Source organism: Cupriavidus sp. GW821-FHT07C08 (assembly GCF_059419025.1).
In genome coordinates this window covers 562,821-619,623 of sequence record NZ_JBWKQZ010000001.1, presented here as the reverse complement: position 1 = coordinate 619,623, position 56,803 = coordinate 562,821, and the positions used below count along the sequence as shown (strand labels likewise).

At 67.3% G+C, this 56,803-nt stretch carries 50 protein-coding genes, 1 tRNA gene and 1 other RNA gene (2 of these 52 only partly in view); 39 read left to right on the top strand and 13 right to left on the bottom strand.

Translation table 11 applies throughout. The features are described 5' to 3' along the window. Together AC07UK_RS02980 and ffs are read right to left on the bottom strand one after the other, a co-directional pair. Nucleotides 1–340, bottom strand: partial view of a DUF6538 domain-containing protein gene (locus AC07UK_RS02980; RefSeq protein ID WP_494685284.1) — the 5' end (the start) only. 1,340 nt of this gene lie to the left of the window's left edge; the window shows 340 of its 1,680 coding nt (coding positions 1–340); the start codon lies at nt 338–340; the stop codon falls past the left edge of the window. A gap of 98 nt (nt 341–438) precedes the next feature. Then, nucleotides 439–537, bottom strand: an RNA gene (gene ffs / locus AC07UK_RS02975) — signal recognition particle sRNA small type. A gap of 167 nt (nt 538–704) precedes the next feature. Here ffs and AC07UK_RS02970 point away from each other — a divergent pair. The 11 genes from AC07UK_RS02970 (at nt 705) to AC07UK_RS02920 (ending at nt 14,045) form a co-directional block, all read left to right on the top strand. Beyond that, a complete protein-coding gene (locus AC07UK_RS02970; RefSeq protein WP_494685285.1) occupies nt 705–3,188 on the top strand; it encodes an adenosylcobalamin-dependent ribonucleoside-diphosphate reductase in 2,484 nt (827 codons plus the stop codon). 120 nt (nt 3,189–3,308) lie between these two features. After that, nucleotides 3,309–5,639 (top strand): DNA polymerase III subunit gamma/tau, encoded by a 2,331-nt coding sequence (locus AC07UK_RS02965; protein ID WP_494685286.1) that lies wholly within the window; start codon nt 3,309–3,311, stop codon nt 5,637–5,639. A 69-nt stretch (nt 5,640–5,708) separates the two neighbouring features. Then, complete coding sequence (locus tag AC07UK_RS02960; RefSeq protein WP_013957243.1) at nt 5,709–6,041, top strand: YbaB/EbfC family nucleoid-associated protein; 333 nt, start codon at nt 5,709–5,711, stop codon at nt 6,039–6,041. Between the two features lie 8 nt (nt 6,042–6,049). Beyond that, a complete protein-coding gene (gene recR, locus AC07UK_RS02955) occupies nt 6,050–6,664 on the top strand; it encodes a recombination mediator RecR (protein ID WP_013957242.1) in 615 nt (204 codons plus the stop codon). 76 nt (nt 6,665–6,740) lie between these two features. Next, a complete protein-coding gene (locus tag AC07UK_RS02950; protein WP_010814256.1) occupies nt 6,741–7,646 on the top strand; it encodes a LysR family transcriptional regulator in 906 nt (301 codons plus the stop codon). Between the two features lie 178 nt (nt 7,647–7,824). Continuing rightward, the gene (locus tag AC07UK_RS02945) at nt 7,825–9,021 is read left to right on the top strand and encodes a CaiB/BaiF CoA transferase family protein (RefSeq protein WP_013957240.1); all 1,197 of its coding nucleotides are present in this window, start codon (nt 7,825–7,827) and stop codon (nt 9,019–9,021) included. Next, nucleotides 9,018–9,986, top strand: a complete 969-nt coding sequence (locus AC07UK_RS02940; protein ID WP_494685287.1) for a hydroxymethylglutaryl-CoA lyase — start codon at nt 9,018–9,020, stop codon at nt 9,984–9,986. The genes AC07UK_RS02945 and AC07UK_RS02940 overlap by 4 nt, the downstream gene beginning before the upstream one ends. A gap of 48 nt (nt 9,987–10,034) precedes the next feature. Next, nucleotides 10,035–11,051 carry a Bug family tripartite tricarboxylate transporter substrate binding protein gene (locus AC07UK_RS02935; RefSeq protein WP_494685288.1) on the top strand — a complete coding sequence of 339 codons (1,017 nt, stop codon included), beginning with the start codon at nt 10,035–10,037 and terminating at the stop codon, nt 11,049–11,051. A 180-nt stretch (nt 11,052–11,231) separates the two neighbouring features. Continuing rightward, a complete protein-coding gene (locus AC07UK_RS02930; protein WP_494685289.1) occupies nt 11,232–12,275 on the top strand; it encodes an ABC transporter substrate-binding protein in 1,044 nt (347 codons plus the stop codon). Between the two features lie 133 nt (nt 12,276–12,408). Beyond that, nucleotides 12,409–13,221, top strand: coding sequence for an ABC transporter ATP-binding protein (locus tag AC07UK_RS02925; RefSeq protein ID WP_494685290.1), 813 nt, complete (start codon nt 12,409–12,411; stop codon nt 13,219–13,221). 32 nt (nt 13,222–13,253) lie between these two features. Next, nucleotides 13,254–14,045 (top strand): ABC transporter permease, encoded by a 792-nt coding sequence (locus AC07UK_RS02920; RefSeq protein ID WP_114132535.1) that lies wholly within the window; start codon nt 13,254–13,256, stop codon nt 14,043–14,045. Between the two features lie 62 nt (nt 14,046–14,107). On the opposite strand, the gene AC07UK_RS02915 is transcribed toward AC07UK_RS02920, so the two are convergent. Both AC07UK_RS02915 and AC07UK_RS02910 read right to left on the bottom strand, forming a co-directional pair. Further along, nucleotides 14,108–15,520 carry a sensor histidine kinase gene (locus AC07UK_RS02915; RefSeq protein ID WP_494685291.1) on the bottom strand — a complete coding sequence of 471 codons (1,413 nt, stop codon included), beginning with the start codon at nt 15,518–15,520 and terminating at the stop codon, nt 14,108–14,110. Next, nucleotides 15,517–16,191 carry a response regulator gene (locus AC07UK_RS02910; protein ID WP_013957233.1) on the bottom strand — a complete coding sequence of 225 codons (675 nt, stop codon included), beginning with the start codon at nt 16,189–16,191 and terminating at the stop codon, nt 15,517–15,519. The genes AC07UK_RS02915 and AC07UK_RS02910 overlap by 4 nt, the downstream gene beginning before the upstream one ends. 220 nt (nt 16,192–16,411) lie before the next feature. Here AC07UK_RS02910 and AC07UK_RS02905 point away from each other — a divergent pair, with 220 nt between their 5' ends. Beyond that, nucleotides 16,412–17,470 carry a porin gene (locus tag AC07UK_RS02905; RefSeq protein ID WP_436222110.1) on the top strand — a complete coding sequence of 353 codons (1,059 nt, stop codon included), beginning with the start codon at nt 16,412–16,414 and terminating at the stop codon, nt 17,468–17,470. A gap of 196 nt (nt 17,471–17,666) precedes the next feature. On the opposite strand, the gene AC07UK_RS02900 is transcribed toward AC07UK_RS02905, so the two are convergent. Next, a complete protein-coding gene (locus AC07UK_RS02900) occupies nt 17,667–18,641 on the bottom strand; it encodes an NADPH:quinone oxidoreductase family protein (protein WP_010814246.1) in 975 nt (324 codons plus the stop codon). Nucleotides 18,642–18,848: 207 nt separating this feature from the next. Here AC07UK_RS02900 and surE point away from each other — a divergent pair, with 207 nt between their 5' ends. Genes surE through AC07UK_RS02875 form a run of 5 tightly spaced genes read left to right on the top strand, consistent with a single transcriptional unit; the run spans nt 18,849 to nt 23,449 of the window. Continuing rightward, nucleotides 18,849–19,601, top strand: coding sequence for a 5'/3'-nucleotidase SurE (gene surE, locus AC07UK_RS02895; RefSeq protein WP_013957231.1), 753 nt, complete (start codon nt 18,849–18,851; stop codon nt 19,599–19,601). Nucleotides 19,602–19,629: 28 nt separating this feature from the next. Further along, complete coding sequence (locus AC07UK_RS02890) at nt 19,630–20,550, top strand: protein-L-isoaspartate(D-aspartate) O-methyltransferase (protein ID WP_436222109.1); 921 nt, start codon at nt 19,630–19,632, stop codon at nt 20,548–20,550. A gap of 8 nt (nt 20,551–20,558) precedes the next feature. Continuing rightward, nucleotides 20,559–21,428, top strand: a complete 870-nt coding sequence (locus AC07UK_RS02885) for a peptidoglycan DD-metalloendopeptidase family protein (protein ID WP_436222108.1) — start codon at nt 20,559–20,561, stop codon at nt 21,426–21,428. A 6-nt stretch (nt 21,429–21,434) separates the two neighbouring features. After that, nucleotides 21,435–22,613 (top strand): RNA polymerase sigma factor RpoS, encoded by a 1,179-nt coding sequence (gene rpoS / locus AC07UK_RS02880; protein ID WP_035816314.1) that lies wholly within the window; start codon nt 21,435–21,437, stop codon nt 22,611–22,613. Then, nucleotides 22,610–23,449, top strand: a complete 840-nt coding sequence (locus tag AC07UK_RS02875; protein WP_013957227.1) for a 3'-5' exonuclease — start codon at nt 22,610–22,612, stop codon at nt 23,447–23,449. Before rpoS ends, AC07UK_RS02875 begins: the two co-directional genes overlap by 4 nt. Nucleotides 23,450–23,476: 27 nt before the next feature. On the opposite strand, the gene AC07UK_RS02870 is transcribed toward AC07UK_RS02875, so the two are convergent. Beyond that, nucleotides 23,477–24,334, bottom strand: a complete 858-nt coding sequence (locus AC07UK_RS02870) for an endonuclease/exonuclease/phosphatase family protein (RefSeq protein WP_436222107.1) — start codon at nt 24,332–24,334, stop codon at nt 23,477–23,479. Between the two features lie 227 nt (nt 24,335–24,561). Between AC07UK_RS02870 and rlmD the strand changes: the two genes are divergently transcribed. Beyond that, complete coding sequence (rlmD, locus tag AC07UK_RS02865) at nt 24,562–25,890, top strand: 23S rRNA (uracil(1939)-C(5))-methyltransferase RlmD (protein WP_494685475.1); 1,329 nt, start codon at nt 24,562–24,564, stop codon at nt 25,888–25,890. A 69-nt stretch (nt 25,891–25,959) separates the two neighbouring features. On the opposite strand, the gene AC07UK_RS02860 is transcribed toward rlmD, so the two are convergent. After that, nucleotides 25,960–26,664, bottom strand: a complete 705-nt coding sequence (locus AC07UK_RS02860; protein ID WP_013957224.1) for a Bax inhibitor-1/YccA family protein — start codon at nt 26,662–26,664, stop codon at nt 25,960–25,962. Between the two features lie 374 nt (nt 26,665–27,038). Here AC07UK_RS02860 and ndk point away from each other — a divergent pair, with 374 nt between their 5' ends. The 16 genes from ndk (at nt 27,039) to AC07UK_RS02780 (ending at nt 44,520) form a co-directional block, all read left to right on the top strand. Beyond that, nucleotides 27,039–27,464 (top strand): nucleoside-diphosphate kinase, encoded by a 426-nt coding sequence (gene ndk / locus AC07UK_RS02855; protein WP_013957223.1) that lies wholly within the window; start codon nt 27,039–27,041, stop codon nt 27,462–27,464. Nucleotides 27,465–27,517: 53 nt separating this feature from the next. Continuing rightward, complete coding sequence (rlmN, locus tag AC07UK_RS02850; protein ID WP_114132545.1) at nt 27,518–28,672, top strand: dual-specificity RNA methyltransferase RlmN; 1,155 nt, start codon at nt 27,518–27,520, stop codon at nt 28,670–28,672. Next, nucleotides 28,669–29,448 (top strand): type IV pilus biogenesis/stability protein PilW, encoded by a 780-nt coding sequence (pilW, locus tag AC07UK_RS02845; protein WP_436222106.1) that lies wholly within the window; start codon nt 28,669–28,671, stop codon nt 29,446–29,448. Before rlmN ends, pilW begins: the two co-directional genes overlap by 4 nt. Beyond that, complete coding sequence (locus AC07UK_RS02840) at nt 29,441–30,427, top strand: RodZ domain-containing protein (protein WP_494685292.1); 987 nt, start codon at nt 29,441–29,443, stop codon at nt 30,425–30,427. The genes pilW and AC07UK_RS02840 overlap by 8 nt, the downstream gene beginning before the upstream one ends. A gap of 48 nt (nt 30,428–30,475) precedes the next feature. Then, nucleotides 30,476–31,768 carry a flavodoxin-dependent (E)-4-hydroxy-3-methylbut-2-enyl-diphosphate synthase gene (gene ispG, locus AC07UK_RS02835; protein ID WP_436222104.1) on the top strand — a complete coding sequence of 431 codons (1,293 nt, stop codon included), beginning with the start codon at nt 30,476–30,478 and terminating at the stop codon, nt 31,766–31,768. 39 nt (nt 31,769–31,807) lie between these two features. Next, a complete protein-coding gene (gene hisS / locus AC07UK_RS02830) occupies nt 31,808–33,178 on the top strand; it encodes a histidine--tRNA ligase (protein WP_436222103.1) in 1,371 nt (456 codons plus the stop codon). A gap of 69 nt (nt 33,179–33,247) precedes the next feature. Beyond that, a complete protein-coding gene (locus tag AC07UK_RS02825; protein WP_013957217.1) occupies nt 33,248–33,880 on the top strand; it encodes a tetratricopeptide repeat protein in 633 nt (210 codons plus the stop codon). Nucleotides 33,881–33,948: 68 nt separating this feature from the next. Continuing rightward, nucleotides 33,949–35,124 (top strand): outer membrane protein assembly factor BamB, encoded by a 1,176-nt coding sequence (gene bamB / locus AC07UK_RS02820; RefSeq protein WP_436222102.1) that lies wholly within the window; start codon nt 33,949–33,951, stop codon nt 35,122–35,124. Nucleotides 35,125–35,343: 219 nt separating this feature from the next. Continuing rightward, nucleotides 35,344–36,687 (top strand): ribosome biogenesis GTPase Der, encoded by a 1,344-nt coding sequence (gene der / locus AC07UK_RS02815; protein WP_035816329.1) that lies wholly within the window; start codon nt 35,344–35,346, stop codon nt 36,685–36,687. A gap of 210 nt (nt 36,688–36,897) precedes the next feature. After that, the gene (gene hfq / locus AC07UK_RS02810; RefSeq protein WP_010809431.1) at nt 36,898–37,137 is read left to right on the top strand and encodes an RNA chaperone Hfq; all 240 of its coding nucleotides are present in this window, start codon (nt 36,898–36,900) and stop codon (nt 37,135–37,137) included. 225 nt (nt 37,138–37,362) lie between these two features. Further along, nucleotides 37,363–38,607: a GTPase HflX gene (gene hflX / locus AC07UK_RS02805; RefSeq protein WP_436222101.1), complete on the top strand. Its 1,245-nt coding sequence runs from the start codon at nt 37,363–37,365 to the stop codon at nt 38,605–38,607. A 163-nt stretch (nt 38,608–38,770) separates the two neighbouring features. Next, nucleotides 38,771–40,129, top strand: a complete 1,359-nt coding sequence (gene hflK, locus AC07UK_RS02800) for an FtsH protease activity modulator HflK (protein ID WP_436222100.1) — start codon at nt 38,771–38,773, stop codon at nt 40,127–40,129. Nucleotides 40,130–40,139: 10 nt separating this feature from the next. After that, the gene (hflC, locus tag AC07UK_RS02795) at nt 40,140–41,048 is read left to right on the top strand and encodes a protease modulator HflC (protein WP_013957212.1); all 909 of its coding nucleotides are present in this window, start codon (nt 40,140–40,142) and stop codon (nt 41,046–41,048) included. Nucleotides 41,049–41,247: 199 nt separating this feature from the next. After that, on the top strand, nt 41,248–42,399 hold the full coding sequence (locus tag AC07UK_RS02790) for an ATP phosphoribosyltransferase regulatory subunit (protein ID WP_013957211.1): 1,152 nt from the start codon (nt 41,248–41,250) through the stop codon (nt 42,397–42,399). 85 nt (nt 42,400–42,484) lie between these two features. Beyond that, nucleotides 42,485–43,825: an adenylosuccinate synthase gene (locus AC07UK_RS02785; protein WP_436222099.1), complete on the top strand. Its 1,341-nt coding sequence runs from the start codon at nt 42,485–42,487 to the stop codon at nt 43,823–43,825. A 125-nt stretch (nt 43,826–43,950) separates the two neighbouring features. Then, nucleotides 43,951–44,520, top strand: coding sequence for a phosphoribosyltransferase (locus tag AC07UK_RS02780; RefSeq protein WP_114132553.1), 570 nt, complete (start codon nt 43,951–43,953; stop codon nt 44,518–44,520). Nucleotides 44,521–44,569: 49 nt separating this feature from the next. Here AC07UK_RS02780 and AC07UK_RS02775 read toward each other — a convergent pair whose 3' ends face one another. The 3 genes from AC07UK_RS02775 to AC07UK_RS02765 all read right to left on the bottom strand — a co-directional run bounded on the left by AC07UK_RS02775 (nt 44,570) and on the right by AC07UK_RS02765 (nt 46,155). Further along, the gene (locus AC07UK_RS02775) at nt 44,570–45,181 is read right to left on the bottom strand and encodes an NAD(P)-dependent oxidoreductase (protein ID WP_436222098.1); all 612 of its coding nucleotides are present in this window, start codon (nt 45,179–45,181) and stop codon (nt 44,570–44,572) included. Nucleotides 45,182–45,246: 65 nt separating this feature from the next. After that, nucleotides 45,247–45,681: an Rrf2 family transcriptional regulator gene (locus AC07UK_RS02770; protein ID WP_035816341.1), complete on the bottom strand. Its 435-nt coding sequence runs from the start codon at nt 45,679–45,681 to the stop codon at nt 45,247–45,249. Between the two features lie 387 nt (nt 45,682–46,068). Next, nucleotides 46,069–46,155: transfer RNA gene (locus tag AC07UK_RS02765), tRNA-Leu, on the bottom strand. A gap of 70 nt (nt 46,156–46,225) precedes the next feature. Here AC07UK_RS02765 and rnr point away from each other — a divergent pair. From rnr to AC07UK_RS02750, 3 genes are all read left to right on the top strand, one after another. Beyond that, a complete protein-coding gene (gene rnr, locus AC07UK_RS02760) occupies nt 46,226–48,829 on the top strand; it encodes a ribonuclease R (protein ID WP_436222097.1) in 2,604 nt (867 codons plus the stop codon). 79 nt (nt 48,830–48,908) lie between these two features. Then, on the top strand, nt 48,909–49,652 hold the full coding sequence (gene rlmB / locus AC07UK_RS02755; RefSeq protein WP_494685293.1) for a 23S rRNA (guanosine(2251)-2'-O)-methyltransferase RlmB: 744 nt from the start codon (nt 48,909–48,911) through the stop codon (nt 49,650–49,652). Between the two features lie 4 nt (nt 49,653–49,656). Beyond that, the gene (locus AC07UK_RS02750; protein WP_436222095.1) at nt 49,657–50,424 is read left to right on the top strand and encodes an SIR2 family NAD-dependent protein deacylase; all 768 of its coding nucleotides are present in this window, start codon (nt 49,657–49,659) and stop codon (nt 50,422–50,424) included. Between the two features lie 34 nt (nt 50,425–50,458). Here AC07UK_RS02750 and tal read toward each other — a convergent pair whose 3' ends face one another. After that, on the bottom strand, nt 50,459–51,415 hold the full coding sequence (tal, locus tag AC07UK_RS02745; RefSeq protein WP_035816345.1) for a transaldolase: 957 nt from the start codon (nt 51,413–51,415) through the stop codon (nt 50,459–50,461). Nucleotides 51,416–51,573: 158 nt separating this feature from the next. Between tal and rpiA the strand changes: the two genes are divergently transcribed. Beyond that, on the top strand, nt 51,574–52,260 hold the full coding sequence (gene rpiA / locus AC07UK_RS02740) for a ribose-5-phosphate isomerase RpiA (RefSeq protein ID WP_436222093.1): 687 nt from the start codon (nt 51,574–51,576) through the stop codon (nt 52,258–52,260). Nucleotides 52,261–52,328: 68 nt separating this feature from the next. On the opposite strand, the gene AC07UK_RS02735 is transcribed toward rpiA, so the two are convergent. Together AC07UK_RS02735 and argA are read right to left on the bottom strand one after the other, a co-directional pair. After that, a complete protein-coding gene (locus tag AC07UK_RS02735; protein WP_010809445.1) occupies nt 52,329–52,601 on the bottom strand; it encodes an oxidative damage protection protein in 273 nt (90 codons plus the stop codon). Between the two features lie 99 nt (nt 52,602–52,700). Continuing rightward, nucleotides 52,701–54,167, bottom strand: a complete 1,467-nt coding sequence (gene argA, locus AC07UK_RS02730) for an amino-acid N-acetyltransferase (protein WP_436222092.1) — start codon at nt 54,165–54,167, stop codon at nt 52,701–52,703. A gap of 23 nt (nt 54,168–54,190) precedes the next feature. On the opposite strand from argA, the gene hrpA reads away from it, so the two are divergent. Beyond that, nucleotides 54,191–56,803: the 5' portion of an ATP-dependent RNA helicase HrpA gene (hrpA, locus tag AC07UK_RS02725; RefSeq protein WP_436222091.1), read on the top strand. 1,425 nt of this gene lie beyond the right edge of the window; 2,613 of the gene's 4,038 nt are visible here — the first part of the coding sequence; it begins with the start codon at nt 54,191–54,193; its stop codon lies off the right edge, out of view.

Sequence of the window (56,803 nt, the reverse complement as noted above, 5' to 3'; positions counted from 1 at the left end):
CCTGATCTTCCGGTGTCGTGCGCAGTCGTTCATCGTCTGAGAGCGAGCCGTGTTGCACCTTCTCAGCAAAGAACTGCGCCATGGCTGGCGTGATAGCCGGAACCTTCAAGGGGTGCAGTTGGGCGCGTTGTACCTCGAATCGATCCAGCCATTCGGAGCGAAGCTGAGTCGCTTTCCGGCTAGCTTCCTTGAGGTCTGGCGTACCCAGTGAGCAATTCTCAGCCCAGTCCGACGAGTAGAGGTGCCGGAGGTCTTTAGGTGCCTTGATCTTCCATTGCCAGATGCTGCTACCCTTACGTTGGTAGACGCCGATGGCTTTTTTCATCTTGTCAGTGGTCATTGTCGGTTGCTCAAGTGACACACTGGGAGGACACGCTAGCTGGGATAAGTCCTTGATTTGCCTTAAGATATTGAGGCGTAAGGACATTAGGTGGGGAGGTGGACGAGCCTGACCCTCGGCACTGGCGGAAAACGGCTGTGGCTGCTTCGTTCCCGACCTGACCAGGTTGACCGCGCCACCATGCGAGGAGGCCCGTCCGAGCGGCATTGTACCCCAGACCGCGATACCGCGGAGAAATTGCGTTGAATGCCCTTTGCAGTGGTGGGTCATTGCCCGCGGCAAATGCATCGGCTTGATCTGGCGCAGGCAACGCGGGCCGCGGTGGCCCGACCATTCACCGACCCAGACCGTGGTGAGCCAATACATGAACGCAAACGACCAGATCATTCGCGGCGCCCTGGCGCCGCAGGAAATCTCCACCGAAGTCCTGATCGAGAAATACGCCAAGGGCGAAGAGCGCAGCATTGCCGATGTCAGGCAACGCGTGGCGCGCGCACTGGCGCAGGCCGAACCCGAGGACCAGCGCGAGGCCTGGAGCGCGCGCTTCCTGTGGGCGCAGGAAAACGGCTTCGTGCCGGCCGGGCGTATAAATTCGGCGGCGGGCACCGGCATCCAGGCCACGCTGATCAACTGCTTCGTGCAGCCGGTGGGCGATTCGGTGTCGGAGCCGCGCGAGGGCCGCCCCAGCATCTACGCGGCGGTGGCGCAGGCCGCCGAAACCATGCGCCGCGGCGGCGGCGTGGGCTATGACTTCTCGGCGATCCGACCGGCCGGCGCGCTGGTGCGGGCCACGCATTCGCGCGCCTCGGGGCCGGTGTCGTTCATGAGGGTGTTCGACGCATCCTGCGCCACGGTGGAATCCGCCGGCGCGCGCCGCGGCGCGCAGATGGGCGTGCTGCGCTGCGACCATCCCGATATCGAGAGCTTTATCCACGCCAAGGACAAGGGCGACCTCAGCAACTTCAATATCTCCATCGGCGTCACTGACGCCTTCATGCAGGCCGTGCAGGCCGACGGCGAGGTCGAACTGGTGCATGAGGCCGAGCCAGGCGCCGACATGATCGCCGCGGGCGCCTATCGCCGCGACGACGGCCAGTGGGTGTACCGGCGCGTGCCGGCGCGCAACCTGTGGGACCAGGTCATGCAGGCCACCTACGACCATGCCGAGCCGGGCATCCTGTTCCTGTCGCAGATCAACGCCGACAACAACCTTTATTACTGCGAGCGCATCGAGGCCACCAACCCCTGCGCCGAGCAGCCGCTGCCGTCCTATGGCTGCTGCTGCCTGGGCTCGATCAACCTGACGCGCTTCGTGCGCCAGCCGTTCTCGCCGCAGGCCGAATTCGATTTCGATGCCTTCGCCGAGGTTGTGCGCGTGGCCACGCGCATGCTCGACAACGTGCTCGACGTGACCTTCTGGCCGTTGCCCGAACAACAGGCCGAGGCCCACGCCAAGCGCCGCGTCGGGCTGGGCTTCCTGGGGCTGGGCAGCGCGCTGGTGATGCTGGGCCTGCGCTATGACGCCGAGCCGGCGCGGCAATTGGCGGCGCGGATCTCGGAACGCATGCGCGACGATGCCTACCTGGCGTCGACCGAACTGGCGGTGGAGAAGGGCGTTTTCCCCTTGTTCGATGCCAATGCCTACCTGCAGAGCGGATTTGCCGGGCGGCTGCCCGAACGCTTGCGCGATGCCATTGCGCGCAATGGGCTGCGCAATTCGCACCTGCTGTCGATCGCACCCACCGGCACCATCACGCTGGCCTTTGCCGACAATGCGTCCAATGGCATCGAGCCCGCCTTCTCGTGGACCTATAACCGCAAGAAGCGGATGCCGGACAACAGCTACCGCAGCTTCGAGGTGGCGGATCATGCCTGGCGGCTTTACCGTCACATGGGGGCCGACATGGCCCAGTTGCCGGATGCCTTCGTCACCGCGCTGCAGATGTCGGCGCTGGACCATATGCGGATGCTGGAAGCGGTGCAGCCGTATATCGACACCAGCATCAGCAAGACCGTCAACGTGCCGGAGGATTATCCGTACGAAGCCTTCCGCAACCTGTACCTGGAGGCCTGGAAGGCCGGCCTGAAGGGGCTAGCGACCTATCGCCCCAATTCGGTGCTGGGGGCCGTGCTGTCAGTAGAGGCGCCGGCGGCGGCGCCCGCTGCCGTGGCCGACGACAATCCGCTGGTGCGCCCCTTCGGCAGCCGGCCGGTGGGCGACCTGGAGGGGGTGACGTCCAAGGTCGAATACCTGACCTACGAAGGCCACAAGACCGTCTACCTGACTGTCAACTTCATGCGCGTCGCCGGCGTGGCCGACGGCAAGCCGGTGGAGATCGAGCGCCCGGTGGAGTTCTTCATGCCGGCGGGGCAGCGCAGCGAGGGCCAGCAGTGGATCACCTCGACCATGCGGCTGTTGTCGATGGTGGCGCGCTCGGGCGGCTCGGTCGCCAAGGCGCTGGCGGACATGCGCAACGTGGTGTGGGACAAGGGCACGGTGCGCTACGGCACGCTGGTGCGCCAGGACGGCACCGAGGTGCCGCGCTTCCATGACTCCGAAGTGGCCGCGCTCAGCTACGCGCTGCAGCGCATCCTGATCAAGCGCGGCTTCCTGGATGCCGAGGGCGGCCAGGTGCCGGTAGCGGCGCTGGCCGCCAGGCTGGCCCAGCGCGAGGGCGGGGCGCAGGCGCTGGATGCCGGGGTCGATCTCGCCAGCCAGGCCCGGGCCCCCGGCACCCCCGGTGTCGGCACCGGCAAGCCCTGCCCGGAGTGTGGCGCGCACGCCCTGCACAAGGTCGACGGCTGCGCCAAATGCGCCAATTGCGGCTACGTGGGCGAGTGCGGCTGAGCCCCGCCGCGGGCGGGTTGCGGCCACCGGGGCCGGCCCGCGCGGCGCGTGGCGAATAAAGACCGCGAGGTCGGGGCGGCGGCGGCCGGAGGGGGGCCGCCTTTTGCTACAATCGCCGCCATGAGTTATCAAGTTCTAGCGCGCAAATGGCGCCCCAGGGATTTCACCACGCTGGTCGGCCAGGAGCACGTGGTCCGCGCGCTCACGCACGCGCTGGAACAGCAGCGGCTGCACCATGCCTACCTGTTCACCGGCACGCGCGGGGTCGGCAAGACCACGCTGTCGCGGATCCTGGCCAAGGCCCTGAACTGCATCGGCCCTGACGGCACCGGCGGCATCACCGCCCAGCCGTGCGGGCAGTGCAAGGCCTGCCAGGAGATCGACAGCGGCCGCTTCGTCGACTACATCGAGATGGACGCCGCCTCCAACCGCGGCGTCGACGAGATGGCGCAGCTGCTGGACAAGGCGGTCTACGCCCCGACCTCCGGGCGCTTCAAGGTCTACATGATCGACGAAGTGCACATGCTGACCAACCACGCCTTCAACGCCATGCTGAAGACGCTGGAAGAGCCGCCCGGGCACGTCAAGTTCATCCTCGCCACCACCGACCCGCAGAAGATCCCGGTCACGGTGCTGTCGCGCTGCCTGCAGTTCAACCTCAAGCAGATGCCGCCGGGGCATATCGTCTCGCACCTGGACCATATCCTGGCGCAGGAAGGCATTGCCCACGACGGCAACGCGCTGCGGCTGCTGGCCCAGGCCGCGCACGGTTCGATGCGCGATGCGCTGTCGCTGACCGACCAGGCCATCGCCTACAGTGCGGGCCAGGTGTCGGAAGACGCGGTGCGCGGCATGCTGGGCGCGATCGACCAGGGCTACCTGGTGCAGTTGCTCGATGCGCTGGCCGCCGAAGACGGCGCCGCCATGCTGGCGATTGCCGATGCCATGGCCGACCGCAGCCTGTCGTTTGCCGGCGCGCTGCAGGATCTGGGCTCGCTGCTGCACAAGGTGGCGCTGGCGCAGGCCGTGCCGGCCTCGGTGCAGGACGAATGGCCCGAAGCCGACGAGGTGCGGCGCCTGGCCGGCGTGTTCGACGCGCAGGAAGTGCAGCTGTTCTACCAGATCGCCAACCTCGGCCGCAGCGAGCTGGCGCTCGCGCCGGACGAGTACGCCGGCTTCACCATGACGCTGCTGCGCATGCTGGCGTTCCGGCCGTCGTCTGAACCGGCCACGACGCAAGGTCAGGGCGGTGGTGCCGCGCCTGCACGCCAGCGCGGTTCCGCCGCGCCTGAAGCCGCGCAACCCGTTGATACCCGCTTTGCGACGGCTGCGGCCAATGCCGCCGGGCAGGCCAAGGCCGGTACTGCGGCGGCACCGATCCCTGCCCCTATGCCCGCACGGGCGGTACAGCCCGCGGTCGTGGCTGAACCCGCTGCGGCACCTGCCGCTGTCCCTGCATCCCCTGAAGCTGCGCCGGCACGCCCGGCCGCTGGCGGCGGCAACGGGGCCATGTCGCCCGCCGCCGCCGCGCTGGCCGCCGCCCGCCAGGGTTCCGCTGCCCGTGGCGGCGGCCGCAAGGCGCCGCCGCCGGCCATGCCGCCAGCGCCGGCTGCCGCGCAGCGCCCGCCGGCCCAACCCTTGCGCGCGCCCGGCGCCGCAGCCGTGAGCCGCCCGCCGGCACCGGTTGCGAAGGCGCCCATGCAGCCGCCAGTCCAGTCTCCGGCAGCGCCGGCACGGCCCGCCACGCCGCCCGCGGCGCGCCAGGCGGAGCCGGAATCCGTGCCGCCCTGGGAGTTGGCGGGTGGCAGCGATGTGCCGCCGTGGGAAGAGCTGCCGCCTGACCTGCCGGTCATCGGCCCCTACGACAGCGATCCCGGCTACCGCGACAACGGTTTCAACGAACCGCGTGCCGCCGCGCCGCGCAACGGCCCGGCCCGGCCGGGCCGCGCGCCCGCGCGCGAGGCCGAGCCGGCGCGCGAGGCCGCTCCCGTGCCGTCAGCCACGACGCCGGCAGAGTCCGCCAAATACGTCGCCCCGCGCCCGCCAGCAGCGGGCGAGGATGGCACCCCGCCGGCCTTCACCGGCGAATGGCCGGTGCTGGCCGCCGGCCTGCCCTTGAAGGGCCTGGCGCAGCAGCTGGCCTACCAGAGCGAACTGACCCAGGTGGTCGGACGTACCTTCCACCTGCGCATCCCGGTCGCGGCCCTGGGCGAGAACGGCGTGTCCGAGCGGCTGCAGCAGGCGCTGTGCGATCACTTCGGCGAGCCGGTGCGCGTGGTCTGCGAGGTGGGCGGGGTTTCCATCACCGCGGCGGCCGCCGATGCCGAGGCGCGCGCCGAGCGCCAGCGGCAGGCCGAGGCCGTGATCGAGGCCGATCCCTTTGTCCAGGGCCTGCTGCGCGATTTTGGCGGCCAGATCGTGCCGGGCTCGATCCAGCCGCGCGCCGCCTGATCCGCGGCCTGCGTTTGCTTTACCGAACTACTTCACCGAATTTCTTACCGAATCCAGGAGCATTCCATCATGATGAAAGGTCAACTCGCCGGGCTGATGAAGCAAGCCCAGCAGATGCAGGAGAACATGAAGAAGATGCAGGAGCAGCTGGCCCTGATCGAGGTCGAGGGCCAGTCCGGCGCCGGTCTCGTCAAGGTGGTCATGACCTGCAAGAACGACGTCAAGCGCGTCACCATCGACCCCAGCCTGCTGGCCGAGGGCGAAGACAAGGACCTGCTGGAAGACCTGGTCGCCGCCGCCTTCAATGACGCCGTACGCAAGGCCGAGGCCACCTCGCAGGAAAAGATGGGCTCGATGACCTCGGGCCTGCCGCTGCCCCCGGGCTTCAAGCTGCCGTTCTGAACGCCACTGTGAAGGCATCGTCCCCGACCTCGCTGCAGGCACTGGTCGAAGCGCTGCGGGTGCTGCCCGGCGTCGGGCCCAAGTCCGCCCAGCGCATGGCCTACCACCTGCTGCAGCATGACCGCGAGGGCGCGCGCAAGCTGGGCGATGCACTGCGCGGCGCGGCGGACCATATCCGCCATTGCCAGCGCTGCAACACCTTCACCGAGCAGGAGATCTGCGCGACCTGCCTGGACGACCGCCGCGACGCCTCGCTGCTGTGCGTGGTGGAAACCCCGGCCGACCAGGTCATGATCGAGCAGACCCTGACCTACCGCGGCAAGTACTTCGTGCTGATGGGCCGGCTCTCGCCGCTGGACGGCATCGGCCCGCGCGAGATCCATCTTGACCGGCTGCTCGCGCGCGCCACCGAGCCTGAGCTGGGCGGCCCGGTTGGCGAGGTCATCGTCGCCACCAACTTCACCAGCGAAGGCGAGGCCACCGCGCACTACATCGGCGAAATGCTCAAGGCGCGCGGCCTCAAGGTGTCGCGCCTGGCGCGCGGCGTGCCGGTGGGCGGCGAGCTGGAATACGTCGATGCCGGCACCATCGCCCGCGCAGTGATGGACCGCCGCAACCTCTGAGCCCGATCGCGCGGGGCTGGAACGCCCACGTGCCCGCGCGCCGATCACCGGATTCCTCCGCCTACCTGCCTGCCCCATGAACCTGGCCCGCTTCGATCTCGTCACGCTTGGCTTGTTCGTCGCCGTGGCCCGGCAGGGCAGCATTTCGGCCGGCGCGCGCCAGTCGCACCTGGCCGTGGCCGCCGCCAGCAAGCGCATCTCAGACCTGGAAACCGCAGTCGGCGCGCCGCTGTTCTTCCGCCATGCCGCCGGCGTGCAGCTGACCGAGGCCGGCCAGGCCTGCTTCCACCACGCCCTGACCATCCTGCAGGACGTAGAGCGTATGGCCGGCGTGATGTCGGACTACGCCTCGGGCGTGCGCGGGCAGGTGCGGGTGTGCGCCAACACCTCGGCGATCACGCAGTTCCTGCCCGACGACCTGGCGTCGTTCATGCAGCGCCATCCCACCATCCGCATCGAGCTGGAAGAGCAGAACAGCCGCGACATCGTCGCCGCGCTGGTCGAGAACCGCGCCGACGTGGGCATCTTTGCCGACCGCACGCCCGCGGCCGGGCTGATGACGATCGAGTACCGGCAGGACGAGCTGGTCATCATCACACCGCCCAATCACCCGCTGGCCGCGCGCGGCCCGGTGCACTATGCCGATACGCTGGAATTCGACTTCGTCAGCCTGCCGCAGGAAACCTCGCTGGCCGCGCGCCTGCTGGAAGAGAGCAGCCGGCTGGACCGGCCGTTCCGGCTGCGCATCCAGGTGCGCAGCTTCGACGCCATGTGCCGCATGGTGATGGCCGGTCTGGGCGTGGGCGTGCTGCCGCGCATCGCGGCCGAGCCGCACGTCAAGTCGATGGGGCTGTCGCTGGTGTCGCTGCAGGACGCCTGGGCGCGCCGCTCGCTGCTGATCGGGCTGCGCGACCCGGCCGGGCTGACGGTGTCGGCGCGGCTGCTGATCACCCACCTGTGCGGAGACCGGGCGCCGTTCTGACGCGCGCTTCCTAGGGGTTTCCCAGGGCCTTTCGCGTTCCAAGAAAGCCCGCTTCACCGATTGCCGATTCCTGGCAGGCCCCTGCTGGGGCACACTCCGTCCGAACGCAATGTATGGCACGCCAGTCATTGGTCTTGCCGCACTGCAACAAGACAGCCGCATCGCACGGAGACACCCCATGGCGCAACAGATCCTCGAGGGCATTCGCGTCCTCGAACTCGGACAACTCATCGCCGGCCCCTTCGCCGCCAAGACCCTGGCCGACTTTGGCGCCCACATCATCAAGGTGGAGCCGCCGGGGCAGGGCGACCCGCTGCGCAAATGGCGCATGCTGCATGAAGGCACCTCGGTCTGGTGGGAGGCCCAGTCGCGCAACAAGGAGTCGATCTGCATCGACCTGCGCCAGCCGGAAGGCCAGGCACTGGTGCGCAAGCTGGCCGCCGAGGCCGACGTGCTGATCGAGAACTTCCGCCCCGGCACCATGGAGAAGTGGGGCCTGGGCTGGGATGTGCTGCATGCCGACAACCCGCGCCTGATCATGCTGCGCGTGTCGGGCTACGGCCAGACCGGCCCGAAGAAGGATGAGCCCGGCTTTGCCGCCGTGGCCGAAGCCATGGCCGGCCTGCGCCACCTGACCGGCGAGCCCGGCCGCGCGCCGGTGCGCGCCGGGCTGTCGCTGGGCGACACCATCGCCGGTCTGCACGGCGCCATGGGCGTGCTGCTGGCGCTGTACCAGCGCGACGCGCGCGGCGGCGAAGGCCAGGTCATCGACGTGGCGCTGTACGAGTCGCTGTTCAACCTGAGCGAAAGCCTGCTGCCGGAATACTCGGCCTTCGGCGCGGTGCGCCAGCCCGCCGGCGGCGCGCTGCCGGGGATCGCGCCGTCCAACGCCTATCCCTGCGCCAGCGGCGAATACGTGCTGGTGGCGGCCAACGGCGACGCCATCTTCAAGCGCATGATGCTGGCCATCGGCCGGCCCGACCTGGCCGACGACCCGGCGCTGGCGCAGAACGATGGCCGCGTGAAGCGCGTCGACGAAATCGATGCCGCCATCGCCGACTGGACCCGCACGCAGACGGTGGACTCGGCGCTGGCGGTGCTGCGCGACGCGCAGGTGCCGTCGGGCCGCATCTATACCGTCAAGGATATTGCCGAAGACCCGCACTACCGCGCCCGCGGCGTGATCGAGTCGGTGACGTCGGCCGGTGGGCTCACGGTGGAAGTGCCGGGCGTGGTGCCCAAGCTGTCGGCCAGCCCGGGGGAAATCCATGACCGCGCGCCGACGCTGGGCGAGCATACCGATGCAGTGCTGAAGCAGGCAGGCTTCGATGACGCCGCCATCGCCGACCTGCGCGCGCGCAAGGTGATCGCATGAGCGCCGCCGCCAACCTGCGCGGCCCGGCACGCGTCGAAATCAATGAAGTCGCGCCGCGCGACGGCCTGCAGATCGAGCCGGAGGTGGTGCCGACGGATGCCAAGGTCGCCTTTCTCGACGCGCTGTCGGCCTGCGGCTTTGCCCGCATCGAAGCCACCTCTTTCACCTCGGCCCGCGCCATCCCGGCGCTGGCCGATGCCGAGGCGCTGATGCACCGCATGCAGCGCCACGCGGGCGTGCGCTACACCGCGCTGGTGCCCAACCTGCGCGGGCTGGAGCGCGCGCTGTCGTGCCGGCCGGATGAGGTCAACCTGGTGATGTCGGCCAGCGAGACGCACAACCGCGCCAACCTGCGCATGACGCGCCAGCAGTCACAGGACCAGCTGCTGGCGATGATCGAGGCGGCGGGCGCCGCCGGTGTGCCGGTCAACGTGTCGCTGTCGACGGTGTTCGGCTGCCCGTTCGAGGGCGAGGTCGATACCGGCGCGGTGATGGCACTGGCCACCCGCTTTGCCGAGGCCGGCGCGGCCGGCATCACGCTGTGCGACACCACCGGCATGGCCTACCCGAACCAGGTCGCGGCGCTGTGCGAGGCCTTCCAGGCCACGCTGCCCGATACCGGCCTGACCATCCACCTGCACAACACGCGCGGCATGGGCCTGGCCAATGCCCTGGTAGCCTGGCAGACCGGCGTGACGCGCTTCGACGCGGCCGCCGGCGGCCTGGGCGGCTGCCCGTACGCCCCCGGTGCCAGCGGCAACGTCAGCACCGAAGACCTGGTCCATATGTTCGACTGCATGGGCGTCGAGACCGGCGTCGACCTGGGCGCGCTGCTCGACGTGGTGGCCGGCATGCCGGCGCTGGTCGGGCGCGACATTCACAGCCAGCTGCTGAGCGCCGGCCCGCGCCTGCGCAAGCACCAGCCGCCGGCCTGGATGGCAGAGCATTTCGCCGGGCAGGCATAGCCGGCACCCAGACAAGAACAACACATCCAACAGATAACGGAGACCCTCATGAATCAAGCCCTTCAACGCAAGTCCGCCATGCCCGCACGGCGCAAGGCCGTAGCCGCCACGCTGGCGGCACTCGGTGTGGCATGGTTCGCGCCTGTCGCCCTGGCACAGGACGGTACTTATCCCACCCGTCCGGTGACGCTGGTGGTATCGGCCGCGGCCGGTGGCACCACCGACATCGCGGCGCGCATGATTGCGGAGCCGCTGTCCAAGGCACTTGGCCAGCCGGTGGTGGTGGACAACCGTCCCGGCGGCAACGGCAGCATCGCCGCGCAACTGGTGGCGCGGGCCAAGCCGGACGGCTACACGCTGATGCTGCAGTACTCGGGCTTCCACGTGATCACGCCGCTGCTGGTCAAGAACCTGTCGTGGGACCCGGTCAAGGACTTTGCGCCGGTGGCCAACATCCTGTCGGCGCCGCAGGTGCTGGTGGTGCGCCCGAGCCTGCCGGTCAAGTCGCTGAAGGAACTGGTGGCCTACGCCAAGGCCAATCCGGACAAGCTCAACTACGCCTCGTCGGGCAACGGCTCGCTGCAGCACGTCTCGACCGAGCTGCTGAACCAGATGGCCGGCACGAAAATCACGCACGTGCCCTACAAGGGCACCGGCCCGGCCATGACCGACCTGCTGGGCGGCTCGGTGGATCTGACCATCACCACGCCGCCGCCGCTGATGGCCCATATCGCCGCCGGCAAGCTGCGTCCGCTGGTGGTGACCAGCAAGACCCGCCTGCCCAGCCTGAAGGACGTGCCGTCGGCGCCCGAGGCCGGCTACCCCGACCTGGACGTGTCGTCATGGTTTGCGATGTACGCACCGGCCGGCACGCCCAAGCCGGTGATCGACAAGCTGACTGGCGAGATCGAGAAGATCATGCGTACTGAAGCCTTCCGCAAGAAGGCCGAGGACCTGGGCGCCGAGGCCAAGTACATGAACCCGCAGCAGCTGGGGCAGTACCAGAAGGCGGAGCTGGCGCGCTGGGGCAAGGTGATCAAGTCCGCCGACATCCACGCGGAATGATGGCGCGGGCTGCGGCAAGGTGATCGAAAGGTAAGGGCGTTATGCTGGCGGGTTTGCTAGGTGTTGATACCGATGCGGTGCATCGCACCGTCCGGTAGCATCGCAATTTGCCGCACCGCGGCGCGCCCCCATCGAGCGCATGTTGCCGCAGCGCCAGTCCACACGGGTAGGAGATCTCGCATGTATAACAAGAAATTCTGGAAGCAATTCCTGATCGCGCTGGCGCTGTTCCTGGCCGGCTGGTTCACCTTCGGCCAGGCGCAGGCGCAGGGCAAGCCCGAGAAGACCAAGGTCACCATCGCGGTGGGCGGCAAGAACCTGTTCTATTACCTGCCGCTGACCATTGCCGAGCGCCTCGGCTACTTCAAGGAAGAAGGGCTGGACGTCGAGATCGTCGACTTCGCCGGCGGCGCCAAGGCGCTGCAGGCCGTGGTGGGCGGCAGCGCCGACGTGGTCTCGGGCGCCTACGAGCACACCATCAACCTGCAGGCCAAGGGCCAGCGCTACCAGGAATTCGTTTTGCAGGGCCGCGCCCCGCAGATCGTGCTGGTGGTGTCGAACAAGACCATGCCCAACTTCAAGTCGATCGCCGACCTGAAGGGCAAGAAGATCGGCGTGACCGCGCCGGGCTCGTCGACCAACATGATGGCCAACTTCGTGCTGGCCAAGGCCGGACTGAAGCCGTCTGACGTGTCGTTCATCGGCGTGGGCGCCAGCGCCGGCGCGGTGGCGGCGATGCGTTCGGGCCAGATCGATGCGATGGCCAACCTGGACCCGGTGGTGTCGATGCTGACGCAGAAGAACGAAGTGCGCATCGCCTCGGACACCCGCACGCTCAAGGACACCCAGGCCGTGTTCGGCGGCAACATGCCGTCGGGCTGCCTGTATGCGTCGCAGGCGTTTATCCAGCAGAACGCCAACACCACGCAGGCGCTGACCAATGCCATGGTGCGCGCGCTCAAGTGGCTGCAGAAGGCGGGCCCGTCGGACATCGTCAAGACCGTGCCGGAAAGCTACCTGCTGGGTGACCGCGCGCTGTACCTGGCCGCGTGGGACAAGGTCAAGGAAGCGATCTCGCCGGACGGCACCATGCCGGCCGACGGCCCGCGCACCGCGTTCAACGCGCTGAGCCAGTTCGACGCCGAGCTCAAGGGCAAGCCGGTCAAGCTGGAAGAGACCTACACCAACGCTTTCGTGCAGAAGGCCAACGCCAAGTACAAGTAAGACCCTCGCCGTCGATGCCATCGGCCCGCTGTCCGCAGCGGGCCTTTGCTTTGAAACCTTGACGGCCAATCCATCATCACCCGCCCGCACCGCGCCCCCCGGCGCCGCCACGGCGGGACCGAGACGGTTCACCATGAGCACTCCCGCACTTTCCCTCGACAAGGTCACCTGCACCTTTGTCTCGCGCGATGACCGCAGCCAGCGCTATACCGCGGTTCAGGACGTCACGCTGTCGATCCAGCCCGGCGAATTCGTCTCCGTGGTCGGCCCCACCGGCTGCGGCAAGTCCACGTTGCTGAACGTTGGCGCCGGCCTGCTGGAACCCTCCAGCGGCGAGGTGCGCGTGTTCGGCGAACCCCTGCGCGGCATCAACCGGCGCGCCGGCTATATGTTCCAGACCGAGGCGCTGATGCCCTGGCGCAGCGCGCTGGACAACGTCGTTGCCGGCCAGGAGTTCCGCGGCGTGGCGCGCGCCGAGGCCGTGCAGCAGGGCGAGGAATGGCTGCGCCGCGTAGGCCTCGGCGGCTTTGGCGACCGCTACCCGCACCAGCTCTCGGGCGGCATGCGCAAGCGTGTCGCGCTGGCGCAGACGCTGGTGCTGGACCCGGACATCATCCTGATGGACGAACCGTTCTCGGCGCTGGATATCCAGACCCGCCAGCTGATGGAGAACGAGGTGCTGGAGCTGTGGGCCGCCAAGCGCAAGGCCGTGCTGTTCATCACCCACGACCTGGACGAGGCCATTGCCATGAGCGACCGCGTGGTGGTGCTGTCGGCCGGCCCGGGCACGCACCCGATCGGCGAGTTTGCCATCGACCTGCCGCGCCCGCGCGACGTGGCTGAGATCCGCAACCATCCGCGCTTTGTCGAACTGCACGCCGCGATCTGGGACGTGCTGCGCGAAGAAGTGCTCAAGGGCTATGCCCAGCAGCTCAAGGTGGCCTGAGCCTTCCCATCACAACAAGACCTGAATTCACGATGGCATTCCGTAACGACTCCAAGGGCATGCTGCGCGTCTGGCAGCTGCTCGTACTGGTGGTGATCCTCGGTGTGTGGCATATGGCCACGCGCTCGCAGCAGGTTGCCTTTTTCTTTGGTGAGCCGCTGATGGTGGCGCAGCGCATCTGGAGCTGGTTTATCGTCGAGCGCGATATCTACCTGCACCTGGGCGTGACGCTGATCGAAACCGTGCTGGCCTTCGGCATCGGCACGGTGGCGGGGCTGGGCGTGGGCCTGTGGCTGGCGCTGAGCCCGCTGACCTCCGCCATCCTCGACCCCTATGTCAAGGCCATGAACTCGATGCCGCGCGTGATCCTGGCACCGATCTTCGCGGTCTGGTTCGGCCTGGGCATCTGGTCGAAGGTGGCGCTGGCGGTGACGCTGGTGTTCTTTATCGTCTTCTTCAACGTCTACCAGGGCGTCAAGGAAGTGAGCCCGGTGGTGCTGGCCAACGCGCGCATGCTGGGCGCCAACCAGAAGCAGCTGCTGCGCCATGTCTACCTGCCCAGCGCCACCAGCTGGGTGTTCTCGTCGCTGCATACCTCGGTGGGCCTGGCCTTCGTGGGCGCGGTGGTGGGCGAATACCTGGGCTCGGCGCGCGGCGTGGGCTACCTGATCCTGCAGGCCGAAGGCACCTTCGACATCAATACCGTGTTTGCCGGCATCGTGGTGCTGACGGCGTTTGCGCTGGTGCTGGACTGGATGGTTGGCATGGGTGAGAAGCGGCTGATGAAGTGGCAGCCGCAGAGTGGGGAGACGGAGAAGCTTTGAACTGAAGCGCCGAAGCGAAGGGAAGGGCGGCTGCGGCCGCCCTTTTGCTTTGCCGGCAGCGCTCAGTCTGCGGCGCCTGCCTCAGGCGTATCAAAGCAGACCGATACGGTCAGCCCGCCTCCCGGCGTATCCCCCAGCACCACCGCTGCGCCATGCAGCCGTGCGATCTCGCGCACGATCGACAGCCCCAGCCCGGTGCCTTCCACGGCCTGTCCGCTCCCGCCGCGATAGAAGCGCCGGAACACCGCATCGCGCTCTGCCGGCGCAATGCCGGGGCCGTTGTCGATCACCTGCAGCCGCGGCACGCCGCCGTCCAGCGCCACGCGCACCGTGACCACTGCGCCATGTCCCGCATAGCGGATCGCATTGTCGATCAGGTTGCCCGTCAATTCCTGCAGCAGCTCGGCCTGCCCGGCGACCTCCACCGGCTCTTCCTGCTCGAAGCCCAGGTCGACCTCGCTGCCACGCGCCACCGGCGCCCAGTCCAGTGCCACGCCTTGCGCCAGCGCATCGAGTCGCAGCGGCCTGAGCTTGGGCATATAGCCCGCATCAGGCTCCAGCCGCGACAGCGACAGCAGCTGCTGCACGCCCTTGGAGGCATGGCGCACGGTGCCGTGCAGCAGCCGCATATGCTCGCGCACGCGTTCGCCGTCGCGCTCGCGCAGCGCCAGCTCGGACTGCGCCTGGATGATCGCCAGCGGCGTCTTGAGCTGGTGCGCGGCATCGGCGAAAAAGCGCTTGCGCGCCTGCACCATGCCGTGGAGCCGGTCCATGTACTGATTCAGTGCCTGTACCAGCGGCTTCATCTCGGCGGGCAGGTCCTTCTGCTCGATCGGGTCGAGCTGCGTGCCGCGTCGCGCCACCGTGTCCGACAGCCGGTTCAGCGGCCGCAGCCCGCGCCGCACGCCGAGCCAAACGATGCCCAGCGCCAGCGTCACCAGCATCAGCTCCTGCAGCAGCGAGCCGATCAGGATGTCGCGCGCCAGCAGCTGGCGCGGCTCGATGGTCTCGCCCACCAGCACCCACACCAGCCGCGTGCGCGCCGAGCCCACGTCGTGCACCGGCAGCGCCTGCGCCGCCATGCGCAGCGGGTGCTCGCGGAAGACGGTGTCGTAGAACTCGGTGCGGTACAGCCGCAGCGGTGCCTCGGCCGGCATCGGCAGGTCGTCGTAGCCGGTCACGGTGGCACCGTCCTCGTCGCGGATGCGGTAGAAGATGCGCGGGCCGGCCTGGTCGTCGAAGAGTTCCAGTGCCAGGTTGGGCACGTCGACCTGAAGCCGCCCCTCGCGCAGGCGGATGCCTTCGCGCATCGCGCGCAGCGACGCCTCCAGCGTGCGGTCGAAGGCGATATGCGCGGCCGACATGGCGCGCTCATAGGTCAGCCACGCATCGAAGGCGAGCAGGCCCATCAGCGGCAGCAGCAGCCATAGCGACAGCTGCAGGCGCAGGCTGGGCGCCTGTCGTGGGCGCTTCATGCCACCGGCCGCGCTTCGAGCAGGTATCCCAGCCCGCGCAGCGTGACGATGGCCACGCCGCTGCCGTCGAGCTTCTTGCGCAGCCGGTGTACGTAGATCTCGATCGCATCCGGGTTGACCGATTCGTCGATGCCGAAGATCTTCTCCGACAGCGCAGCCTTGTTCACCGCGCGGCCATCGCGCAGCAGCAGCACCTCCAGCACGGCGCGTTCGCGCCCGGTCAGCGGCAGCAACTCGCCGTGCAGCAGGACGGCACGGCTGACGCTGTCGTAGTGCAGCGGGCCGCAGGCGATCTGCGTGCTCTCATGCCCGTGGGCACGGCGGATCAGCGCGCGGGCGCGCGCTTCCAGTTCGGACAGGTCGAAGGGCTTGGCCAGGTAGTCGTCGGCGCCCAGGTCCAGGCCGCGCACGCGGTCTTCGACTGAGCCGTGCGCGGTCAGGATCAGCACCGGCAGCGGGTTGCGGCGCTGGCGCAGGCGGCGCAGCACTTCCAGGCCATCCAGTCCGGGCAGGCCCAGGTCCAGGATCAGCAGCGCGTAGTCCTGCGTGCTGAGCAGGTTGTCGGCGCTGCGGCCGTCGTGCATGCAGTCGACCGTGAAGCCGGCCTGGCCCAGGGCCTGGCTCAGGGAATTGGCCAGCATCACATTGTCTTCGGCAAGCAGGATACGCATGGGGCAGGGCAGTCAGGCGGCAATACGGAAAAACGGCCGGAACGGCCGAGGCCAGACAGATACAGGGAAGTGTGCCGGCTTAGAAGCTAGGGAAACCACCAACCCCGCAGCGGCGCCGCGCCCGCGAAAAGCCTGCATTCCGAAAGCGAACTGAAAGTGCGCGTCCCCTACCATCCGGCCGGCTAACGATTCACACAACAAGCACAAGCAAGGCGATAGCATGAAGCGTACGGCAATGGCATTCGCAGCGATGGGTCTGGCTGCAGCCGGGTCGGCATCCGCCCAATCGAGCGTGACGATGTATGGCCTAGTGGACGCCGGCATCGAATATGTCAGCCACGCGGGCCCGGACGGCTCGGCGGTCAAGCTGACCTCGGGCGGCAAGAACACCTCGCGCTGGGGCATCCGCGGCAGCGAAGACCTGGGCGGCGGCCTGAAGGCGATCTTCGCCCTGGAAAGCGGCATCGCCATCGACACCGGCAAGCTGGACACCGACAACACGCTGTTCGACCGCCGTGCCACGGTGGGCCTGGCAAGCCGCTACGGCCAGGTGGTGCTGGGTCGCACCTTCACCACGACCTACGACTTCATGCTGCCGTTCGACCCGATGGGCTACGCGCCAGCCTATTCGTGGGCCACCTCGTCGACCGCGACCGGCGGCCGCAAGGACGGCCTGTTCTCGCGTGCCTCGAACGCGGTCCGCTATGACGGCAGCTTCGGCGGCCTGAAGCTGGGCGCGACCGTGGCCATGGGCGAAGTGGCGGGGGACTTCAAGAGCTCGTCCAAGTACGCGCTGGGGGTGGGCTACAGTGCCGGCAACTTTGCCGCGGCCGCCACCTGGGACCGCCAGAACGGCGCCGGCAGCAGCACCACGCCGGCCGACAGCACCGACTACATCCAGGGCATCCATGCCGGCGCCAGCTATGACTTCGGCAACCTGACGCTGTTTGCCGGCTACCGCAACTACAAGCGCACCTTCACCACCGGCACGGCGACGGATCGCAGCGACATGTACTGGGGCGGCGCCAGCTATGACTTCACGCCGGCCTTCACGCTGTACGGCGCGGTCTACAAGCAGAACATCAAGGGCGGCAACAACGCCGACCCGATCCTGTTCTCGCTGCGCGGCCAGTACGCGCTGTCCAAGCGCACGGCGGCCTACCTGTCGGTGGGCTATGCCGATGCGCGCAACGGGCAGAACGTCAGCGTCTCGCGCGACCTGGTCGGCTTCGCCAACAACCAGACCGGCGTCATGGCCGGCCTGCAGCATCGCTTCTGAGGAAAGGGCGGCCTGAATGGCCGGAATGGCCTCATTGGCCTGGTGGGAACTGCCTGCCGCCTGGCGCATGGGTGTGCGCCATCCAGGGCGGCTGGCAGCTTGAGGCGCGTTGCCTCAGCCGGGCGCAGGGCGTAGCCGCACGTCTTGCGCCCTTCTTTTACCGGCGGGCAGAGCGCGCCGCCGGCGTGGGTGCCACTCAGGGCACGATCACGATCTTGCCCGTGACCTTGCGCGCTTCCATGTCCTTGAGCGCCTGCGGGGCCTGCTCCAGCGGATAGCGCGCCGAGATATGCGGGCGGATCTTGCCTTCCTTCATCCAGCCCAGCATCTGCGCCATATTGGCCTGGTTGGCCTTGGGCTCGCGCCGCACGAAGTCGCCCCAGAACACGCCCACCAGCGACGCGCCCTTGAGCAGCGCCAGGTTCAGCGGCAGCTTGGGGATCTCGCCATTGGCAAAGCCCACCACCAGGTAGCGGCCGCGCCAGCCGATCGAACGGAAGGCCGGTTCGGCATAGATGCCGCCCACCGGGTCGTAGATCACGTCCGGGCCCTTGCCGTCGGTCAGTGCCTTGATGCGCTCGCGCAGGTCTTCGGTGCTGTAGTTGATCAGTGCGTCGGCGCCGTGCTCCTTGCACACCGCCAGCTTCTCGTCGGTCGAGGCGGCGGCGATTACGCGCGCGCCGATGGCCTTGCCGATCTCGATCGCCGCCAGGCCCACGCCGCCGGCCGCGCCCAGCACCAGCATGGTCTGGCCGGCCTTCAGCTCGCCCCGGTCGATGACCGCGTGGTGCGAGGTGCCGTAGGTCAGCGTGAAGGCCGCCGCGGTCTCGAAGTCGATGCCGGGCGGCATCGGCACCACCGACGCCGCCGGCGCCTTGGCCTGGCTGGCGAACGCGCCGTTGCCCAGGTAGGCGATCACCTTGTCGCCGGGCTTGACGTGGGTGACGCCTTCGCCCACCGCATTGACCACGCCGGCCAGCTCCGAGCCCGGGCTGAACGGCAGGGCAGGCTTGGCCTGGTATTTGTTTTGGATGATGAGCACATCCGGGAAGTTGACGGCGGCCGCCTTGACGTCGATGACCACTTCGCCCTTGGCCGGCACCAGGTCGGGCAGGGTTTCGATGGTCAGCGAATCGGGCGGGCCCCAGGCTTTGCACAGTACGGCTTTCATCTTGTCTCCGGTGATGTTGGTGGCATTTCACGCCAGTCAAGCTTATGCGGGCGGGCAGGGCAAGTGTAGCGCAGAAATAGCACGGTCGTTCTGTTCCATGCCCAAGCGATGGAGGTGGTTATTTGCGGCCTGCATACAGCGTCAGAAACGTGCTTTCAGGGCGGCGCGCGGGCCGCTTGCGCGCGCGCGCTCAGGTACAATCGCGCCATGCATATCCTTCTCGCCAACGACGACGGTTATCTCGCGCCGGGACTGGCCGTTTTGCATGCCGCGCTCGCGCCGCTGGGCCGGATCACGGTCATCGCGCCGGAGCAGAACCATAGCGGTGCCTCCAACTCCCTGACCCTGCAGCGGCCGCTGTCGATCTACGAAGCGCGCGAAGGCGTGCAAAAAGGTTTTCGCTTCGTCAACGGAACGCCGACCGATTGCGTGCATATCGCGCTGACCGGCCTGCTGGAAGAGAAACCCGACCTGGTGGTGTCCGGCATCAACCAGGGACAGAACATGGGCGAAGACGTGCTGTACTCCGGCACCGTCGCCGCCGCCATCGAGGGCTACCTGCTGGGCATTCCGTCGATCGCCTTCTCGCAGGTGGACAAGGGCTGGGAGCACCTGGACGCCGCGGCACGCGTGGCGCGCACCGTGGTGGAGCGCATCATAGGCACGCCGCCGGCCGAGCCGTTCCTGCTCAACGTCAATATCCCGAACCTGCCGTTCGAACATATCAAGGGCTACCGCGCCACGCGCCTGGGCAAGCGTCATCCGTCGCAGCCGGTGATCACGCAGGTCAATCCGCGTGGCGACACCAACTACTGGATCGGCCCGGCGGGCGATGCGCGCGATGCCAGCGAGGGTACCGATTTCCATGCAACCGCGGCGGGCTATGTCTCGCTCACGCCGTTGCAGCTCGACCTGACGCACCGCGGGCAGCTCGACGCGCTCGACCAGTGGTTGAAGTAGGCCACCGATCCGCCGTGTCGCGCCCCCGATGAGTTCCACGCCCCGTCGCAACAAGTTTCCGCTGCCGCTCGATGCCGTAGTCGAGCGCAAGCCCGCACCGGCCCGCACTGCCGGCATGCCTGCCGTGGGCACGCCGCGGCCGGCCGCGCCCACGCCCACGCCAGCCAAGCCGGCCAAGCCGCGCCTGCCGCGCACCGCCGCACCGGCGCCCGCGCCGGTGCCTGCAAGTGCGGTCGAGCAACGCGCCTCGGCGGCCACCGCGGGCGGCGGCGGCATGGCCTCGGCGCGCGCGCGCGTGGCGCTGGCGGCGCGGCTGCGTGCCGCGGGCATCCGCGACGAGCGCGTGCTGTCGGCCATCGCCACCGTGCCACGCCACCTGTTCGTCGAGCCGGGACTGGCATCGCAGGCGTATGAGGACGCCGCGCTGCCGATTGGCCACCAGCAGACCATTTCCAAGCCGTCGGTGGTGGCGCGCATGATCGAGCTGCTGCGCGAGGGCCTGGCCGCCGACGCGCCGCTGGAGCGCGTGCTCGAGATCGGCACCGGCTGCGGCTACCAGGCCGCGGTGCTGAGCCAGGTGGCGCGCGAAGTCTTCTCGATCGAGCGCATCCGCCCGCTGCACGAGCAGGCCAAGGCGAACCTGCGGCCGCTGCGCGTGCCCAACCTGCGCCTGCACTACGGCGACGGCATGCTGGGGCTGCCCCAGGCGGCGCCGTTTTCGGCCATCATCCTGGCCGCGGCCGGCATGGAGGTGCCCGAGGCGCTGCTGGAGCAACTGGCCATCGGCGGGCGCCTGATCGCCCCGGTGGCGGTGATGCCGCCGGTGGGCGTGCCGGGCCAGACCGTCACGCAGCAGCTGTTGCTGATCGAGCGGCGCAACCGCCATCGCTTTCACAGAACCGCGCTTGAAGCCGTTTTCTTTGTGCCCTTAAAATCGGGCACCATCTGAGTCGAACTATGCACAACATCGTGAAATCGCAATATTTCGCACGCGCCGGACAACTTTTTGCGGCCTCGGCGCTGACGGCCCTGCTGGCCGCCTGCGCCAATTCGCCGATGCCGGCACCCGTGGTTGACCGTACCTCCACTTCCGGTACCACGGCCGCGACGCTGGAACCGGCGCCCCCCGGGTACTATCGGGTCAAGCGAGGCGATACCCTTTACCGTATCGCGCTGGAAAATGGCCAGTCGTATCGCGATGTGGCAACGTGGAACAATCTGAGCAATGTGAACCAGATCGAGGTCGGCCAGCTGCTGCGCATCGTGCCGCCGGGTGCCGACGTCAACACTGCGCCGGGCGTGGCCACCATGCCGGTGGCGCCGGGCACGGTGCAGGCGCAGCCGATCGACCAGGCCCGCCCGGCCGCCACGCCGGTGGCGCCGGCTGCGGCCGCTTCGGCGCCCGCGGCAACGCCCGCCGCTCCCGCCGCGCCCGCTACGGCCTCGGCACCGGTCGCCGATGGCGCGATGAAGCTGGCCTGGCCGGCAACCGGCCAGACGGTCGGGAAATTCGACGACAAGGGCAATAAAGGCATCGATATTGCGGGCAAGAAGGGCGATGCGGTGCTGGCCGCGGACGATGGCCGGGTGATTCACGTTGGCCCCTTGCGCGGCTACGGGAATCTTGTCATCATCAAACACAATGAGACATTTCTTACTGCTTACGGGCACAACGACAAGGTGCTCGTGGCTGAGCAATCCGCGGTCCGAAAGGGCCAGAAGATTGCGGAGATGGGCAACAGCGATACCGACCGGGTAAAGCTTCACTTCGAAGTTCGCAAGAACGGAAAACCGGTTGATCCGATGCGGTACCTGCCGCCACAGTGAGGGTTCATGCCACGCCAGAAAACTGTCTCCTCCGGAACCGTCAGCAGGGCTCGCCGTCCCAAGCAGCCGGAAGTGAAGGCTGGTGTGGCACATCCCGACGCGCGCGCCGATGCCGAAGGCTTCGAGCCTGATCTCGCCGCCGAACTGATTCCCGTGACCGACGAGCCCATCGCCACGTCCACTTCGGTGGGCCTGCGCGAGGCCGACCTGCTTGCCGACGACAACGAGCGCATCGTGCGCGACGACGAAGAGGACGAGTCGGAAGACGAGGAAGAAGAGAGCGCGGAAAATGGCACCGACGGCGCCGCCCCCGAGCATGATGATTTCCGCACGGTGCTGCATACCGAGCTGGCCGCGGACACCGTCCAGCACTACCTGAACCGCATCAGCATCAAGCCGCTCTTGTCGGCCCCGGAAGAACTGCATTTCTCCACGCTGGCCAAGGACGGCGACTTTGCCGCGCGCCAGGTCATGATCGAGCGCAACCTGCGGCTGGTGGTCAGCATCGCCAAGGGCTACCTCAATCGCGGCGTGCCGCTGCTCGACCTGATCGAGGAAGGCAACCTGGGCCTGATGCACGCGATTGAAAAATTCGATCCGTCGCGCGGTTTCCGCTTCTCGACGTACGCGACCTGGTGGATCCGCCAGAGCATCGAGCGCGCCATCATGAACCAGGCGCGCACGGTCCGCCTGCCGGTCCACGTGATCCGCGAACTCAACCAGGTGCTGCGCGCCAAGCGCCATCTGGAGAAGGGCGGCACCGACGGGCGCGACGCCAGCCTTGAAGACATCGCCCACCTGCTGGGCAAGACGCCGGACGAAGTGCAGGACGTCCTGGCACTCAACGAACATACCACCTCGCTCGATACGCCGTTCGATCTCGATCCCGGCTCGAGCCTCCTGGATTTCCTCTCCGACGAGCACAACGCCGCCCCCGACCAGGAGGTCGCGCACCGCGAGCTGGAAGGGCTGATGAAGCTCTGGCTGGCGCGCCTGTCGGAAAAGCATCGCTATGTGGTGGAGCGCCGCTTCGGCCTCAACCATATCGAGCCCGCCACGCTGGAAGAGCTCGCCGAGGAAATGGGCCTCACGCGCGAGCGCGTGCGCCAGATCCAGCAGGAGGCGCTGGTCAAGCTCAAGCGGCATTTCGCTTCGCAAGGTGTCAGAAAGGACGCCGTTCTATGACCCCTGTGCTGGTATTCGACATCGAGACCATTCCCGATGTTGCCGGCCTGCGCCGTTTGCATGACCATCCCGATGCGATGAGCGACGCCGAAGTCGCCGAGCATGCGTTTGCCGCCCGCCGCGAAAAGACCGGCAGCGATTTTCTCCCGCACTACCTGCAACGCATCGCCGCGATTTCCTGCGTGCTGCGCCGCACGCACCGCGATGGCTCGGCAGTGTTCCACGTCGGCTCGCTGGGCACGCCGGAAGACGGCGAGGCCACGCTGATCCAGAAGTTCTATGAACTGATCGCGCGCTACAGTCCGCAACTGGTTTCATGGAACGGCGGCGGCTTCGACCTGCCGGTGCTGCACTACCGCGGCCTGGTCAACGGCGTTACCGCGCCGCGCTACTGGGAAATGGGCGAGGGCCGCGACGACGACAGCCGCGACTTCAAGTGGAACAACTACATCAGCCGCTACCACATGCGGCACCTGGACCTGATGGACCTGCTGGCCATGTACCAGCCCCGCGCCAGCGCGCCGCTGGATGACCTGGCCAAGCTGTGCGGCTTCCCGGGCAAGATGGGGATGGACGGCAGCAAGGTCTGGCAGGCGTTCCAGGCCGGCCAGCTCGACGAGATCCGCGCCTATTGCGAGACCGACGTCGTCAACACCTACCTGATGTACTGCCGCTTCCAGCTGATGCGCGGCGGCATGTCGCCGCGCGAGTTCGACGTCGAGATGGAATTCGTCCAGGAATCATTGGCCGAGCTGCCCGGCGAGCAGTGGATGGAATACCTGCAGGCATTCCGGCTGCAGCGTCTCACGCCTGAAGCCGAAGACCTCGAAGACTGAGGACGCCGGCGACGCGCCGACACGGGTTCACAGATCCAGCGACAGCAGGATCGGCTGGTGGTCCGAGTCGGCCGTATCGGCATCGACCTCGCAGCGCCGGATACGCCCGGCGAGATTCTCCGTCACGAACATGAAATCGCAGGCGAACGGCGCCTCCGGCCATTGCTCCTTGTCGTACAGGGCGCAGGTCGGCGCATGCGGCTGGCCTGGGTGCGTGTGCAGCCAGGCATCGCGCCAGGGGGGCGTGGCGTCGTCAAAGGGTTCGAGCACGCGGCGGTAGGCGATATCGTCGGGTTTGCTGTTGAAGTCGCCGCACAGGACGGCCTCGGCCGGGCGCGGCTCTGGCGTGAACGGGCCCGGCCATTTCTCGCTGCGGCCGGGGCGGCGCGCATGGTCGCAGGCTTCGGCGTGCCAGGTGCGCAAGGCTTCGGCCTGCGCGGCGCGCTGGTGTGATGAGTAATACTCCAGGTGCGTGCAGATCACGCGCAGCGGCCGGGTGCCGTCGACTTCGACCGTGGCTTCCAGCGCCACGCGCGGCATCGAGGCGACCTGCGGGTCCGCCGGCCAGGGCAAGGCATGGCGGAAGACTTCGCGCACCGGCAGGCGCGTGGCGATCAGGTTGCCGAACTGCTTGCGCCCTCCGGTGGCGGTGCGGCGGTCGACACCTGGCGCGTAGAGCAGGTGGTAGCCGGGCAGCAGGGCGGTCAACTCTGCCACCTGGTCTTCACCCGGGCTGCCGTGCAGTTCGCCGAACCCGCGCGTGACCTCCTGCAGGCAGATGACGTCGGCGTCGGCAATGCCGCGCAGGGTGTTGACCTGGCGCCCCAGGTCGACATGTCCGTCGGCGCCTCGGCCCCACTGGATATTCCAGGAAATCAGTTCCATTTGCTGTCTCCGTTGTATCGTCAGGCTGCTGCCACCGGTGCGGGCCCGGTCTGGCATACAATCCCGCTTTCGCAAAACAATACGTCAGGTTTCGTCTGGTGTCCCAAGCCGTGTCCTCCCCACAAGAAACGCCGGCAGCCCCGGCCGCTGTTGCCGATCAAGGTGCTGCTCCCGCCGCAAAAGAGTCCCGTGCCCGCGCCGACGCTGGCGCCCCCGCGGCCGATCCCGTGGTGTCGATCGACAGCCTCGACATGGAGGCCCGCGGCGTTGGCCGCCTGGTGAACGAGGATGGCACGCCCGGCAAGGTGATCTTCGTCGAGGGCGCGCTGCCCGGCGAGACCGTCAGCTACCGCAGCTTTCGCCGCAAGCCCAGCTACGAGCAGGCCCATCTGGTCGAGGTCCGGCAGGAATCGGTGATGCGGGTGAAGCCCGGCTGCCAGCATTTTGGGGTCTGCGGCGGGTGCTCGATGCAGCATCTGGATTCGCGCGCCCAGCTGGCGATCAAGCAGCGCGTGCTGGAAGACAACCTGTGGCACCTGTCCAAGGTGAAGCCCGACGTGGTGTTCCGTCCCATCGCCGGGCCGGACTGGGGCTATCGCTACCGCGCGCGGCTGACCGTGCGCCACGTGGCCAAGAAGGGCGGGGTGCTGGTCGGCTTCCATGAGCGCAAGAGCAGCTATGTGGCCGACATGACCCGTTGCGAGATCCTGCCGCCGCATGTGTCAGCCATGCTGGTGCCGCTGCGCGAACTGGTCGGCGGCCTGTCGATCCGCGACCGCATGCCGCAGATCGAGCTGGCCGTGGGGCAGGAAGTCACCGCGCTGGTGCTGCGCATCCTGGAGCCGCTGACCGATGCCGACAAGGACCTGCTGCGCGCCTTCGCCGACCAGTACCAGGTGCAGTTCTGGCTCCAGCCCAAGGGCCCGGATACGGTTTATCCGTTCTACCCGGCCGATGCCGAGCTGGCCTATACGCTGCCGGAATTCGGCATCCGCATGCCGTTCAAGCCGACCGACTTCACCCAGGTGAACCACCAGATCAACCGCGTGCTGATTGGCCGCGCGCTGCGCCTGCTCGACGCGCAGCCGCAGGACCGCCTGCTCGACCTGTTCTGCGGCATCGGCAACTTTACGCTGCCGCTGGCCACGCAGGGCAAGTCGGTGATGGGCATCGAAGGCAGCGAGGCGCTGACCACGCGTGCGCTGGCCAACGCCGAATACAACGGGCTGGCGGCCAGGACCGAGTTTGCATGCCGCAACCTGTTTGAAGTCACGGCCGAGGACATTGCCGCGCTGGGCCGCTTCGACCGCTGGCTGGTCGATCCGCCGCGCGAAGGCGCGCTGGCCGTGTGCAAGGCGCTGGGCGAACTGGCGCAGCAGGGCAGCGACGTGCTGCCGCAGCGCATCGTCTACGTCTCGTGCAGCCCCGCCACGCTGGCGCGCGACGCCGGCCTGCTGGTGCATGAGGCGGGCTACCGGCTCGCCGGCGCGGGCGTGGTCAACATGTTCCCGCATACCTCGCACGTGGAGTCGATCGCGGTGTTCGATCGCGACTGATCGCGGCGGGCGCACCAAAGAAAAACCGGCCATCAGGCCGGTTTTTTCATGCTGCAGGGGAGGTTGCCGTCAGTCGCGGCTGCCGCCGAAGATGCCCAGCAGCGCCAGCAGGTTGACGAAGACGTTGTACACGTCCAGGTAGATCGCCAGCGTGGCGGTGATGTAGTTGGTTTCGCCGCCGTTCACCACGCGCTGCACATCGAACAGGATGTACGCCGAGAAGATGCCGATGGCGATCACCGAAACCGTGATCATCAGCGAGGGCAGTTGCAGCCAGATATTGGCGACGCTAGCAAGGATCAGCAGGACCACGCCGACGAACAGGAATTTGCCCAGGCCGGAGAAATCACGCTTGCTGACCGTGGCGATGGTGGCCATCGTGCCGAACACCGCCGCCGTGCCGCCAAAGGCATACATGATCAGCGCCGGCCCGTTCGAGAACTGCAGCGTCGCGCCGATCAGGCGCGACAACATCAGGCCCATGAAGAAGGTGAAGGCCAGCAGCAGGACCACGCCCATGCTGCTGTTCTTGGTCTTCTCGATGCCGTAGAAGAAGCCGAAGGCGATGCCCAGGAACAGGATCAGCGACAGGCCGGGGCTGCCCGCCATGAAGCTGAAGCCGGTGGCCACGCCGATCCACGCGCCGAGCACGGTGGGGATCATCGAGAGGGCCAGCAGCCAGTAAGTGTTGCGCAAGACCCGGTTGCGAACGACGACGTCAGTGACGGTCGACGCACTGTTGCCGAAACCGTAGGTGTTCAGCTTGTTATCCATGGTGACTCCTGTCTCAAAACGGTGAGGCGCCGGGGCTGCGAGGCTTCGGATGCGAAGATTCGTATGGAACCCGGACGGAACCATCGTCAATGTGGCACCTGGGGGGCTGAATTGCAAGGGCGGGGTAACCCAGGAGTCACCTCGCACATGCTTTGCGCCCGTTCGGTGCCGCTCACATTGGATGTTAGCCGGGGCGGCGTGTTCCTGGCATGACAAGGTTGTAATGTGCTCTTTGATCTACTTGATGCCGGGTTGTGCGGCAAGGGTGGCCCGACACACGCCAGAGCAGGGAAGACCCTCGAAAGGGTCATAGTCTTCGTGCTAGAATCCTACGTTTAATCCATTTGTAACCCCTTCATTTTTCGGAGTTTTTCATGGCGATCGAACGCACCCTGTCGATTATCAAGCCGGATGCCGTGGCCAAGAACGTCATTGGCCAGATCTACGCCCGTTTCGAGGCCGCCGGCCTGAAGATCGTTGCTGCCAAGATGGTGCACCTGTCGCGCGGCGAAGCCGAGCAGTTCTACGCTGTCCACAAGGAGCGTCCGTTCTTCAAGGACCTGGTGGACTTCATGATTTCCGGCCCGGTCATTATCCAGGCCCTGGAAGGCGAGAACGCCATCGCCAAGCACCGCGACCTGATGGGCGCCACCGACCCGAAGAAGGCCGAGAAGGGCACCATCCGTGCCGATTTCGCCGACAGCATCGACGCCAACGCCGTGCACGGCTCGGACGCTGCTGAAACGGCTGCCGTGGAAGTGGCATTCTTCTTCCCGGGCATGAACGTCTACAGCCGCTGATTGTCCGGCGCTGCTGCCAGGACTAGACTGACACCGAAGCTGAGTTTGCCGTCATGAACGCTCTCGTCAACCTGCTCGACCTCGACGCGGACGCGCTCACCGCTTATTGCGGCGAGCTCGGCGAGAAGCCGTTCCGTGCGCGGCAACTGCAACGCTGGATCCACCACTACGGTGCCAGCCGCTTCGACGCCATGTCGGATCTCGCCAAGTCGCTGCGCGAAAAGCTCGCGACGCGGGCCGAGATCCGCGCGCCTGCCGCCATCACCGACAACCTGTCGGCCGACGGCACGCGCAAGTGGCTGCTCGACGTCGGCCAGGGCAACGCGGTGGAAACGGTCTACATCCCCGAGGAAACGCGTGGCACGCTGTGCGTTTCCTCGCAGGCAGGGTGCGCCGTCAACTGCCGGTTCTGTTCCACCGGCAAGCAAGGCTTTTCGCGTAACCTCAGCACCGGTGAAATCATCGGCCAGCTGTGGATGGCGGAGTTCGCCATGCGCGAACAACTGGGCCGCGGCCCCAAGGATGACCGCGTCATCTCCAACGTGGTGATGATGGGCATGGGCGAGCCGCTGCTGAACTACGACGCCGTCGTGCCGGCAATGCGCCTGATGCTCGACGACAACGCCTACGGCCTGTCGCGCCGCCGCGTGACGCTGTCCACCTCCGGCGTGGTGCCGATGATGGACCGGCTGTCGAAGGATCTCCCGGTGGCTCTCGCCGTGTCGCTGCACGCGTCCAACGACGCCCTGCGCGACGTGCTGGTGCCGCTGAACAAGAAGTACCCGCTGGCCGAACTGATGGCGGCATGCCGCCGCTACCTGGAATTCGCGCCGCGCGATTTCATTACTTTCGAATACTGCATGCTGGATGGCGTCAACGACAGCGTCGAGCATGCGCGGGAACTGCTGAAGCTTGTGGCCGACGTGCCGTGCAAGTTCAACCTGATCCCGTTCAATCCGTTCCCCGAATCGGGCCTGAAGCGTTCCAACAACGATCAGATCCGGCGCTTCGCGCAGGTGCTGATGGATGCAGGCATCGTGACCACCATCCGCAAGACCCGCGGCGACGATATCGACGCTGCCTGCGGCCAGCTGGCCGGGGAAGTGAAGGACCGCACGCGCCTGGCCGAGCGCGGCAAGTTCGGCAAGATCACGCCACTGGTGCCGGTCACTGCTTCCGGCCAGCCTCGGGAGGTTCGCCCTGCATGATCCGTCTGATCGCTGCGGCCCTGCTGGGGCTGCTGATGTTGTCCGGCTGCCAGCTACCGCATGCGCCGGCGCAGGAACCCCAGACCGCTTCCGACCAGACCGATGCAAGGCGCCGCGCCGGCATCCGGCTGCAGCTGGCCACCAACTATCTGGAGGCCGGGCAGAACGCGGTCGCCCTTGACGAGATCAAGCAGGCCATTGCCATCGATCCGGCGCTCGCCGACGCCTACCATGTGCGCGCGCTGATCTACATGAACATGAATGAGCGGACGCTGGCCGACGACAGCTTCCGCACGGCGGTGTCGATGCGTGCCAACGACGGCGACCTGCTCAACAACTACGGCTGGTTCCTGTGCCAGGAAGGGCGCTACGGCGAAGCCGTGCCGATGCTGCAGCGCGCGATGGCGGCGCCGTCCGCGGGCGGCCCCGCCAAGCCGCTGATCAGCCTGGGTGCGTGCGAGCTGCGCCAGGGCAACAGCGCCGAAGCGGAAAAGAACCTGAAGGCCGCGCTCGGCTACGACCGCAACAACCCGGTGGCCAACACCAACCTCGCGCTGGTCTTCTACCGGCGCGGCGACTTCGCGCAGGCCCGGCAGTATGTCCAGCGCGTCAACAGCAGCCAATTTGTCAATGCGCAATCCCTCTGGCTGGGAGCGCGCATTGCCCACCGTCAGGGCGACAGCCGCACGCAGGATGCGCTTGGGGCGCAACTGCGCAGCCGCTTCCCCGACTCGCGTGAGTTGACCGCCTACGAACAAGGAGCATGGGATGAGTGAGCACGACCGCGCCGCAGGCCAGGCCGTACCGACGCAACAAGTCGGCGGGGGCGCGCACGAAGGAGAACGCGAAGCCGCCGCGCGCGAGATCGGCGCAGCGCTGGCGCGCGAGCGCGAGGCGCAGCGGATGTCGGTGGAAGACGTCAGCGCGCGGCTGAAGGTGGCTGCAGGCAAGCTGCGCGCGATCGAGGCCGGCAACCTGCAGGCACTGCCCGACGTGACCTTCGCCAAGGGCGTGATGCGTGCCTATGCCCGCATGCTGCATGTCGACATCGACCCGCTGCTGGCACGCTTCCAGCCGCGCCCGGTGGCGCAGGTGGCGGAAATTGCCCGGCAGCGCGAGGGCGGCATCAATGCGGCCTTCGACGACCGCAACCGCTTCCGCTCGGGCGGCAGCGGCGGCCGCTGGGTCTGGCTGGCGCTGGTGGCCGTGCTGGTGGCCGCGGGCGGCTGGTTCGGGCTTGACCATATCCGCGCATGGATCGAAGCGCGCAGCAGCGCTGCCGAGACCGTAACGGCTGAAGCGCCTGCCGTGATCCAGAGCACGGAAGCCGGCACCGTGACGGCGGCGCTGCCGCCGGTCATGGCCGCCAGCGATTCGCCGGCGCCGTCTGCCGAAACCGCTCCGGCCAGTGCCGCGGCAGCCCCCGCGGCCGCGGTGTTGCCCGCCGCCGCCGCTTCCGCGCCTGCTGCTGCCACGGCACCGGCTGCTGCCACGGCACCGGCTGCGCCAGCAGGCGAGGGCGAACTGCAGATCCGCTTTGCCGCCGATACCTGGTTTGAGATCCGGGACAATAGCGGCAAGATCGTCATGGGCGGTACCGCCAAGGCTGGCCAGACCATGGCCGGTGGCGGCACGGCCCCGTACAAGGTGGTGATCGGCAACGTCAAGGGCGTCGAGTCGCTGACGCGCAATGGCACGCCGGTCGACCTGAAGGCAGCCAACCGCAACAACGTGGCGCGCCTGACGCTGCCCTGACACGGGCGCGAGGTGCGGCAAGATGCGTCTTTGCAAGGTGGTAACGCTATGAACCAACAGCTCTGTCTCCCGGTCCTGCCCGGTCCGCTGCCGCGCCGCCAGACGCGCCAGGCGCGCGTCGCGTGGGGCGACAATGTCGTGACTATTGGCGGCGGTGCGCCGGTGCGCGTGCAGTCGATGACCAATACGGATACGGTCGATGCCATCGGCACCGCGATCCAGGTCAAGGAACTGGCGCGCGCGGGTTCGGAAATCGTGCGCATCACGGTGAATACGCCCGAGGCGGCCGCCGCGGTGCCGTCGATCCGCGAGCAGCTCGACCGCATGGGCGTGGATGTGCCGCTGGTGGGCGACTTCCACTACAACGGCCACAAGCTGCTGCAGGACTATCCGGCCTGTGCCGAGGCGCTGTCCAAGTACCGGATCAACCCCGGCAATGTCGGCCAGGGCGCCAAGCGCGACACGCAGTTCGCGCAGATGATCGAGATGGCGTGCCGCTACAGCAAGCCGGTGCGCATCGGTGTGAACTGGGGCAGCCTGGACCAGGACCTGCTGGCACGGATCATGGACGAAAACGCCGGGCGCGCCGAGCCGTGGCCGGCGCAGAGCGTGATGATCGAGGCGTTGATCACCTCCGCCATCGATTCGGCGAAGAAGGCCGAGGAAATCGGCCTGCCGGGCGACCAGATCATCCTGTCGTGCAAGGTGTCGCAGGTGCAGGAACTGGTCGCGGTCTACCGCGAGCTGGCACGCCGCTGCGACTACGCGCTGCACCTCGGGCTGACCGAGGCCGGCATGGGCAGCAAGGGCATCGTGGCCTCGACCGCGGCGCTGTCGGTGCTGCTGCAGGAAGGCATCGGCGACACCATCCGCATCTCGCTGACGCCGGAACCCGGCGCGCCGCGCGAAAAGGAAGTGTACGTGGGGCAGGAAATCCTGCAGACCATGGGCCTGCGCAACTTCACCCCGATGGTGATTGCGTGCCCGGGCTGCGGGCGCACCACCAGCACGGTGTTCCAGGAACTGGCGGCCAGCATCCAGACCTACCTGCGCGAGCAGATGCCGCACTGGAAGACCGCCTACCCGGGCGTCGAGGAAATGGATGTGGCCGTGATGGGCTGTATCGTCAACGGCCCGGGCGAGAGCAAGCACGCCAACATCGGCATCTCGCTGCCGGGCTCGGGTGAATCGCCGGCGGCGCCGGTGTTCGTCGACGGCGTCAAGGTGAAGACGCTGCGCGGCGAGCGCATTGCAGAAGAGTTCCAGGCGATCGTAGATGAATACGTTCGCACGCATTACGGCCCGGGCGCTGCGCGGACCGACAAAGAAGTGGCAGCCTGAGCCGGACCGGCCGGGTGCCAGCAGCCTGACTAGAACAGAATGACGCAATCCGAGAACGTGGCCGCCGAAGGCGGTGCCAAGACCGAACCGAAGGTGCGCCCCGCCAAGGCCCTGCAGGGCGTGAAGGGCATGAACGACATGCTGCCGGCGGACGCGCCGCTGTGGGAGCATTTCGAGAATGCCGCTCGCGCCATGCTGCGCGCCTACGGCTACCAGCAGATCCGCACGCCGATCGTCGAGCATACGCAGCTGTTCGTGCGCGGCATCGGCGAGGTCACCGACATCGTCGAGAAGGAGATGTACTCCTTCACCGATTCGCTCAACGGCGAGCAGCTCACGCTGCGCCCGGAAGGCACCGCCGCGGCCGTGCGCGCCACCATCGAGCACAACCTGCTGTACGACGGCCCCAAGCGCCTGTGGTACACCGGCCCGATGTTCCGCCACGAGCGCCCGCAGCGCGGCCGCTACCGCCAGTTCCACCAGCTCGGCGCCGAGGCGCTGGGCTTTGCCGGCCCGGACGTGGATGCGGAAATCATCCTGATGTGCCAGCGCCTGTGGGACGACCTGGGCCTGGTAGGCGTGCGCCTGGAGCTCAATTCGCTGGGGCAGGCCCATGAGCGCGCCGCGCACCGCGAACAGCTGATCAAGTACCTGGAAGACTTCCAGGACATCCTGGACGACGACAGCAAGCGCCGCCTGTACACCAACCCGCTGCGCGTGCTGGACACCAAGAACCCGGCGCTGCAGGAGATGGCGGCCAACGCGCCCAAGCTGATCGACTTCCTGGGCGAAGAGTCGCTGGCGCACTTCGAGGGCGTGCAGCGCCTGCTCAAGGCCAACAACATCCCGTTCAAGATCAACCCGCGCCTGGTGCGTGGCCTGGACTACTACAACCTGACGGTGTTCGAGTGGATCACCGACAAGCTGGGCGCGCAAGGCACCATCGCCGGCGGCGGGCGCTATGACCCGCTGATCGCGCAGATGGGTGGGAAGTCCGCGCCCGCGTGCGGCTGGGCCATGGGCATCGAGCGCATCATCGAGCTGATCCGCGAAGAAGGCGTGGTGCCCGACGCGGCGGGCTGCGACGTCTACCTGGTGCACCAGGGCGAAGCCGCCGCGCAGCAGGCGATGATCGCCGCGGAACGGCTGCGCGACGCGGGCCTGGACGTGGTGCTGCACGCCAGCCCCGACGGCAAGGGCGGCAGCTTCAAGTCGCAGATGAAGCGCGCCGACACAAGCGGCGCGGCCTATGCCGTTATCATTGGCGAGGACGAAGTGGCCGCCGGCGTAGTCCAGGTCAAGGAACTTCGCCAGCGCGAGCAGGCCGAAGGCGGTGGGCAACAGGCCACCGTGCCGGCCGAAGGCCTGGTCGATTACCTGATCGACGCCATGGTCGGCGCGAGCGAATAAATCGCGCGCTGGCCAGCCGGAACACCCCAGTACACGAGTACCCAACCCAACGCAGGTGATTGCCTCGACATGGCTTACGATCTAGAAGAACAGGAACAGCTTGAGAATCTGAAGGCCTGGTGGCGCCAGTACGGCAATGCGCTGACCTGGGTGCTGATCGTCGCGCTGCTGGCGTTTGCCGGCTGGAACGGCTGGAAGTACTGGGAACGCAGGCAGGCCGGCGAGGCCGCGGTGCTGTATGAGCAGGTGCTCAAGGCCGCCGAGGCGCGCGACATCGAGCGCATCAAGCGCGCCGCGACCGACCTGGAAGATAAGTACGGCCGCACCGCCTATGGGCAGATGAGCGCGCTGGTAGCAAGCCGCGTGCTGTACGATGCGGGCGACCTGGCCGCGGCCAAGAGCCAGCTGCAGTGGGCCATCGACCACGGCGACGAAGCCTACTCGCACCTGGCGCGCGTGCGTCTGGCCGGCGTGCTGCTCGACGAGAAGGCCTACGACAAGGGCCTGGCGCTGCTCAAGGATGAACCGCCGGCAGCGTTCGTGGCGCTGTATGCCGACCGCCGCGGTGACCTGCTGGCCGCGCAGGACAAGCGCGACGATGCGCGCACGGCCTATCGCAAGGCGCTGGACAAGCTGGGCCAGGACGAGCCGGCGATGCGCCAGATTATCCAGTTCAAGCTCGATGCGCTGGGCACGGCCTGATCCGGCCGCTCCCGAACGCGTGCAAACACCGCATATCCAGCGGATCGTATAAACAGGACCGTAACCCTATGACGTCAGTGCTTTCCCGTGCCGTACATCGCCAGCCCGCCCGCACCATGACCCGTGCGCTGGTGGCGGTTGCCTGCCTGGCCACACTGGGCGGCTGCTCGCTGTTCAGCAAGGAAAACAAGCACCCGCCCGCCGAACTCAAGCCGGTCTCGGGCACGCTGTCGGTGCGCCAGGCCTGGAAGGCCGACGTGGGCAAGAGCGGCCCCTATTCGATGCAGCCGGCCGCGGCGGGCAACAACGTCTACGTGTCTTCCAACAATGGCAACGTGATGGCGCTGGAAGGCGCCAGCGGGCGCGTGCTGTGGAAGGCCAAGGCCGACCTGGACCTGACCTCAGGCCCGGGCAGCGATGGCTCGGTGACGGCGGTCGCCGGCGAGAAGGGCGCCATCTATGCCTTTGACGCCAGCGGCAAGCAGATCTGGAAGAAGCAGGTCAACGGCGAGGTGCTGTCGGCGCCGCTGGTCGGCAACGGCCTGGTGGTGGTGCGCACCACCGACACGCGCGTATTCGGCCTGGACGCCGAGACCGGCGAGCGCCGCTGGATCTACCAGCGCTCGCAGACGCCGCTGAACCTGCGTGCGTCGATGGGGATGGTGTTTGCCGGCGACGGCATCGTGATGGGCTTCCCCGGCGGCAAGCTGGGCGTGCTGACGCCGGGCAACGGCGTGCTGCGCTGGGAGAGCGCGGTCTCGTACCCGAAGGGCGTGTCGGAGATCGAGCGCCTGAACGACGTCACCGGCCTGCCGATGGTGAGCGGGCGCCAGGTCTGCGCCACCACCTTCCAGGGCCGGGTGGCCTGCCTGGAGCTGGCCAGCGGCCAGCCGCAGTGGGGCAAGGATTTCTCGTCGCCGAGCGGCCCGGCGCAGGATGACAATGCGATTTACGCCAGCGATGAGCAGTCGGTCGTGCATGCGTTCGACCGCCAGAACGGCAACGAGCGCTGGAAGAACAACGACCTGCGCAACCGCCGCCTGGGCGCGCCACTGGCCTTGGGCCGCTCGGTGGTAATGGGCGATTTTGAAGGTTATGTACACTTCCTGTCGCGCGAAGACGGCCAGGTCATCGCACGCATGAAGACTGATGGCAGTGCCATCACCGCCGCGCCCGTGATGGCGGGGCAGACCATGGTAATCCAGACCCGCGACGGCGACGTCTACGGTTTCCAGCCTGGCTGACAGGTATCCAATGCGCGCTGCCGTACACCTGTCGGTACGGCCAGCGCCGAATCCGGTAGCATGATCCTTAGCGCGGCAATTGCAGCGGGTCCGTTGACCCGGCGCCGCGCCCGACAGGACAAGCGGCAGACCGCGCCCAGGTGGCGCGGCGTGCCGTCGGATCCATTGACTCCGGAGTTACCGGGGGGCGGCGTGCCGGCCCCCGTTTCCGTTTATTGCATGAAACCAGTTATCGCATTAGTCGGCCGCCCCAATGTAGGGAAGTCGACGCTATTCAACCGCATGACCCGATCGCGCGACGCCCTTGTCGCCGACCTGCCGGGCCTGACGCGCGACCGCCATTACGGGGAAGGGCGCATCGGCGAACGTCCGTTCATTGCCATCGATACCGGCGGCTTTGAGCCGGTGGTCAAGGAAGGCATCGTCGCCGAGATGGCCAAGCAGACCAAGCAGGCCGTGGTCGAGGCCGATGTGGTGATCTTCATCGTCGACGGCCGCCTGGGCCTGGCGCCGCAGGACCGCGCCATTGCCGACTACCTGCGCAAGACCGGCCGGCGCATCATGCTGGCGGTCAACAAGGCCGAGGGCATGAAGTACACCTCGGTGGCGGCCGATTTCTATGAGCTGGGCATGGGTGATCCGTACGCGATCTCCGCTGCCCACGGCGATGGCGTGAGCGAACTGGTCGACGAGGCCATCGAGCTCGCGGTCCAGGAGCGCCCCGAGCTGGCCGAAGAGATTTCGGACGAAGGCAAGGGCGTCAAGATTGCCATCGTCGGGCGCCCCAATGTGGGGAAATCCACGCTGGTCAACACGCTGATCGGTGAAGAGCGCGTGATCGCGTTCGACATGCCCGGCACCACCCGGGATGCCATCTACGTGGAGTTCGAGCGCGGCGGCAAGCCCTACACGCTGATCGACACGGCGGGCTTGCGCCGGCGCGGCAAGGTGTTCGAGGCGATCGAGAAGTTCTCGGTGGTCAAGACGCTGCAGTCGATCGCCGATGCCAACGTGGTGATCCTGCTGCTCGATGCGCAACAGGATATTTCCGAGCAGGACGCGCACATCGCAGGCTTTATCGTGGAGTCGGGCCGCGCACTGGTGGTGGGCGTCAATAAATGGGATGGGCTCGACGGCCATACCCGCGACCGCATCAAGCACGACCTGGAACGCAAGCTGCAATTCCTGAGCTTCGCGAATTTCCATTTTGTCTCGGCGCGCGAGCGTACCGGCATTGGCGCGCTGATGCGTTCGGTCGATGACGCGTTCGCCGCGGCGATGGTCAAGCTGCCGACGCCGCAGCTCACGCGTGTGCTGCAGGAAGCGGTGGAATTCCAGCAGCCCAAGCGGGTCGGCGCATCGCGGCCCAAGCTGCGCTACGCGCACCAGGGCGGCTCGAATCCGCCCATTATCGTGATCCACGGCAATGCACTGTCGGGCGTTGCGGAAACCTACCGGCGCTACCTGGAAAATCGTTTCCGTACGGCATTCAAGCTCAAGGGCACCCCTCTTCGCATCGAATTTCGTACGAACAAAAATCCGTACGCGGACTCGAAGGATTGAGTCCGGAATCGGATCCCTGGCGGGGCAAGTTTTCGTTTGCGTTCGTTTGGAACTGCGGCTAAATTTGCGGTAACAGGGGGTTCCCTGTGCATTGACGCCGACTTGGTACCGTTTTTGATCTTTTTCTGGCGCGTTTTTGCGCCGACTGACTTGAACCGGGGACTTCCATCCCCATCATTCATCACTAAACCTATAAATTTGGAGTGTGCCATGAGCAACAAAGGGCAACTGCTACAAGACCCGTTCCTGAACGCGCTGCGCAAAGAGCACGTGCCGGTTTCCATCTACCTCGTCAATGGCATCAAGCTGCAAGGCAATATCGAATCGTTCGACCAGTATGTCGTCCTGCTGCGCAACACCGTGACGCAGATGGTCTACAAGCATGCGATTTCCACTGTCGTTCCTGCGCGCGCGGTCAATTTCCGCGTGGATGACGCCGCCGAGGCCTGATCTCCTTGCGGGCATCGTGCGGGCGCCCCGCGGCGCCGCACCGATGCCCGGCGCCGGTGCGCCATCGCGCCCGGTGCCGCGCGGCCCGGCGGTTGCGTACGCAGCCGCCGCTGCCGCCACGTTCCGCATCATGCGGCGGCCTGTCCCGGCAGGGGCCAGGACAGAGTCCGACATCCGCCCGCCTTCCCCCTGAACCCGTTTTTCCCTGCGCTTTCGCGCCCTCCCTTGGACCCCAGAGCCACTTCCAATACCGCCCCCTCGCGCGCCATTCTCGTCGGCGTCGACTTCGGCAAGCATGATTTCCAGGAAAGCCTCAGTGAACTGGCGCTGCTGACCTCTACCGCCGGCTCGCTGCCGGTGCATACGCTGACGGGCCGCCGCTCGCGGCCGGATCCGGCGCTGTTCATCGGCTCGGGCAAGGCCGAGGAGCTGAAGGAGGCCGCCGACGCGCTGGATGCCGACGTGGTCGTGTTCAACCACGCCCTGAGCCCGGCGCAGCAGCGCAACCTGGAACGCTTCCTGAACCGCCACGTGATCGACCGCACCGGCCTGATCCTGGACATCTTCGGGCAGCGCGCGCAGAGCCACGTCGGCAAGGTGCAGGTGGAGCTGGCGCAGGTCCAGTACCGCGCGTCGCGGCTGGTCCGGGCGTGGAGCCACCTGGAGCGGCAGAAGGGCGGCATCGGCATGCGCGGCGGCCCTGGCGAGCGCCAGCTCGAGCTGGACCGGCGCATGCTGGACGAGCGCGCCAAGCGGCTCAAGTCGGATCTGTCGCGGCTGCAGCGCCAGCACAGCACGCAGCGGCGGGCCCGCGCGCGCAATGACACGCTCAGCATTTCGCTGGTGGGCTATACCAACGCGGGCAAGTCGACGCTGTTCAACGCGCTGACCAAGGCTGGCGCCTATGCGGCCGACCAGCTGTTCGCCACGCTCGACACCACCTCGCGCCGGCTGTTCCTGGATGGCCTGGGCAACGTGGTGCTGTCCGACACGGTCGGCTTTATCCGCGACCTGCCCACGCAACTGGTGGCGGCGTTCCGCGCCACGCTCGACGAGACCGTGCATGCCGACCTGCTGCTGCATGTGGTGGATGCATCGAGCCCGGTGCGCCACGAGCAGATCGAGCAGGTCAACCGCGTGCTGGCGGAAATCAACGCGCTGGATATCCCGCAGATCGTGGTGATGAACAAGATCGATGCCGCGCCTGAGCTGTTGGAGCAGGGCCCGCGCCTGGAGCGCGACGAGGACGGTATCCCCACCCGCGTGTTCCTGAGCGCGCGCGAGGGGATGGGCCTGGATGCGCTGCGCGAGGCCGTGGTCGAGGTGGCGCAATGGCTGGCCAGCCGCCCGCCCGAGCCGCAACCCTATGATCCGCGCCTGGCCGACGTGCCGCATTACGACAGTGCCGATGATGGCGGCGTGGCTGACGGCAGCGACGACCCCGATGCGGGGGATGCGGGCAGGCTTTAACCCGTCAATTCGCGGTCAATTCGCCGCCGGTTCGCCGCCAGTTCGCCGGAGCTTATGCCCAATTCCGGTGCGATTGCCGCCGGGATTGCGCGAATTGGCCAAAAGTGGCTCGGATGACTGCTAGAATCCCCCTGTTACAAACTTCCCCGGACCCGTGCACTTCATGCCCCAGTTTCCCCGGAATGCTGATTCGAGCCTGACACCAGGCGGCCGCTTCGCGCTGCGCGCGGGCTGGCAGCGCCTGCGCGCCATCTTCTCGCTGAACGATCCGCGCTGGGGTCGCAACGGTCAGGACGACGACGACAAGAAGGACGGTCGCGACGACAACCGCCAGCAGAACCAGCGTCCGCAGCAGGACGGCGGCCCGCCCGACCTGGACGAGCTGTGGCGCGACTTCAACCGCCGCCTGAACGGCCTGCTCGGCCGCAAGGACAACGGCGGCGGCAACCAGGGCTTTGGCGGCCCGCGCACGCCGGGCAAGGGCTCGGGCGTGGGCGCTGGCGTGATCGTGGCAGCGGTGGTCGGCATCTGGCTGGCCAGCGGCTTCTTCATGGTGCAGGAAGGCCAGACTGCGGTGATCCTGCAGTTCGGCAAGTTCAAGTACGCCACCGGCCCCGGCATCAACTGGCGCATGCCCTGGCCGGTCCAGTCGGCCGAGGTCGTCAACCTGTCGGCCGTGCGTTCGGTCGAGGTGGGTCGCTCCACGTCGATCAAGGACAGCAACCTGAAAGACTCGTCGATGCTGACGCAGGACGAGAACATCATCGACGTGCGCTTTACCGTGCAATACGTGATCCAGGACGCCAGCGAATTCCTGTTTTTCAACAAGACCGACCGCGGTGGCGATGAAGAACTGGTGACGCAGGCCGCCGAGACCTCGGTGCGCGAGATCGTCGGCCGCAACAAGATGGACGCGGTGCTGTACGAGAGCCGCGAACAGATCGCGCAGCAACTGGCCAAGTCGATCCAGGCCATCCTGACCGCGTACAAGACCGGCATCCGTGTGCTGTCCGTGAACGTGCAGAGCGTGCAGCCGCCCGAGCAGGTGCAGGCCGCGTTCGACGACGTCAACAAGGCCAGCCAGGACCGCGAGCGCGCGATCAGCGAAGGCCAGGCCTATGCCAATGACATCCTCCCGCGCGCCAAGGGTACCGCGGCGCGCCTGAAGGAAGAGTCCGAAGCCTACCGCTCCCGCGTGGTGGCGCAGGCCGAGGGCGATGCCTCGCGCTTCCGTTCGGTGCAGACCGAGTACGCCAAGTCGCCGCAGGTGACGCGTGACCGCATCTATCTGGAAACCATGCAGCAGATCTACAGCAATTCGACCAAGGTGCTGGTGGACGCGCGCCAGGGCAACAATCTCCTCTACCTGCCGCTGGACAAGCTGATGGCGCAGGCCGATGGCCGCGCCGCGCCGCAACCGGGCCAGCCGGGTGCCGCGAGCACGCCGGCACCCGCGCCGGATGCATCGACGGATATCCGTTCGCGCGAATCGATGCGCAACCGCGACCGCGACTCGCGCTGAGGAGACCGTCATGAACCGACTGATTTCCTTCGCGATTGGCTTTTTCATCCTGCTGGCCGTGGTCTCGTCCATGCTGTTCGTGGTCGACCAGCGCCAGTACGCCGTGGTGTTCGCCTTCGGCGAGATCAAGCAGGTAGTGCGCGAGCCCGGCCTGCACTTCAAGCTGCCGCCGCCGTTCCAGAACGTGGTGTTCATGGACCGCCGCCTGCAGACCATCGACGGGGCCGCCAGCGAGCGTTTCCTGACCGCCGAGAAGAAGAGCATGGTGGTGGACTGGTTCGTCAAATGGCGCATCACCGATCCGCGCAAGTTCTTTGTCGCCTTCGGCGGCAACGTGCGCGGCGCGCAGGACCGCATGACCCAACGCATCGACTCGGTGGCGCGCGAGGAGTTCGGCAAGCGCACCGTGGCCGACGTGGTTGCCGGCGAGCGCGAGCAGGTGATGCAGGCCATCCGCAACGGCATGAGCGAATACGCCAAGTCGGTGGGCGTCGAGATCCTGGACGTGCGCCTCAAGCGCGTTGACCTGCTGCCTGCGATCAGCGAATCGGTGTACCGCCGCATGGAGGCCGAGCGCAAGCGCGTGGCCAACGAGCTGCGCTCCACCGGTGCCGCCGAGGGCGAGAAGATCCGCGCCGATGCCGACCGCCAGCGCGAAGTGGTGCTGGCCGAGGCCTATCGCGACGCCCAGGTGATCAAGGGCCAGGGCGATGCCAAGGCCTCGCAGATCTATGCCGATGCGTTTGGCCGCGATCCGCAGTTCGCGCAGTTCTGGCGCAGCATGGAGGCTTACCGCAACACCTTCCGCGACAAGCGCGACGTGCTGGTGCTTGAGCCCAACTCCGAGTTCTTCCGCTACATGCGTTCCAGCGGCGGTGCCGCCGCGGCGGCCTCGGGCGGATCCGGAGGCAAGCGCTAGCACCGTCGCTTGTCCGTGTGGCGAATTGACGAAACCCCGGCTTGCCGGGGTTTTGTCCGGCTGGAGCCATCCTCGCTGAGTGATGGCGCGGGCGCGCGGCGCCTGCAATGAAGTTCCTGGTCAGGCACGGGCGCCTTGGGGGCATTGCCTCGAGGCAAACCGAATGACAGAGACGAGATTGACTGAGAAGAGATTCACTATGTCCAACCATTGGCTGCTGCCAGAAAACATTGCCGACGTGCTGCCGTCGGAAGCGCGCAAGATCGAAGAACTGCGCCGCCGCATGCTGGACCTGTTCCGCACCTACGGCTACGAGATGGTGATGCCGCCGATGCTGGAATACCTGGAGTCGCTGCTGACCGGTACCGGCCATGACCTGGACCTGCGCACGCTCAAGCTGGTGGACCAGCTGTCGGGCCGCACCATGGGCCTGCGTGCCGATATCACGCCACAGGTCGCGCGCATCGACGCGCACCTGCTGAACCGCCCGGGCGTGACCCGCCTGTGCTACGCGGGCAACGTGCTGCATGCGCGCCCGGCGGGTTTCCACGCCACGCGCGAGCCGATCCAGATCGGCGCCGAGATCTATGGCCATGCCGGCCTGGAAGCCGACGTCGAGATCCAGGACCTGATGCTGGCCGCGCTGCAGGCGGCTGGGCTGTCGGATGTCCGCATCGACCTGTGCCATGCCGGCATCCTGGAAGCGCTGCTGGCGGGCCTGCCGTCGATCCGCAAGATCGAGGACGCGCTCTTTGCCGCGCTGGAAACCAAGGATGTGCCGGCCCTGCGCGAGCTGACCGCAGGCATGCCGCAGACCGAGCGCGATGCACTGCTGGCGCTGCCGACACTGTACGGCGGCGTGGACGTGATCGAGCGCGCCCGCGCGACGCTGCCGGCCAGCCCGGCCATCGGCCGCGCGCTGGATGAACTGGCGGCACTGGCGGTGCAGGTGCGCGGTGCCAGCGTGAATATCGACCTTTCGGATTTGCGCGGTTACCACTATCACAGCGGCGTGATGTTCGCGGCCTATGTTGCCGGCCTGCCCAATTACGTGGCGCGTGGCGGCCGTTACGACAAGGTGGGCGAGGCCTTCGGCCGTGCGCGTCCGGCCACGGGTTTCTCGCTGGACCTGCGTGAAGTGGCGGCGTTGTCGCCCGTGGAAGTGCGCGCCCAGGCGATTTTTGCGCCGTGGGATGCGGATCCGGCACTCCGGGCCGCGATTTCCACGCTGCGTGCGGCCGGCGAGATCGTGATCCAGTCGCTGCCGGGCCATACCCACGAGCTCGATGAGTTCAATTGCGACCGGCAGCTGGTGCGCCAGGATGCCGGCTGGGCCGTGGTGCCGCGCTGACGCTTGGGCGCCGGGCGTGCCCAAAAATCGAGAATCGCCCGGCAACAAGAGTAGAATACGTTTTTAACCTATTGACCAAAGCAATATGTCCGCATCCGCAGTAGGCCAGGGACGCAATGTCGTCGTGATCGGCACCCAATGGGGTGACGAAGGCAAAGGAAAAATCGTCGATTGGCTTACCGACCAGGCAAAGGGCGTGGTGCGGTTCCAGGGTGGCCACAACGCTGGCCACACGCTGATCATCGGTGGCAAGAAGACCATTCTCCGCCTGATCCCGTCCGGGATCATGCGTGACGGCACGGTCTGCTACATCGGCAACGGTGTGGTGCTGTCGCCCGAAGCTTTGTTCCGTGAAATCGAAGAACTCGAAAGCGCCGGCCTGCAGGTGCAGAACCGCCTGCGCATTTCCGAGGCCGCCACGCTGATCCTGCCGTACCACGTTGCCATCGACAAGGCGCGCGAAGCCCGCCGTGGCGCCGCCAAGATCGGCACCACCGGCCGCGGCATCGGCCCGGCCTATGAAGACAAGGTGGCCCGCCGCGCGCTGCGCGTGCAGGACCTGTTCGATCCGCAGCAGTTCGCCGAACGCCTGCGCGAGAACCTGGACTACCACAACTTCATGCTGACCCAGTACCTGGGCGCCGAAGCCGTGGACTTCCAGCAGACCCTGGATGAAGCGCTGGCCTACGCGCCGCGCCTCGCGCCGATGGTGGCCGACGTGTCGGCCGAGCTGTACGCGGTCAATGCCGCCGGCGGCAACCTGATGTTCGAAGGTGCGCAAGGCACGCTGCTGGACGTGGACCACGGCACCTATCCGTTCGTGACCTCGAGCAACTGCGTGGCCGGTGCGGCCGCAGCGGGCGCCGGTGTCGGTCCGGGCCGCCTGAACTACATCCTGGGCATCACCAAGGCCTACTGCACGCGCGTGGGCGCGGGCCCGTTCCCGAGCGAGCTGTACGACAACGACAACCCGTCGCGCCAGGACCCGGTCGGCGTGCGCCTGGCCAACGTCGGCAAGGAATTCGGTTCAGTCACCGGCCGTCCGCGCCGCACCGGCTGGCTGGATGCCGCCGCGCTCAAGCGCTCGGTGCAGATCAACGGCGTGTCCGGCCTGTGCATGACCAAGCTGGACGTGCTCGATGGCCTGGAAACCATCAAGCTGTGCGTGGGCTACGAACTCGACGGCAAGACCGTCGACATCCTGCCGCGCGGCTCTGATGCCGTGGCGCGCTGCGTGCCCGTCTACGAGGAATTCCCCGGCTGGAACGAGTCGACCTTCGGCGTGAAGACGTGGGACGCGCTGCCTGAGCAGGCCCGCGTCTACCTGAAGCGCGTGGAAGAAGTGGTCGGCATTCCGATCGACATGATCTCGACCGGCCCGGACCGCGACGAGACCATCCTGCTGCGTCATCCGTACAAGGCCTGACCCGGCAGCAGCACACCACAAGGCAGCGGCGCCACGAGCGCTGCGGCCCGCCAGAAATAAATCGGCCCGCGCAAGCGGGCCGAGCCATATCGGTCAATCGACCCGACGATATAAAGCGTAAAAAGATGAACCTGCCAACGAACGATGACGAGAACCTGTGGGTCTCCTGGGACGAATACCATCGCCTGATCGCACGCCTGTCGCTGAACGTGCATGAGTCGGGCTGGAAGTTCGACAAGATCCTGTGCCTGGCGCGCGGCGGGCTGCGCGTGGGCGACCAGATGTCGCGCATCTTCGACGTGCCGCTGGCCATCCTGGCCACCAGCAGCTACCGGGAGGCCGCGGGCACGCAGCAGGGCAACCTGGACATCGCGCAGTACATCACCATGACCCGCGGCGAGCTGACGGGCAGGGTACTGCTGGTCGACGACCTGGTGGATTCGGGTATCACGCTGGAACGCGTGGGCCGCCACCTGAAGGAGCGCTATCCGGCCGTGACCGAGGTGCGTTCGGCCGTGCTGTGGTACAAGGCGTGCTCGAAGGTCGAGCCGGACTACCACGTGACCTTCCTGCCGTCGAACCCCTGGATCCACCAGCCGTTCGAAGAGTACGACACGCTGCGCCCGCACAACCTGGCCGCCTGGCTCAAGCGCGGCAAGCGTGCCAGCCTGCTGGATGACGACGCGCGCGGCTGAACGCGCGCGTGTTGAAAGCCGTACCCGCGGGGCACGGCACCGGGCGGTTTTAGTACCCGACCGTGAAACGCTGGCGCGAATGCGCCGGCTTTTCGATCTCGTCGAGCATTGCGATGGCATAGTCGTCCATCGAGATCCAGCTCTTGCCTGCTGCGTCGCTCAGCAGGGTTTCCTCGCCAACACGGAACTTGCCGGTGCGCTCGCCGGGCTCGAACAGTGCCGACGGCGACAGGAAGGTCCAGTCGATCCGCTGTTCGCCACGCAGCGCGTTGAGAAAGTCGCGGCCTGCGAGTGCCTCGGGCTTGTATGCATCGGGGAAGTTCGGGGTGTCGACCAACTGCACCCCAGGTGCAACATAGAGGCTGCCGGCACCACCCACCACCAGCAGGCGCGGCACGCCGGCCTGGCGCACGGCCGAGGTCACCTGCTGCGCGTTCAGTTGCGCGAAGCGCGCGCTGCTGATGACCACGTCATTGCCGGCCAGCGCCGCGGCCAGTGCGGCGCTGTCGGTTGCGTCGAGGTCCCTGGTGGTCACGCCGTCGCGAGCGGGCAGTTTGCTGGCGTGGCGCGCAATGGCGGTCACCTGGTGGCCGCGGCGCAGGGCTTCGTCGGTGAGGCGCGTGCCAACGCGGCCGGTGGCGCCGATGATTGCGATCTTCATGGTCACTCCTTCTTTCGGTCAGGTTGATATGAAACCATTGTGGTTACATATCGGGACAAAAAAATTCAGCGCTTGCGGCGCTGGCTGCTGCCTTCGACATCGGCGAGCATGCTGGCGATGGTGATGCCCGCAAGGGTATCGTCCATGGCCGCCTGCGCACGGTCCGCGACCTTGCGCAGCGCACCGGTGATCTCGCGCCCGACCGGGCAGGCCGGATTGGGCGCGCTCTGGTGCAGCGTGATCAGCGCGGTGGTTTCCACTACGCGGAACACGTCGAGCAGCGTGATCGACGCGGCCGGGCGCGCCAGCGTGGCGCCGCCGGTGCTGCCCATGGTGGTCGCCACCAGCCCGGCTTCAGCCAGTTGGCCGACCAGCCGCCGGATCAGCGCCGGGTTGGTGCCCACGCTGCCGGCGATCAGCGACGACGGTACCGGCTCGGCCGAACTGGCGAGCAGGGTCAGGATGTGGACTGCCACGGCGAACCGGCTGCTTGTGCTCAACGCTTGTGCTCAGGATGTCAGATGCAATGTGAAACCATGATAGTTACACATGGTCAGGCATGTCAAGCACGGGCAGGGTGCAAAGTGGCCGGAGTACCGGGAGGGAAGGAGGTGATACGCCGATGTGGCAGCCAATGGCCGGTGGAATGCCGGAATCGCCACTGAAGCTGTTACACTCCTCGACATTGCCGTACCGTTGTGGTTCGGCTGCCGCGCGGGGTACGGTGCGCGGTTTCACGGACGGGAAAAAACCCGTACGCTCGCAGTTATGACATCGCGGCACGGCCGCCAAGCAAGGAGTGCAAGTTGCCGGATCTGATGCGCGAAACAGGCGTCAAAAACAAAAAACCCGCAGGGCTTGAAAGCGCTGCGGGTTTTCCGGTGATCTGGTGCCCAGGAGAGGACTCGAACCTCCACAGTGTTGCCACCGCTAGGACCTGAACCTAGTGCGTCTACCAATTCCGCCACCTGGGCAGGTGTCGAAACAACCGAAGCGCTCATTATAGAGAGCGCGAGAATTTTGTCAAATAGTTTCCAGAAAAAATTGAATCAGAACAACTATCCGATCCCCAGCCGGGAAGAAATCCTGGGCGTGTTGAGAACGTCGGGATCCCCCCAGTCGGCCGGCGATATTGCCAAGGCCCTCTCCGTCACGCGCAAAGAGCATGACGGTTTCCAGAAGCGCCTGGCGGCCATGGAGCGCGACGGCCAGATCGAGCTGAACCGCAAGGGTCGCTATGAGCTGGCCCATCAGCCGAACTTCGTCACCGGCCGGGTGCAGGGCCACCGCGACGGCTTTGGCTTCCTGATCCGCGACGACGGCGAAGACGACATCTTCCTGCCCGAGCGCGAACTGCAGAAGGCCATGCACAACGACCGCGCGCAGGTGCGCGTGGTCGGCTACGACCGGCGCGGGCGCCCCGAAGGGCAGATCGTCGAGATCATCGAGCGCGCCAACCGTTTTGTCATCGGCCGTCTGCTCAGTGAAGGCGGCGTGCTGGTGGTGGCGCCTGAAGACAAGCGCATCAGCCAGGACATCCTGATCCCGCCCAAGGCGCAGGGCAAGGCACGGGTGGGGCAGGTGGTCAGCGTCGAGCTGATCGAATTCCCCGACCGCTACGTGCAGCCGGTGGGCCGCGTGGTGGAGGTACTGGGCGACATCGACGATCCCGGCATGGAGATCGAGATCGCCGTGCGCAAGTATGGCGTGCCACATGCGTTTGCGCCGGCCGCCGCCCAGGAAGCCGCCGCGCTGCCCGACGAGGTGCGCCAGGCCGACCTGGACCACCGCATCGACCTGCGCGACATCCAGCTGGTGACCATCGACGGCGAAGACGCACGCGACTTCGACGATGCGGTCTATTGCGAGCCGGTCAAGATCGGCCGCGCCAAGGGCTGGCGCCTGATCGTGGCAATCGCCGATGTGTCGCACTATGTGCGCCCCGGCACGCCGCTGGACGCGGATGCGCTGGACCGGGCCACCTCGGTCTACTTCCCGCGCCGCGTGATCCCGATGCTGCCGGAGAAGTTGTCCAACGGGCTGTGCTCGCTCAATCCGCACGTGGACCGGCTGTGCATGGTGTGCGATGCCGTGATCACCGCCAAGGGCGAGCTCAAGGGCTACCAGTTCTACCCGGCCGTGATGCATTCGGCCGCGCGCCTGACCTACAACGAGGTCTGGTCGGTGCTGTCCAACACCAAGGGCCCCGAGGCGCACAAGCGCAGCGAGCTGGTGCCGCACCTGCAGAACCTGTATGAGCTGTTCCAGGTCCTGCTCAAGGCACGGCGCGCGCGCGGCGCGATCGACTTCGACACCACCGAGACCTATATCGTCTGCAACGCGCAGGGCAAGATCGAGCAGATCCTGCCGCGCACGCGCAACGACGCGCACCGGCTGATCGAGGAGTGCATGCTGACCGCCAACGTATGCGCGGCCGACTTCCTCGAACGCTTCAAGCACCCGGCGCTGTACCGCATCCACGCGGGCCCCAGCGAAGAGAAGCTGAAGAACCTGCGCGACTTCCTGCGCACCGCCGGCCTGTCGCTGGGCGGCGGCGACAAGCCGCAGGCATCGGACTACGCCGAGGTGATGGACAAGATCAAGTCCCGTCCCGACGCGCCGATGCTGCAGACCATGCTGCTGCGCTCGATGCAGCAGGCGGTCTACAGCCCGGACAATATCGGCCACTTCGGCCTGGCGTACGAGGCCTACGCGCACTTCACCAGCCCGATCCGCCGCTACCCCGACCTGCTGGTGCACCGCGCGATCAAGGCGGTGCTGGCGCATACCAAGTACCAGCCGGCGTTTGCGCACGGGACCGAGCTGAATACCGCGATCTCGCCCAAGGCGCGCCGGCTGCAGGCCAAGGACGCCGAGCAGAAGGCAGAACTGACCGCGGCGCGCGCCAAGCGCAACGAGGCCATCTGGGACGAGCTCGGCCTGCACTGCTCGGCCAATGAGCGCCGCGCGGACGAGGCTTCGCGCGATGTCGAGGCCTGGCTCAAGTGCTACTTCATGCGCGACAAGCTGGGCAGCGACTACGCCGGCACCATCAGCGCCGTGACCTCGTTCGGCATCTTCGTGCAGCTCGACGAGCTGTATGTGGAAGGCCTGGTCCACGTGACCGAGCTGGGCAGCGACTACTTCCAGTACGACGAGGCCCGCAACGAACTGCGCGGCGAGCGCACCGGCATCCGCTACCGCCTGACCGACCGCGTGCGCGTGCAGGTGTCGCGCGTGGACCTGGATGCGCGCAAGATCGACTTCCGCCTGGTGCAGGAGCCGTCGGCGAAAACCCTGCGCGCCCGCGCGGGGGGCACAGAGACCCAGCCGCGCGTGCCTGCCGCCCATGCGGTGCCGGCACGCAAGAAGGGCCGCCAGCTGGCGGCGCTGCTGGGCGGCTCGTCCAAGCCGGAAGAGTCGTTCGACGAGACGCTGGACCGCGTGATCGAGGAGCAGCCGGTGTTCGAGGCGGTGATCACGCCGCTCAGGCCGCATGTGAAGACCGGCGGCAAGCCGGCCAAGCACGCGGCCAAGCCCAAGCCCTCGCACCTGGAGAAGCCGCGCAAGCCGGCCTCCAAGTCGCACCAGGCCAAGCCGCCGGGCAAGACGCCGGCCAAGAGCCCGCGCACCCCGCGCAAGCGCTGAAGCCCGCGGCGGCCGCCATGCCGCCACCTCTCGCCCCCCGGCCGGCTGCCGGGGGCGAGAGGGCGAGTACAATCGCGCCATGGCTAAAAACAAACTCCTGATCGGCTTTCACGCCGTCACCGCACGCCTGCGCCAAGATGCCAAGGGCGTGACCGATGTCTATATCGAATCCGCCCGCCGCGACCGGCGCATGCAGGACTTCGTGCGCCTGGCCGAAAGCCTGGGCGTGCGCCTGCACCCGGTCGATGCCGAGCGCCTGCGCGGCATGGCCGGCACCGACCGCCACCAGGGCGTGGTGGCACGTGCCGAAGACGTGGCACTGGCGCTGAACCTGGATGAACTGCTCGACGGCATCGAAGGCACGCCGCTGCTGCTGGTGCTTGACGGCGTCACCGACCCCCACAACCTGGGCGCCTGCCTGCGCGTGGCCGACGGCGCCGGCGCGCATGCCGTGATCGCCCCCAAGGACCGCAGCGTCGGCCTCAATACCACCGTGGCCAAGGTCGCCAGCGGCGCCGCCGAGACCGTGCCCTATATCACCGTCACCAACCTGGCCCGCACCCTGCGTGAACTGCAGGAACGCGGCATCTGGGTCATCGGCACCGCCGACGGCACCGAGAAGTCGCTGTATGACATCGACTTCAAGGGCCCGACCGCGATCGTGATGGGCGCCGAAGGCGAGGGCATGCGCCGCCTCACGCGCGAAACCTGCGACGAGCTGGTCGGCATCCCGATGGCGGGTGGCGTGGGAAGCCTGAACGTCTCGGTCGCCAGCGGTGTATGCCTGTACGAAGCCGTGCGCCAGCGGCGCCTGCCGCGATAAGTCCATGGCCGCTGATTCCGGTCTCCTTGAAATGCCGGGGCTTGAGGAAGCACGCCGGCTGATCGCGGCCGCCGGCAATATCTTCGTGCTGACCGGCGCCGGCATTTCCGCCGAATCCGGCGTGCCGACCTTCCGCGACGCGATGACCGGGCTGTGGGAACAGTTCGACCCGGAAGAGCTGGCCAGCGAGGACGCCTACCGCCGCCAGCCTGCGCTGGTCTGGGAGTGGTACCTGCACCGGCGCGAGCTGGTCGCAGCCGTGCATCCCAACCCGGCGCACCATGCGCTGGTCGCGCTGGCTGCGCAGAAACCTTTCACGCTGGTCACGCAGAACGTTGACGGCCTGCACCAGCGCGCCGGCAGCGCGGGCGTGATCGAACTGCACGGGAACCTGTTCGCCAACAAATGGCTGGACGGGTGCGGGCGCTGCAACGAGGCGACCGCGCTGCCCGGCATGCCGCCGCGCTGCAACCTGTGCGGCGCGCTGATGCGTCCGGGCGTGGTGTGGTTCGGTGAGGACCTGCCGCGCGTGGCGCGCTACCGCGCCGAGCATGCGGCGCAGCACTGCGACCTGTGCCTGGTGGTCGGCACCTCGGGGCTGGTCTATCCGGCGGCGGGGCTGCCGGGCCTGGCGCGCGAGCATGGCGCGCCGGTGATCGTGGTCAATCCGCAGCCTTCGGCGCTGGACCAGACCGCGGATATCGTGCTGTCCGCCGCGGCGGGCGCCTGCTTGCCGCTGCTGTGGCCGCAGCTGGCTCCGGCGGCCGGCTGAGCCTGTATCCGGGCCTTGCGGCCCGGACCTGCGCTTACTTTGCGATCTCGCCGATCAGCTTTTCCAGCTTGACTGCATCCGCCGCAAACAGGCGGATGCCTTCGGCCAGCTTTTCCGTCGCCATCGCATCCTCATTCAGCTGCCAGCGGAAGGACGCCTCGTCGGCCGCGATGCGGGCGATATTGGCGGCCTGGGCTTGGTCCACCGACAGCTTGTGCGTCACCGGGCCCTGGCCGGCGGCCAGCTGCTCGAGCAGCTCGGGGCTGATGGTCAGCAGGTCGCAGCCGGCCAGCGACAGGATCTGCGCGGTGCTGCGGAAGCTGGCGCCCATCACCTCGGTCGGGTAGCCGAACTTCTTGTAGTAGTCGTAGATCTGGCGCACCGAGCGCACGCCGGGGTCGTTGTCGCCGCCGTTGGCGGCCGCGTCCCATTGCTCGCCGGCCTGTTTCTTGTACCAGTCGAAGATGCGGCCGACGAAGGGCGAGATCAGCTGCGCGCCGGCCTCGGCGCACGCCACCGCCTGCACCAGCGAGAACAGCAGCGTCATGTTGCAGCGGATGCCGTCGCGCTGCAGGATCTCGGCCGCGCGGATGCCTTCCCAGGTGGAGGCGATCTTGATCAGCACGCGCTCGCGCGCGATGCCGCGCTGCTCGTACAGCTGGATCAGGTGGCGCGCCTTGGCCACGCTGGCCTCGGTGTCGAAGGACAGGCGCGCATCGACTTCGGTCGACACGCGGCCCGGCACGATCGCCAGGATCTCGCAGCCGAAGGCGATCAGCACTTCGTCCATCACCGCATCGACGCCGCCGTTGCCGTGGTGGTCCTGCACCGCCTTCTCCAGCAGATGGCGGTATTCGGGTTTCTGCACGGCCTTCAGGATCAGCGACGGATTGGTGGTCGCGTCCTGCGGGGTGTACTGCTTCATCAGCTGGAAGTCGCCGGTATCGGCCACCACCGTGGTGAACTGCCTGAGTTGTTCGAGCTGGTTCATGGTCGCTAGTTGGTCTGCTTGAGCGTCTGCAAAATCATTCGCGGGCATCAGGGGTGCGCGTACGGCACCCGGTCCGGTCCATTGTACCGTCGCCCGCGTGACCTGCCGCCGCAATCCGCTACACTACGCGTTTCCCCCAACGCAATCTGGCTGTTGTCATGACTCAGGATGAACTCAAGGCGCTGGTCGCGCAAGCTGCCGCCGACTACGTGAAGCACGAAGTGCCCGAAGGAGCAGTGCTCGGCGTGGGCACTGGCTCCACCGCCAATCTCTTCATTGACGCCGTGGCGGCATTCAAGGAGCGCTTCGCCGGTGCGGTGTCGAGTTCCGAGGCGTCCACGCGCCGCCTGCAGCAGCACGGCTTCAAGGTGCTGGACCTGAACGAGGTCGACGAGATCCCGGTGTATGTCGACGGCGCCGACGAGATCGACGCCAGCGGCGCCATGATCAAGGGCGGCGGCGGGGCGCTCACGCGCGAGAAGATCGTGGCCTCGGTCGCGAAGCGCTTTGTCTGCATCGCCGACGGCAGCAAGCTGGTCCAGACCATGGGCACCTTCCCGCTGCCGGTCGAGGTGATCCCGATGGCACGTGCCGCGGTGGCGCGCAAGCTGCAGGCCCTGGGTGGCCAGCCGCGCCTGCGCATGACCAAGGAAGGCGGCATCTACAAGACCGACAACGGCAATGTGATCCTGGACGTGGTCGGCCTGAAGATCGACGATCCGCGCGGCCTGGAGCAGGCCGTCAACCAGGTGCCGGGCGTGGTCACCGTGGGCCTGTTCGCGCTGCGCGGCGCGGATGTGCTGCTGCTGGGCACCGGCGACGGCGTGCAGCGCACGGACTACTGAGCAAGGTCGCTCGCTACCAAGCAAAAAGGGGTGCCTGAGGCACCCCTTTTTTCATTGGCCGGTCCGGTTCACGACTGCGGCGGCACGTAGCCCTGGGCCTGGTCGGCGCCTTCACCGAAGAAGTACTTCTCGGTCTGCTTGAGCAGGTACTGGCGCGCGCGCGCATCGGCCATGTTCAGGCGGTTTTCGTTGATCAGCATGGTCTGGTGCTTGAGCCAGCCAGCCCAGGCTTCCTTCGACACGCTTTGCCAGATCTTCTTGCCCAGTTCGCCGGGCAGCGGCGGGAAGTCGAGGCCTTCGGCTTCCTTGTTCAGCTTGATGCATTGGACCATGCGGGCCATGGGGACTCCTTGGTTTGTTTGTCAGGTGCTGAGGCGCTGGCGCTATTGTAGCCAAGCGGGGCCGCCAGCCGCGGCGCGGCGGCGATTGCCCCTATGACTTCACAGCTTTTTCATCAGCACCATGGACTTGCGCTGCCAGTTGTAGAGCTTGCGCTTGTCCTCGGGCAGGTCGTCGACGTTGGCGTGGACGAAACCGCGCTTCAGGAACCAGTGTTCGGTGCGGGTGGTGAGCACAAACAGCTTCTCCAGGCCGAGCGCGCGGGCGCGGCGCTCGATGCGCTTGAGCAGGCGCTCGCCGTCGCCGGTGCCCTGGGCTTCCTGCGATACCGTCAGGCAGGCCATCTCGCCCATGTTCTCGCGCGGGTAGTCGTAGAGCGCCGCGCAGCCGAACAGCACGCCGTCGTGCTCGATCACCGAGAAGTTGGAGATATCGCGCTCGATCAGGTGGCGTCCCCGCGGCACCAGCGTGCCGTCCTGCTCCAGCGGGGCGATCAGCTGGACGATGCCGCCGACGTCGTCGAGGGTGGCTTCGCGCAGGCTTTCCAGGTCGGTGTCGGACAGCATGGTGCCGACGCCGTCGTGCAGGAACAGTTCCAGCAGCACCGCGCCGTCGAGCGAATAGGGGATCAGGTGCGCACGCGGCACGCCGCCCTTGAGCGCCTTGACCAGGTGCTGCAGGTAGTTGGCCACGTCCGGCGGCAGGTGCTTGTTCTGCAGGCGCTCCACCGCGGTGCGCAGCGACATTTCCTGCATCATCTTGCCGACCGGGTCGGGCACGCCCGGCACCTCGGTGATGAAGATCAGCTTGTCGGCCTTGAGCGCGGTGGCCGTAGCGCTGGCCACGTCTTCCATCGACAGGTTGAAGGCCTGGCCGGTGGGCGAGAAGCCCAGCGGCGACAGCAGCACCACCTTGCCGTGCGACAGCGACATGCGCACGGACTCGGCGTCGATCTTGCGCACCAGGCCGGTGTGCTGGTAGTCGGTGCCGTTGACGATGCCGACCGGGCGGGCAGTCACGAAGTTGCCGGAGATCACCGACAGCTGGGCGCCGGCCATCGGCGTATTGGGCAGGCCCTGGCTGAAGGCGGCCTCGATGTCCAGGCGCAGTTCGCCGGCGGCCTCCTTGGCGCATTCGAGCGCGGCGTTGTCGGTGACGCGCACGCCATCGACGAACTGTGACTCGACATGGCGCAGCGCCAGCTGTTCTTCCACCTGCGGGCGCGAGCCGTGCACCAGCACGATCTGCATGCCCATGGCGTGCAGCAGCGCGACATCGTTGACCAGCGCATTGAGCACGCCCGACTTGACCAGCTCGCCGGCGAAGGCGATCACAAAGGTCTTGCCGCGGAAGGCATGGATATACGGCGCCACCATGCGCAGCCAGTCGACGAACTGCTGGTGGTCGGGGCCGCTGCGCTCGGGCTCGGCCGCCGTGGGCGCCGGGGCGGCGGGCACGGGGGAGGCCGGGGCAGGCGCGGGGAATTCAGCCGCAGGCGGCTCCGCCGGCACGGGGGCGGCGGGCGAGGAGGCAGGCGCCGTCTGCGGCGCGTCGGTTCTGGCGTTCATCCCGCGGATTATAATCCCGGCCAATGTCAGAACAACGCCCCGTCAAGCCTAAACCACCCGCCGCGCCGAGCCAGCGTGCCGGTGCCGGTCAGTCCGCCTCCCCAACCCAGTCCCGGCCGGCCCCAGGCCCGGTCAGGAAGCCGGACGTCCGTCCGCAGCCAGCCGCTGCCCGGCCGGCCGGTGAGGCCGGGCAGCGCCCGCCACGCGGTCCCCGCGAGCCGCGGCCACCGCGTGCGCCAAGGCCGGTCAACCCGCTGCCGCCCATCACCTTCCCGGAGGCCCTGCCGGTCTCCGGCCGCCGCGACGAGATTGCCGCGGCGCTGCTGGCCAACCAGGTGGTGATCGTCTCGGGCGAGACCGGCTCGGGAAAGACCACCCAGCTGCCCAAGATCTGCCTGTCGATCGGGCGCGGCCCGGGGCGCGAGGGTGGGGGGCTGATCGGCCACACCCAGCCGCGGCGCATCGCCGCGACCTCGACCGCCAAGCGCATCGCGCAGGAAATCGGCACGCCGCTGGGCGAGCACGTGGGCTACCAGGTGCGTTTCAACGACACCATGTCGTCGGGGGCGTCGGTCAAGCTGATGACCGACGGCATCCTGCTGGCCGAGACCCAGAACGATCCGCTGCTGCGCGCCTACGACACGCTGATCATCGATGAGGCGCACGAGCGCAGCCTGAACATCGACTTCCTGATCGGCTACCTGCGCCAGATCCTGCCAAAGCGGCCGGACCTGAAGGTGATCATCACCTCGGCCACCATCGATGCCCAGCGCTTTGCCCAGCATTTCGCCTCGGGCGACAAGCCGGCGCCGGTGATCGAGGTCAGCGGCCGCTTGTACCCGGTGGAAGTGCGCTACCGTCCGATCACCGAGGACGTGCCCGCGGGCGCGCAGCGCAGCCCGCAGGCGCGCGAGCGCGACCTGTACGATGGCATTGTCGAGGCCGTCGACGAGCTGTGCCGAGTCGGCCCCGGCGATGTGCTGGTCTTCCTGCCCGGCGAGCGCGAGATCCGCGAAGCCGCCGAGGCGCTGCGCAAGCACCACCCGCCGCATACCGAGATCCTGCCGCTGTTTGCGCGGCTGTCGGTGCAGGAGCAGGAGCGGGTGTTCAAGCCGTCCAACGCACGGCGCATCGTGCTGGCGACCAACGTCGCTGAAACCTCGCTGACGGTGCCGGGCATCCGCTATGTGGTCGATACCGGGCTGGCGCGGGTCAAGCGCTACTCATACCGCAACAAGGTCGAGCAACTGCAGGTCGAGTCAATCTCGCAGGCCGCCGCCAACCAGCGCGCCGGCCGTTGCGGCCGGGTTGCCAACGGCGTTTGCATCCGGCTGTATGAGGAGTCCGATTTCACGGGCCGCCCGCGCTTTACCGACCCCGAGATCCTGCGCTCGTCGCTGGCCGCGGTGATCCTGCGCATGAAGGCGCTGCGGCTGACCGAGATCGAGTCGTTTCCGTTTATCGAGCCGCCGCTGGGCCGCGCCGTGGCCGACGGCTACCAGCTGCTGCAGGAACTGGGCGCGGTCGACGACGCCAACCAGCTGACCGGCACCGGGCGCCAGCTGGCCAAGCTGCCGCTGGACCCGCGCGTGGCGCGCATGATCCTGGCCGCGCGCGAGCACCAGTGCCTGCGCGAGGTGCTGGTCATCGCCAGCGCGCTGTCGGTGCAGGACCCGCGCGACCGCCCGCAGGAGGCGCAGGAAGCCGCCGACCAGGCGCATCGCAAGTTCATGGACGAGAAGTCCGAGTTCCTGGGCTGGGTCAGGCTGTGGAAGTGGTTCGAGGACGCGGTCGCGCACAAGAAGTCCAACCGTCAGCTGCAGGACCAGTGCCGCGCCCACTTCCTGTCGCACCTGCGGCTGCGCGAGTGGCGCGACGTGCATTCGCAACTGCTGACCACGGTGACCGAGCAGGGCTGGCGCCTGAACGACAGCGAGCCCACCTATGAGCAGGTGCACAAGGCGCTGCTGACCGGCCTGCTGGGCAATGTCGGCTGCCGCATCGAGGATGGCGACGGCAAGGGCCGCGAATACCTGGGCGCGCGCGGCATCAAGTTCCACCTGTGGCCGGGCTCGCTGATCGCGCGCAAGGTCGGGCGCTGGATTGTCGCGGCCGAGCTGGTCGAGACCAGCCGGCTGTTCGCGCGCACGCTGGCGCGCATCGAGCCGGAATGGCTGGAACAGGTGGGCCGCCACCTGCTCAAGGTCAGCTGGAGCGATCCGCACTGGGAAAAGAAGGCGGGCCAGGTGCTGGCGCTGGAGCGCGCCACGCTGTACGGGCTGGTGGTCTACCAGCACCGCCGCGTGCACTACGGCCCGATGAACCCGCAGGAAGCGCGCGAGATCTTTATCCGCCGCGCGCTGGTCGAGGGCGAGTTCGATACGCGCCTGCCGTTCTATGCGCACAACCAGCGCCTGGTGCGCGAGATCGAGAACCTCGAGCACAAGTCGCGCCGCCAGGACGTGCTGGTCGACGACGAACTGATCTACGCCTTCTACGATCGCGCGATTCCCGCCGACATCTGCCAGCAGGCCACCTTCGAGCAGTGGTACCAGGCCGAGAGCGCCAGGGACCGCAAGCTGCTGTACCTGAACCGCGACGAGCTGATGCGGCACGAGGCGGCCGGCATCACCACC

Excerpts from the sequence above, each read along its gene's own strand:
- AC07UK_RS02970 (WP_494685285.1), top strand. The coding sequence starts at position 705 with ATGAACGCAAACGACCAGATCATTCGCGGCGCCCTGGCGCCGCAGGAA.
- AC07UK_RS02965 (WP_494685286.1), top strand. The coding sequence starts at position 3,309 with ATGAGTTATCAAGTTCTAGCGCGCAAATGGCGCCCCAGGGATTTCACC.
- AC07UK_RS02960 (WP_013957243.1), top strand. The coding sequence starts at position 5,709 with ATGATGAAAGGTCAACTCGCCGGGCTGATGAAGCAAGCCCAGCAGATG.
- AC07UK_RS02950 (WP_010814256.1), top strand. The coding sequence starts at position 6,741 with ATGAACCTGGCCCGCTTCGATCTCGTCACGCTTGGCTTGTTCGTCGCC.
- AC07UK_RS02945 (WP_013957240.1), top strand. The coding sequence starts at position 7,825 with ATGGCGCAACAGATCCTCGAGGGCATTCGCGTCCTCGAACTCGGACAA.
- AC07UK_RS02940 (WP_494685287.1), top strand. The coding sequence starts at position 9,018 with ATGAGCGCCGCCGCCAACCTGCGCGGCCCGGCACGCGTCGAAATCAAT.
- AC07UK_RS02935 (WP_494685288.1), top strand. The coding sequence starts at position 10,035 with ATGAATCAAGCCCTTCAACGCAAGTCCGCCATGCCCGCACGGCGCAAG.
- AC07UK_RS02930 (WP_494685289.1), top strand. The coding sequence starts at position 11,232 with ATGTATAACAAGAAATTCTGGAAGCAATTCCTGATCGCGCTGGCGCTG.
- AC07UK_RS02925 (WP_494685290.1), top strand. The coding sequence starts at position 12,409 with ATGAGCACTCCCGCACTTTCCCTCGACAAGGTCACCTGCACCTTTGTC.
- AC07UK_RS02920 (WP_114132535.1), top strand. The coding sequence starts at position 13,254 with ATGGCATTCCGTAACGACTCCAAGGGCATGCTGCGCGTCTGGCAGCTG.
- AC07UK_RS02915 (WP_494685291.1), bottom strand. The coding sequence starts at position 15,520 with ATGAAGCGCCCACGACAGGCGCCCAGCCTGCGCCTGCAGCTGTCGCTA.
- AC07UK_RS02910 (WP_013957233.1), bottom strand. The coding sequence starts at position 16,191 with ATGCGTATCCTGCTTGCCGAAGACAATGTGATGCTGGCCAATTCCCTG.
- AC07UK_RS02905 (WP_436222110.1), top strand. The coding sequence starts at position 16,412 with ATGAAGCGTACGGCAATGGCATTCGCAGCGATGGGTCTGGCTGCAGCC.
- AC07UK_RS02900 (WP_010814246.1), bottom strand. The coding sequence starts at position 18,641 with ATGAAAGCCGTACTGTGCAAAGCCTGGGGCCCGCCCGATTCGCTGACC.
- surE (WP_013957231.1), top strand. The coding sequence starts at position 18,849 with ATGCATATCCTTCTCGCCAACGACGACGGTTATCTCGCGCCGGGACTG.
- AC07UK_RS02890 (WP_436222109.1), top strand. The coding sequence starts at position 19,630 with ATGAGTTCCACGCCCCGTCGCAACAAGTTTCCGCTGCCGCTCGATGCC.
- AC07UK_RS02885 (WP_436222108.1), top strand. The coding sequence starts at position 20,559 with ATGCACAACATCGTGAAATCGCAATATTTCGCACGCGCCGGACAACTT.
- rpoS (WP_035816314.1), top strand. The coding sequence starts at position 21,435 with ATGCCACGCCAGAAAACTGTCTCCTCCGGAACCGTCAGCAGGGCTCGC.
- AC07UK_RS02875 (WP_013957227.1), top strand. The coding sequence starts at position 22,610 with ATGACCCCTGTGCTGGTATTCGACATCGAGACCATTCCCGATGTTGCC.
- AC07UK_RS02870 (WP_436222107.1), bottom strand. The coding sequence starts at position 24,334 with ATGGAACTGATTTCCTGGAATATCCAGTGGGGCCGAGGCGCCGACGGA.
- AC07UK_RS02860 (WP_013957224.1), bottom strand. The coding sequence starts at position 26,664 with ATGGATAACAAGCTGAACACCTACGGTTTCGGCAACAGTGCGTCGACC.
- ndk (WP_013957223.1), top strand. The coding sequence starts at position 27,039 with ATGGCGATCGAACGCACCCTGTCGATTATCAAGCCGGATGCCGTGGCC.
- rlmN (WP_114132545.1), top strand. The coding sequence starts at position 27,518 with ATGAACGCTCTCGTCAACCTGCTCGACCTCGACGCGGACGCGCTCACC.
- pilW (WP_436222106.1), top strand. The coding sequence starts at position 28,669 with ATGATCCGTCTGATCGCTGCGGCCCTGCTGGGGCTGCTGATGTTGTCC.
- AC07UK_RS02840 (WP_494685292.1), top strand. The coding sequence starts at position 29,441 with ATGAGTGAGCACGACCGCGCCGCAGGCCAGGCCGTACCGACGCAACAA.
- ispG (WP_436222104.1), top strand. The coding sequence starts at position 30,476 with ATGAACCAACAGCTCTGTCTCCCGGTCCTGCCCGGTCCGCTGCCGCGC.
- hisS (WP_436222103.1), top strand. The coding sequence starts at position 31,808 with ATGACGCAATCCGAGAACGTGGCCGCCGAAGGCGGTGCCAAGACCGAA.
- AC07UK_RS02825 (WP_013957217.1), top strand. The coding sequence starts at position 33,248 with ATGGCTTACGATCTAGAAGAACAGGAACAGCTTGAGAATCTGAAGGCC.
- bamB (WP_436222102.1), top strand. The coding sequence starts at position 33,949 with ATGACGTCAGTGCTTTCCCGTGCCGTACATCGCCAGCCCGCCCGCACC.
- der (WP_035816329.1), top strand. The coding sequence starts at position 35,344 with ATGAAACCAGTTATCGCATTAGTCGGCCGCCCCAATGTAGGGAAGTCG.
- hfq (WP_010809431.1), top strand. The coding sequence starts at position 36,898 with ATGAGCAACAAAGGGCAACTGCTACAAGACCCGTTCCTGAACGCGCTG.
- hflK (WP_436222100.1), top strand. The coding sequence starts at position 38,771 with ATGCCCCAGTTTCCCCGGAATGCTGATTCGAGCCTGACACCAGGCGGC.
- hflC (WP_013957212.1), top strand. The coding sequence starts at position 40,140 with ATGAACCGACTGATTTCCTTCGCGATTGGCTTTTTCATCCTGCTGGCC.
- AC07UK_RS02790 (WP_013957211.1), top strand. The coding sequence starts at position 41,248 with ATGTCCAACCATTGGCTGCTGCCAGAAAACATTGCCGACGTGCTGCCG.
- AC07UK_RS02785 (WP_436222099.1), top strand. The coding sequence starts at position 42,485 with ATGTCCGCATCCGCAGTAGGCCAGGGACGCAATGTCGTCGTGATCGGC.
- AC07UK_RS02780 (WP_114132553.1), top strand. The coding sequence starts at position 43,951 with ATGAACCTGCCAACGAACGATGACGAGAACCTGTGGGTCTCCTGGGAC.
- AC07UK_RS02775 (WP_436222098.1), bottom strand. The coding sequence starts at position 45,181 with ATGAAGATCGCAATCATCGGCGCCACCGGCCGCGTTGGCACGCGCCTC.
- rlmB (WP_494685293.1), top strand. The coding sequence starts at position 48,909 with ATGGCTAAAAACAAACTCCTGATCGGCTTTCACGCCGTCACCGCACGC.
- AC07UK_RS02750 (WP_436222095.1), top strand. The coding sequence starts at position 49,657 with ATGGCCGCTGATTCCGGTCTCCTTGAAATGCCGGGGCTTGAGGAAGCA.
- tal (WP_035816345.1), bottom strand. The coding sequence starts at position 51,415 with ATGAACCAGCTCGAACAACTCAGGCAGTTCACCACGGTGGTGGCCGAT.
- rpiA (WP_436222093.1), top strand. The coding sequence starts at position 51,574 with ATGACTCAGGATGAACTCAAGGCGCTGGTCGCGCAAGCTGCCGCCGAC.
- AC07UK_RS02735 (WP_010809445.1), bottom strand. The coding sequence starts at position 52,601 with ATGGCCCGCATGGTCCAATGCATCAAGCTGAACAAGGAAGCCGAAGGC.
- argA (WP_436222092.1), bottom strand. The coding sequence starts at position 54,167 with ATGAACGCCAGAACCGACGCGCCGCAGACGGCGCCTGCCTCCTCGCCC.